The 57,671-nt window shown below is 63.1% G+C and carries 49 protein-coding genes (1 of these 49 running past the window's edge); 28 read left to right on the top strand and 21 right to left on the bottom strand.

All coding sequences use genetic code 11. From position 1 onward, the window contains the following. Positions 1-215: 215 nt before the first annotated feature. Together L6D82_RS23090 and gspG are read right to left on the bottom strand one after the other, a co-directional pair. Positions 216-1,403 (bottom strand): type II secretion system F family protein, encoded by a 1,188-nt coding sequence (locus tag L6D82_RS23090; RefSeq protein WP_007956102.1) that lies wholly within the window; start codon positions 1,401-1,403, stop codon positions 216-218. Between the two features lie 14 nt (positions 1,404-1,417). Continuing rightward, entirely contained in the window at positions 1,418-1,846 is a 429-nt protein-coding gene (gene gspG, locus L6D82_RS23095; RefSeq protein WP_074687724.1) for a type II secretion system major pseudopilin GspG, read from the bottom strand. Between the two features lie 203 nt (positions 1,847-2,049). Here gspG and L6D82_RS23100 point away from each other — a divergent pair, with 203 nt between their 5' ends. The 22 genes from L6D82_RS23100 to relB all read left to right on the top strand — a co-directional run bounded on the left by L6D82_RS23100 (position 2,050) and on the right by relB (position 26,115). After that, positions 2,050-2,661 (top strand): lytic transglycosylase domain-containing protein, encoded by a 612-nt coding sequence (locus L6D82_RS23100; protein ID WP_236191722.1) that lies wholly within the window; start codon positions 2,050-2,052, stop codon positions 2,659-2,661. A gap of 215 nt (positions 2,662-2,876) precedes the next feature. Then, positions 2,877-8,711, top strand: coding sequence for a manganese-oxidizing multicopper oxidase MnxG (gene mnxG, locus L6D82_RS23105; protein ID WP_236191723.1), 5,835 nt, complete (start codon positions 2,877-2,879; stop codon positions 8,709-8,711). A gap of 178 nt (positions 8,712-8,889) precedes the next feature. Further along, positions 8,890-10,812, top strand: coding sequence for a YncE family protein (locus L6D82_RS23110; RefSeq protein WP_236191724.1), 1,923 nt, complete (start codon positions 8,890-8,892; stop codon positions 10,810-10,812). A gap of 13 nt (positions 10,813-10,825) precedes the next feature. Further along, positions 10,826-11,476: an SCO family protein gene (locus tag L6D82_RS23115; RefSeq protein ID WP_064595146.1), complete on the top strand. Its 651-nt coding sequence runs from the start codon at positions 10,826-10,828 to the stop codon at positions 11,474-11,476. Continuing rightward, positions 11,473-12,099 carry an SCO family protein gene (locus L6D82_RS23120; protein WP_236191725.1) on the top strand — a complete coding sequence of 209 codons (627 nt, stop codon included), beginning with the start codon at positions 11,473-11,475 and terminating at the stop codon, positions 12,097-12,099. Before L6D82_RS23115 ends, L6D82_RS23120 begins: the two co-directional genes overlap by 4 nt. Positions 12,100-12,108: 9 nt before the next feature. Continuing rightward, complete coding sequence (locus L6D82_RS23125) at positions 12,109-13,659, top strand: ABC transporter substrate-binding protein (RefSeq protein WP_236191726.1); 1,551 nt, start codon at positions 12,109-12,111, stop codon at positions 13,657-13,659. Between the two features lie 15 nt (positions 13,660-13,674). Beyond that, positions 13,675-14,628: a peptidylprolyl isomerase gene (locus L6D82_RS23130; protein ID WP_236191727.1), complete on the top strand. Its 954-nt coding sequence runs from the start codon at positions 13,675-13,677 to the stop codon at positions 14,626-14,628. Positions 14,629-14,864: 236 nt separating this feature from the next. Beyond that, the gene (locus L6D82_RS23135) at positions 14,865-15,398 is read left to right on the top strand and encodes a response regulator (protein WP_085748467.1); all 534 of its coding nucleotides are present in this window, start codon (positions 14,865-14,867) and stop codon (positions 15,396-15,398) included. An 83-nt stretch (positions 15,399-15,481) separates the two neighbouring features. Next, positions 15,482-17,203 (top strand): GspE/PulE family protein, encoded by a 1,722-nt coding sequence (locus L6D82_RS23140; RefSeq protein WP_236191730.1) that lies wholly within the window; start codon positions 15,482-15,484, stop codon positions 17,201-17,203. Continuing rightward, entirely contained in the window at positions 17,184-17,987 is an 804-nt protein-coding gene (locus L6D82_RS23145; RefSeq protein WP_236191731.1) for a hypothetical protein, read from the top strand. The genes L6D82_RS23140 and L6D82_RS23145 overlap by 20 nt, the downstream gene beginning before the upstream one ends. A 1-nt stretch (position 17,988) precedes the next feature. Next, a complete protein-coding gene (locus tag L6D82_RS23150; protein WP_007956129.1) occupies positions 17,989-18,534 on the top strand; it encodes a PilN domain-containing protein in 546 nt (181 codons plus the stop codon). Next, complete coding sequence (locus L6D82_RS23155) at positions 18,521-19,069, top strand: GspMb/PilO family protein (protein ID WP_011333432.1); 549 nt, start codon at positions 18,521-18,523, stop codon at positions 19,067-19,069. Before L6D82_RS23150 ends, L6D82_RS23155 begins: the two co-directional genes overlap by 14 nt. Beyond that, on the top strand, positions 19,069-19,587 hold the full coding sequence (locus tag L6D82_RS23160; RefSeq protein WP_102718817.1) for a hypothetical protein: 519 nt from the start codon (positions 19,069-19,071) through the stop codon (positions 19,585-19,587). Before L6D82_RS23155 ends, L6D82_RS23160 begins: the two co-directional genes overlap by 1 nt. Beyond that, positions 19,584-21,431 (top strand): secretin N-terminal domain-containing protein, encoded by a 1,848-nt coding sequence (locus L6D82_RS23165; protein ID WP_236191732.1) that lies wholly within the window; start codon positions 19,584-19,586, stop codon positions 21,429-21,431. The genes L6D82_RS23160 and L6D82_RS23165 overlap by 4 nt, the downstream gene beginning before the upstream one ends. 2 nt (positions 21,432-21,433) lie before the next feature. Next, a complete protein-coding gene (locus tag L6D82_RS23170) occupies positions 21,434-21,907 on the top strand; it encodes a type II secretion system protein (protein ID WP_039769040.1) in 474 nt (157 codons plus the stop codon). Positions 21,908-21,912: 5 nt separating this feature from the next. Further along, positions 21,913-22,287 (top strand): type II secretion system protein, encoded by a 375-nt coding sequence (locus L6D82_RS23175; RefSeq protein WP_011333435.1) that lies wholly within the window; start codon positions 21,913-21,915, stop codon positions 22,285-22,287. Beyond that, a complete protein-coding gene (locus L6D82_RS23180) occupies positions 22,262-22,801 on the top strand; it encodes a type II secretion system protein (RefSeq protein WP_007956138.1) in 540 nt (179 codons plus the stop codon). Before L6D82_RS23175 ends, L6D82_RS23180 begins: the two co-directional genes overlap by 26 nt. Then, entirely contained in the window at positions 22,798-23,190 is a 393-nt protein-coding gene (gene csgE, locus L6D82_RS23185; RefSeq protein ID WP_085748464.1) for a curli production assembly/transport protein CsgE, read from the top strand. The genes L6D82_RS23180 and csgE overlap by 4 nt, the downstream gene beginning before the upstream one ends. Further along, positions 23,187-23,618: a curli assembly protein CsgF gene (locus tag L6D82_RS23190; protein ID WP_007956141.1), complete on the top strand. Its 432-nt coding sequence runs from the start codon at positions 23,187-23,189 to the stop codon at positions 23,616-23,618. The genes csgE and L6D82_RS23190 overlap by 4 nt, the downstream gene beginning before the upstream one ends. A gap of 29 nt (positions 23,619-23,647) precedes the next feature. Beyond that, on the top strand, positions 23,648-24,508 hold the full coding sequence (locus L6D82_RS23195) for a CsgG/HfaB family protein (protein ID WP_064378912.1): 861 nt from the start codon (positions 23,648-23,650) through the stop codon (positions 24,506-24,508). A gap of 926 nt (positions 24,509-25,434) precedes the next feature. After that, entirely contained in the window at positions 25,435-25,815 is a 381-nt protein-coding gene (locus tag L6D82_RS23200; RefSeq protein ID WP_236191733.1) for a DUF6124 family protein, read from the top strand. A 72-nt stretch (positions 25,816-25,887) separates the two neighbouring features. Then, positions 25,888-26,115: a type II toxin-antitoxin system RelB family antitoxin gene (gene relB / locus L6D82_RS23205; RefSeq protein ID WP_102688527.1), complete on the top strand. Its 228-nt coding sequence runs from the start codon at positions 25,888-25,890 to the stop codon at positions 26,113-26,115. Positions 26,116-26,291: 176 nt separating this feature from the next. On the opposite strand, the gene L6D82_RS23210 is transcribed toward relB, so the two are convergent. From L6D82_RS23210 to L6D82_RS23225, 4 genes are all read right to left on the bottom strand, one after another. Continuing rightward, positions 26,292-27,743: a curlin gene (locus L6D82_RS23210; RefSeq protein WP_102688528.1), complete on the bottom strand. Its 1,452-nt coding sequence runs from the start codon at positions 27,741-27,743 to the stop codon at positions 26,292-26,294. Positions 27,744-27,769: 26 nt separating this feature from the next. Continuing rightward, positions 27,770-28,234, bottom strand: coding sequence for a curlin (locus L6D82_RS23215; RefSeq protein ID WP_064595177.1), 465 nt, complete (start codon positions 28,232-28,234; stop codon positions 27,770-27,772). A 70-nt stretch (positions 28,235-28,304) separates the two neighbouring features. Continuing rightward, entirely contained in the window at positions 28,305-30,539 is a 2,235-nt protein-coding gene (locus L6D82_RS23220) for an Ig-like domain-containing protein (protein ID WP_236191734.1), read from the bottom strand. Positions 30,540-30,574: 35 nt separating this feature from the next. Next, positions 30,575-31,921 carry a hypothetical protein gene (locus tag L6D82_RS23225; RefSeq protein ID WP_236191735.1) on the bottom strand — a complete coding sequence of 449 codons (1,347 nt, stop codon included), beginning with the start codon at positions 31,919-31,921 and terminating at the stop codon, positions 30,575-30,577. 318 nt (positions 31,922-32,239) lie between these two features. Between L6D82_RS23225 and L6D82_RS23230 the strand changes: the two genes are divergently transcribed. From L6D82_RS23230 to L6D82_RS23250, 5 genes are all read left to right on the top strand, one after another. Next, on the top strand, positions 32,240-33,688 hold the full coding sequence (locus tag L6D82_RS23230; protein WP_236191736.1) for a sensor histidine kinase: 1,449 nt from the start codon (positions 32,240-32,242) through the stop codon (positions 33,686-33,688). 159 nt (positions 33,689-33,847) lie between these two features. After that, positions 33,848-36,655 (top strand): multicopper oxidase domain-containing protein, encoded by a 2,808-nt coding sequence (locus L6D82_RS23235; protein ID WP_236191737.1) that lies wholly within the window; start codon positions 33,848-33,850, stop codon positions 36,653-36,655. A gap of 17 nt (positions 36,656-36,672) precedes the next feature. Then, a complete protein-coding gene (locus tag L6D82_RS23240; protein WP_236191738.1) occupies positions 36,673-37,743 on the top strand; it encodes an SCO family protein in 1,071 nt (356 codons plus the stop codon). A gap of 106 nt (positions 37,744-37,849) precedes the next feature. Beyond that, positions 37,850-39,343 carry a sensor histidine kinase gene (locus L6D82_RS23245; protein ID WP_085748452.1) on the top strand — a complete coding sequence of 498 codons (1,494 nt, stop codon included), beginning with the start codon at positions 37,850-37,852 and terminating at the stop codon, positions 39,341-39,343. Further along, positions 39,312-40,748 carry a sigma-54-dependent transcriptional regulator gene (locus L6D82_RS23250; RefSeq protein ID WP_011333449.1) on the top strand — a complete coding sequence of 479 codons (1,437 nt, stop codon included), beginning with the start codon at positions 39,312-39,314 and terminating at the stop codon, positions 40,746-40,748. Before L6D82_RS23245 ends, L6D82_RS23250 begins: the two co-directional genes overlap by 32 nt. Here the strand turns inward: L6D82_RS23250 and L6D82_RS23255 are convergent. After that, entirely contained in the window at positions 40,739-41,107 is a 369-nt protein-coding gene (locus L6D82_RS23255) for a hypothetical protein (RefSeq protein WP_085748450.1), read from the bottom strand. The genes L6D82_RS23250 and L6D82_RS23255 overlap by 10 nt on opposite strands. Positions 41,108-41,270: 163 nt before the next feature. Here L6D82_RS23255 and L6D82_RS23260 point away from each other — a divergent pair, with 163 nt between their 5' ends. Then, positions 41,271-42,077 carry a class I SAM-dependent methyltransferase gene (locus L6D82_RS23260; RefSeq protein ID WP_236191739.1) on the top strand — a complete coding sequence of 269 codons (807 nt, stop codon included), beginning with the start codon at positions 41,271-41,273 and terminating at the stop codon, positions 42,075-42,077. Between the two features lie 49 nt (positions 42,078-42,126). On the opposite strand, the gene L6D82_RS23265 is transcribed toward L6D82_RS23260, so the two are convergent. From L6D82_RS23265 to L6D82_RS23330, 14 genes are all read right to left on the bottom strand, one after another. After that, positions 42,127-42,819, bottom strand: a complete 693-nt coding sequence (locus L6D82_RS23265; protein ID WP_236191740.1) for a GNAT family N-acetyltransferase — start codon at positions 42,817-42,819, stop codon at positions 42,127-42,129. A 117-nt stretch (positions 42,820-42,936) separates the two neighbouring features. Continuing rightward, complete coding sequence (locus tag L6D82_RS23270) at positions 42,937-43,725, bottom strand: ChbG/HpnK family deacetylase (protein ID WP_236191741.1); 789 nt, start codon at positions 43,723-43,725, stop codon at positions 42,937-42,939. Continuing rightward, positions 43,697-44,884 carry a GNAT family N-acetyltransferase gene (locus L6D82_RS23275; protein ID WP_236191742.1) on the bottom strand — a complete coding sequence of 396 codons (1,188 nt, stop codon included), beginning with the start codon at positions 44,882-44,884 and terminating at the stop codon, positions 43,697-43,699. The genes L6D82_RS23270 and L6D82_RS23275 overlap by 29 nt, the downstream gene beginning before the upstream one ends. Before the next feature lie 4 nt (positions 44,885-44,888). Next, positions 44,889-45,578 carry a GNAT family N-acetyltransferase gene (locus L6D82_RS23280; RefSeq protein ID WP_134020852.1) on the bottom strand — a complete coding sequence of 230 codons (690 nt, stop codon included), beginning with the start codon at positions 45,576-45,578 and terminating at the stop codon, positions 44,889-44,891. 68 nt (positions 45,579-45,646) lie between these two features. After that, complete coding sequence (locus L6D82_RS23285; protein WP_236191743.1) at positions 45,647-47,566, bottom strand: hypothetical protein; 1,920 nt, start codon at positions 47,564-47,566, stop codon at positions 45,647-45,649. Beyond that, entirely contained in the window at positions 47,563-48,870 is a 1,308-nt protein-coding gene (locus L6D82_RS23290; RefSeq protein WP_236191744.1) for a lipopolysaccharide biosynthesis protein, read from the bottom strand. The genes L6D82_RS23285 and L6D82_RS23290 overlap by 4 nt, the downstream gene beginning before the upstream one ends. Continuing rightward, a complete protein-coding gene (locus L6D82_RS23295; RefSeq protein ID WP_236191745.1) occupies positions 48,867-49,868 on the bottom strand; it encodes a polysaccharide deacetylase family protein in 1,002 nt (333 codons plus the stop codon). Before L6D82_RS23295 ends, L6D82_RS23290 begins: the two co-directional genes overlap by 4 nt. Before the next feature lie 13 nt (positions 49,869-49,881). Next, positions 49,882-51,018, bottom strand: coding sequence for a glycosyltransferase (locus L6D82_RS23300; RefSeq protein WP_102688541.1), 1,137 nt, complete (start codon positions 51,016-51,018; stop codon positions 49,882-49,884). Further along, positions 51,011-51,979: a glycosyltransferase gene (locus L6D82_RS23305; RefSeq protein ID WP_102688542.1), complete on the bottom strand. Its 969-nt coding sequence runs from the start codon at positions 51,977-51,979 to the stop codon at positions 51,011-51,013. The genes L6D82_RS23300 and L6D82_RS23305 overlap by 8 nt, the downstream gene beginning before the upstream one ends. Beyond that, positions 51,976-53,346 carry an O-antigen ligase family protein gene (locus L6D82_RS23310; protein ID WP_102688543.1) on the bottom strand — a complete coding sequence of 457 codons (1,371 nt, stop codon included), beginning with the start codon at positions 53,344-53,346 and terminating at the stop codon, positions 51,976-51,978. The genes L6D82_RS23305 and L6D82_RS23310 overlap by 4 nt, the downstream gene beginning before the upstream one ends. Further along, positions 53,343-54,395 (bottom strand): glycosyltransferase family 4 protein, encoded by a 1,053-nt coding sequence (locus tag L6D82_RS23315; RefSeq protein WP_371857365.1) that lies wholly within the window; start codon positions 54,393-54,395, stop codon positions 53,343-53,345. Before L6D82_RS23315 ends, L6D82_RS23310 begins: the two co-directional genes overlap by 4 nt. Positions 54,396-54,430: 35 nt before the next feature. Continuing rightward, complete coding sequence (locus L6D82_RS23320) at positions 54,431-56,023, bottom strand: GumC family protein (protein WP_236191747.1); 1,593 nt, start codon at positions 56,021-56,023, stop codon at positions 54,431-54,433. Positions 56,024-56,040: 17 nt separating this feature from the next. Next, positions 56,041-57,066, bottom strand: a complete 1,026-nt coding sequence (locus L6D82_RS23325) for a polysaccharide biosynthesis/export family protein (RefSeq protein ID WP_236191748.1) — start codon at positions 57,064-57,066, stop codon at positions 56,041-56,043. A gap of 21 nt (positions 57,067-57,087) precedes the next feature. Continuing rightward, positions 57,088-57,671, bottom strand: the 3' portion of a protein-coding gene (locus tag L6D82_RS23330) for a CpsD/CapB family tyrosine-protein kinase (protein ID WP_011333467.1). The gene runs 64 nt beyond the window's last position; the window shows 584 of its 648 coding nt (coding positions 65-648); its start codon lies beyond the right edge, outside the window; it ends in the stop codon at positions 57,088-57,090.

The raw sequence follows: 57,671 nt of genomic DNA on the forward strand, positions 1-57,671 counted from the left end.
CACCACCGCCGCCACCACCACTTCCCCCATCCTTGGCCTGAACACTCGACACCCCGGACAGGCTGTCCGGAATCAGTACGGTAGACGCCGACAGGACTGCGCCGATGGCCATTGCGAGCACGAGCTTTTGAATGTGCATATCGTTCTCCGTCTTTGTTGTCTTGATTGGGAACGTGGATGTGGCTTGTTGCGTGTGATCCGACCCGTTCCCGAGGTCAGTGGATACTCGAAGCCAGTTCGAAGATCGGGATGTACATCAGGATCACGATCACCCCGATCAACAGGCCGATGAAGGTCATGAGCAGCGGTTCGAACAACCGCACGAACCACTCGATCCAGCGGCTGATTTCCTCGTCGTAGAAATCGGCGCTGCGTTCCATCATTTGCCCGAGGTTGCCGGACTGTTCGCCGGCGCGCAGCAGGCGCAGGGACACGGGCGTCACCAGACGGTTGAGCTCCAGCGCAGTGGACAACGATTGCCCCTCGCGCACCCGTTCGCAGGCCTGGTCCAGCCGTGCTCGCGAGGCCACGGTGAGCAGGCCGCGCACCATGCCCATGGCCGTCACCAGCGGAATCCCGCCTTGCAGCAGAATCCCCAGCGACCGGTAAAACCGCGCCAGCTCATACATGAAAATTCGCTGGTGCACGGCGGGCAGTTTCTCCACCAGCCGATCCAGCCCACGGCGAAACGCCGGTTGTTTCTGCAGCACGGCGAGGGCGATGACGATCGTCGCCAACAGGCCGAAAAACTCACCCTGATGCGCATGCAAAAACATGCCGCTGCTCATCAGGATCTGCGACAGCCACGGCAGGTTCGAGCCCAGCCCTTCGAACACCAGGCTGAAGCGCGGCACCACGTAACCCATCAGAAACAGCACCACGCCACCGCCGACCACCAGCAACAGCAGCGGGTAGATCGAGGCACTGACGATCTTCTGCCGCACCTCGTCCATGCGCTGGCGATAGCTCACGTAACGGCCCAGCGCATCGCCGACCGCGCCGGTCTTCTCGCTGGACTGTACCAGCGCCACGTACAACGGCGGGAACACCGCCGACAACTGGCCGAGCGCCTGGGAGAACGATTTGCCCTCGTACAGCAGCCGCACCAGCTCGCTCAAGGTTTTGCGGGCGGCGGGGGCGGTTTCTTTTTCGGCCAGGCTTTCCAGCGCATCGATCAGCGGCAGGCCGGCGTTGAGCAGGGTGGTCAGCTCCTGGCTGAACAGCACCAGGTTGAAAGTTTCACGCTTGCTCAGGCGCAACGAACGCCAGTGGCGCTCGGCGTGCAGGCTGACCACACGCAAGCCCTGATCCTCGGCGATGCGCCGCGCCTCGCTCTGTCCGGGTGCCTCGACGCTCAGCGACACCACCCCGGCCTTGCCCACTGCTTTGAGTTGAAATCGCATGCCGTGTGCTCCGCTTATTGCCAGTTGGTGACTTCGGCGTTTTCGCCATCGCCGCCGGGCTGGCCGTCCTTGCCCATCGAGAGCAGGTCGTACTCGCTGTTTTCGCCGGGATAGCGGTAGGTGTAGTTACGCCCCCACGGATCCTGCGGCAGTTTTTTCTGCAAGTACGGGCCGGTCCATTTGGCTTCGTCGCTCGGTGCGGTCACCAGCGCCTGCAAGCCCTGTTCGGTGGACGGGTAGTGGCCGACCTCCAGCCGGTAGAGATCCAGCGCCTTGCTCAGGCCTTCGATCTGCGCCTTGGCGACCTTCACTTCGGAACGCCCCAGCTGGGCGAAATATTTGGGCGCGACGATCCCGGCCAACAGGCCGAGCACCACCAGCACCACGAGCAATTCGAGCAGGGTGAAACCGCGTTGGGCACGCGGACGAAATTGCAGCTTCATGATGACCTCCCGTGAGTGGCAGCCGTGTCGCCGAAAGGGCTTATGCAATTGCCATGCTCAGCCCCCGATAAATTCGGCTGTCCGGCTGGAACCCTTGTATTACGGGCTTTTCAAGAGTCGGCACAGTGCTTGCGTACGGCTGATCAACGACGGGTCAGTGGGGCATTTCCCCCAATTTTTCGGGGCCTGTCAGGGGAGGCCCAATGATCCATTCATTCACTGCAGGACTGCTCGGCTGCGTGCTGTCGGTCGGTGCCGCGCAAGCCGATGTCTTCGTTTCCATGGACGCCAAGGGCAGCTACGTGCTGTCGAACGTCCACCGTCCCGGACGCACTTACGAGCGGGTGATTCGCGAGGCCGATGCGCCGCTGGTCAGCCTTGACCAGCAACCGCAATTGATCGCCAACCAGCCCTACGCCGAGCTGGTGTCAGCGGCGGCCAGCGCCAATCACCTGCCCGAGGCTTTGCTGCACGCGGTGATCAAGTCCGAATCCAATTACAACCCCGGTGCCACCTCGCCCAAGGGCGCCGGCGGACTGATGCAATTGATGCCCGACACCGCCCGCGAGCTGGGGGTGAAAGATGTCTACGACCCCAAGGCCAACATCCAGGGTGGGGCCAAATACCTCAAGCGCCTGATGACCCTGTTCGACAACGACATCGCCCTGGCCGTAGCGGCCTACAACGCCGGGCCTGACGCGGTGCTCAGCCGCGGCCGGGTGATCCCGCCGTTCGCCGAAACCCAGCGTTACGTCCCGAGCGTTTTGCGTCAGTACCGGCGCCTGCAGGGGCTGGCGGTGGATGCGCCGTTGTAAAGCTTTTTTTGAAAATCCAGCCCCGGCTTTCCCCACTATCGGGGCAAACCGATGGCCCCGGAAAAGTGGGGAATCGGGTGGGGAATATCCCCCGGGTTCTCAAGTGGTTTGTGTAACTGATTGAGATGAAAAGCAATTTTTTGTGGCACGCGGATTGCTCCAAGGGGTTTATCGAGAATCGTTCCCTGTGAGCACCCACTACGAGGTTTCCGATCATGGTTGGCATTCACCACGCACCGCCCCTGTTGAACTGGCTGCTGTTGCTGGTCTCGATGCTCAGCGTCGAACTGGCCAGCGCCGCCGTGCGCTGCGAGCGCAATCTGGTGGCCAATGTAGTCGCCTTCGATCAACCGCTGATGTTCAACCGCCTCGGTGCGCAGAATGCCAACGGCATGATGTACGCCTTGCGCCGCGATGTGGTCGATGAGCATGACGTCTCGCTGGCCTATGGCGGCAGCGCGGTGCCGGGCAAGGTCTCGCTGCGTGCGGACAAGCGTCCACGGCCGCTGGTGCTGCGGGTGGCCGCCGGTGATTGCCTGACGATCAACCTGCAGAACCTGCTCGACTACCAGGCCAACCCGAACAAGCATTTCGAAGGGCCTGAAGGCGAGGAGGGCACCGTGAACCCCGGTGGCGCCGATGCCTTCAAGGTCGACGAGCAGGTAGCCGACCGCCATGTCGGTTTCCAGGTCAACGGCCTGCAAGCGGTGAACAGCATCGACGACATTTCCTCCTACACCGGGCGCAACGCCAACACCCTGGTGCCGCCGGGCGCGAGCCGTTCGTACGTGCTGTACGCCGAGCGCGAAGGGGCATTTGCCGTCAGCAGCCGTGGCGCGACATTCGGCGGGGAAGGCGCGGCCGGCAACACCGCCAATGGCCTGTTCGGCCAGGTCGTGGTGGTGCCGAAGTCGGGACGCACCTATCGCAACACCCTCACTGAAGAAGAAATGCGTCTGGCGACCACCGGCCGTACACCGGCCGGTCACCCGATCGTCGATTACCAGGCCCGCTACCCGCAGCGCGAACCGTGGCTGCGTGAAGGCAAGGCCGGCACGCCGATCATCAGCATGGTCGACGGCAACGAAATCATCTCCAGCGAAAGCGACGCGATCGTCATGGGCAGCAATGCCGATGGCAGTTTCGCGCCCAGCACCTATCCGCTGGAATCGGTGGGCAAGCGCAACCCGGCGATCCCCAACCGCCTCGAGCCGTTTCGCGATTTCGCTTCGCAGTTCCAGGACGAAACCGCTGCCACCCAGGCATTCCCCGCCTACTGGGCCGACCCGGTCATGGCCCATGTGCTGGAGCCGACCCGCGACTCGTTCATGATCAACTACGGTTCCGGCGGCATGGGCGCCGAAGTGGTCGCCAACCGCCTAGGCGTGGGGCCGATGCACGATTGCCTGTCGTGCGCCTACGAAGAATTCTTCCTCAGCTCGCACACCGTCGGCGACGTGGCGATGCTGGTGGATGTGCCGGCCAACACCGGGCTTGAGAACATCGCCCCCGGCCAGACACCGAGCGCCGATCAGGTCGGCGTCAAGGCCACCATGGCCCTGTATCCGTCGGAGCCGTCGAACGTCAACCACAGCTACATCGGTGACTTCGTCAAATTCCGCAATACCCACAACGGCCACGAGCAGCACATCTTTCACCTGCACGGCCATCAGTGGCTGTTCAACCCCAACGACGACAACTCCGATTACGTCGATGCTCAAGGCATTGGCCCAGGCGCCGGCTATACCTACGAAATTGCCAACGGCGGCTCCGGCAACCGCAACCGGGTGGCCGGCGATGCGATCTATCACTGCCACTTCTACCCGCATTTCGCCCAAGGCATGTGGTCGATGTGGCGGGTGCACGATGTGTTCGAGGAAGGCACCCGGCTGGAAGTCTCGCAACAGGGCGCCGATGGTTATCACAGCGAACCTTACGCCCTGCGCAGCGGTAAACCCGCCGCCGGTGCCCGCGCCTTGCCGGATGGCGAGATCATTGCCGGCACGCCGATTCCTGCCGTCGTGCCGCTGCCCGGCAAAGCCATGGCGCCGATGCCGGGCAAAGTGGTGGTGGTGCCGAAAATCGGTGAAACCCTGGTCGCCGGACACGATGACGACGATGAGGAAGAAGAGGGCGATGACGACGGCGAACACCACGGCGGTAACGGTGGTTCGCAAGCCATTGGCTCACTGGCCTTGGTCGATCGCAGCGAAGCCAACCGCAACGCCGACGGCAGCCTGAAAAACCCTGGCTATCCGTTCTGGATCGGCGGCATGGAAAGTTCGGTGGGTCAGCGTCCGCCAACCCCACCGCTGGACATGCTTGACGCCGCCACTGCGCAATCGTTGAAAGCCAGCGGCAAAGCGCTGTGGGCCAACCTCGATCCGAATCAGTCCGGCGGCTGGGACGGCGGCTTGCAGCGTCACACCCTCGACGGGGTGGCGGCCGGAGGCGAGGCGTACACCGTGACCACTTCGCTGGATTTCTCCAAGGAAGTCACCCGCGCCAAACCGATTTACCTGCCCGAAGAGGGCACTGAAGTGGAACAGGCCGCGATGGCGTTCCACGCGAAAAAGGATCACCCAAGCTTTGCCTTGCTGCCCGGCAACCAGATCGTGGCCAAGGCCTTCCGCACCAACGGCGCCCTGCCGATGGCCGGCGCGCCGTACTACGAACCGTGCATGGACGACCGGCAAAAACGCCTGACCAGCAGCGCCGGCAGCGGTGAATTCGCCAGCGGCGATCGGCTGGACGGCATGTCCTTCGTCGGCGCCTCGACCTTCACCGCCGACCGGCCACGGATCTACAAGGCCGCCAACATCCAGTTCGACGCGGTCTACAACAAGGTCGGTTATCACTTCCCGCAAGCGCGGATTCTGGCGCTGTGGGAAGACGCCTGGCCGGTGATCACCAAACAGCGTCCGCCAGAGCCGCTGGTGATGCGCATGAACACCTTCGACTGCGTGCAATACCAGCAAACCAACCTGGTGCCCGCCACCTATGAGATGGATGACTATCAGGTGCGCACGCCGACCGACGTGATCGGCCAGCACATTCACTTGCCGAAGTGGGACCTGACGGCCGCCGACGGTTCCTCCAACGGCTGGAACTACGAGGACGGCGTGCTCTCCCCGGGTGCCGTTCAGGAACGCATTCACGCGATCCGTGAATTCAACCAGTGTGAGGGCACCGACCCGCGCGACGGCACCCAGGCGTGCCCGAAAGCCAAGGCGCATCCGTTCTTCGGTCAGTTCGGGCGCAGTGACTGGATGGGCGCACGCACGGCCATGCAACGCTGGTTCGTCGACCCGGTGGTCAACGCCAAGGGCGTGGATCGGGGCCTGGGCACCATCTTCACCCACGACCACCTCGGCCCATCGACTCACCAGCAGATCGGCCTGTATGCCACGGTGCTGGCGGAACCGGCCGGTTCCACCTGGTTCCACGCCGAAACCGGCGAGCCTCTGTACAGCGGCGTGCGCCAGGACGGTGGGCCGACCTCGTGGCAGGCGGTGATCAACACCGGCGACCTCGACGGCGACGGCAAGAACGACAGCTTCCGTGAGTTCTTCCTCGAATACAGCGACTTCCAGCATGCCTATGAAGCCGGTGTGTACGTGGGCGCCGGCCCCAACGGCGTGCCGAATCCGCAAGCGTTCCCGGCCACCGCCGACAGCTTCCGCTACGCGATCAACCCGCCGGTGCGCAACAACGCCAGCACCCTGCTCGAAGGCGTGCTGGAAGTGCAGGGCGGTCAGGTGCCGGGCTGCCCGAGCCGGCCATGCCCGCAAGCGATCTCCGTGGATGATCCGGGCATGTTCGTCGTCAACTATCGCAACGAGCCGCTGGCCCTGCGGGTCTACGATCCGAACAAGGTCGGCCCGGACGGCAAGCGCGGCATGCAGGCCGACGGCCTCGGCGGCGATCTGGCGTACGCCATGCAAAGCCGCACCGACCGCGCGATCCCGGCGATGAACCTGGCACCGAACCTGGTGACGGCCGCCACCGGCCCGACTGGCGGCACCACCCTGTTCCCGCCGCACATCAACAAGGGCGGCAGCGAGCCGGGCGACCCGTTCACCCCGATGCTGCGCACCTACACCGGCGACAACGTGCGTCTGCGGGTGCATGCCGGCGGCCACGAGGAAGAGCACAACGTCACCCTGCACGGCGTGAAGTGGCTGCAGAGCGGTTCCGGTTTCGGCAACAGCTCCAACTCCGGCTGGCGCGCCTCGCAGATGATCGGCATCTCCGAACAGATGGGCTTCATCGCACCGGTGTCGATGCTGTCCAGCTCTGCGGCGACCACCGGTGACTATCTGTACTCGATGGATGCTTCGATCGAAGGCTACTGGAGCGGGATCTGGGGCGTGATGCGCAACTACACGGCCAAACGCAATGACCTGTTCGCCATCCCCAACAACCCGAGTCCGGCGGGCATGCGCAACACCGTGGCGTTCGAAGGCAGTTGCCCACGGATCAGCGCCAACCCCAACGGCATCGGCACCCGGCCGACGGTGCAGCGCAACTATGAAGTGGTCGCGGCGCTGGCCAACGACATCCTCGGCAATTCGCTGGGCCTGAGCATCGGCGATTCGGCCGGGCTCGGTCAGCATGTCGGCGGGCCGCTGAATCCGGCGGGCGGCACCCTGGTGCTGAACTCGCGCACGGTGAGCATCCCGCAAGTGACCGTGACCGATCCGGAGGACGGCGAGACCATCACCATCGGTGGCCAGAGCGGGCCGCTGCATGATCCGACGGCGATCCTGTACGTGCGCAAATCCGACCTCGATCCGGTCAGCGGCAAGCTCAAACCCGGCATTCCGGTCGAACCGCTGGTGCTGCGCGCAGCGGCCGGGGACTGCATCAACATCACCCTGGAAAACCGTCTGCCGAGCGTGATGCCCGACCTGACTCAGACTGCCGTGATGCAGGGCATCGTCAAACGTGATCGCAACAGCGGCCTGGGCTCGACCACTTTCAGCAACAACCTGATGCGGCCGTCCAGCCACGTGGGTCTGCACGCGCAACTGCTGGCCTATGACATCACCAAGTCCGACGGTGCCAACGTCGGCGCCAACCCGATCCAGACCGTGCCGCCACGGTTGGGCAGCAGCGGCGCCTACCCGACCCGTACCTATCAGTACTACGCCGGGCACCTGGAGCGTGAAGGCAAACCAGTCACGCAACTGGGGCGCAGTGTCGACAACATCAACGCCACGGCCGTGGAGTTCGGTGGCCTGAACTTCACCCCGGCAGATGTGATCAAGCAACCGCAAAAAGGCCTGGGTGGTGCGATGAGCATCCTGCCGATCGGCGCGACCTGGGTCGACGATGCGCGCAAGGTCAACGCCACGGTCACCGCACCGGGGCAGACGACTTACCGCGACTTCGCGATGGTCTGGCACAAGGCGCTGAACACCCGCTGGGCCAATGGCCGGCCGGTCGAAGGCATCGCTGCCGAGGGCTTCGGTGTACCGACCGATCCGCAGGACAACTCGAGCATGGCCATCAACTACAAGACCGAACCGCTGTGGTACCGCTTCGGCCTCGCCCCGGATGCGCCGTTCGGCCATGCCGATGGCGCGGGTTACGGCGACATGACCAACGCGCACATGGCCTACAGCAATGCGCTGGTGGGGGGCGATCCGCAGACGCCGGTGCTGTATGCCAAACCGGGTCAGCCGTTCCGTACGCACATTCTGATGCCGAGTGGCGGCAGCCGCGGCACGACGTTCCAGCTCGACGGACACGTCTGGTCGCTCAACCCGTTCCAGGCCGAGAAGAGCGATACCGGCGGCTACCCGATGGGCACGCCGGGCGTGGGTTCGGTGCGCTTCGGCTACAACCCGATGTCGATGTACATCGGCGCTCACGAAAGCATCCTGCCGGCGGCGCACTTCAGCTTCATGATCCCGAGCGCCGGGGGCAGCAACGCGATACCGGGGGACTACCTGTTCCGCGATTACGGCGCCTATGGCAACACCTCGGGGCTGTGGGGATTGCTGCGGGTGACCAATGAGCCGGAGCCGGCGCCGCCTGCTCAGTAGCTGGAATGCGATGGATCGGTGAGTGCAAAAACCTGTGGGAGCTGCGGTTCGACGTTTCGACTTGCCAGCGATTGGCAGCAACTCGGTTCTGGATGGTGTGGCTGAAGCCGCCATCGCTGGCAAGCCAGCTCCCACAGGGGACGGCGGTGTTTCGGAAAATGTGTCAGGGGAGAGCGACATGAACAGGATCATCAACATCATCGGCGTCTGCCTGTTGGCAATGGTCGGCGCACTGCTCACGCTGAGCGAGATTGCCCTGGCGCAAACCGGCGCCGGGCAGGTGCTGACCCGCGACGGCGTGTCGATCACCTTCGATCTGAAGCCGCTGGCCAGCGACGGCCAGTTGCATGAGGGCGAGTTTGCCGACGTGCAGTTTCGCGTCACCGACGGCGCCTCCGGCCAGCCGTTGTCCGGTGTGGCGCCGGGGGCGTGGATCGATCCGCAAGCCGTCGCCGCCGACCAGGCCCAGGGCCGTGACCAGAGCTGCAAGTCGCGGGTCGGTACGTTCCTCAAATCCAACATCGGCGCGCGGCCGCTGCTTGATCTCAACAGCTATTTCCTGCTGGTGATGAATCGCGATGCCAGCGTTTCGGTGGTCGATCCGTCAGTGTCGGTGGGCGGCATCACCAGCACCTTGGCGCGGATCGAACTCAAGCAGTCGCCGATGGACTGGGTCACGCCCAGGGACAACAAAAAGGTCTTCGTGTCGATGCCGAAGGCGGGGGAAGTGGCGGTGATCGACAGCGAGCAATTCAAAGTCATCGACTCGGTGGCCGCCGGCAGCCAACCGGTGCGGGTCGCGCTGCAACCGGACGAGCGCCTGCTGTGGGTCGGCAACAACGCGAGCAAGGCTGAACAGTCCGGGGTCACGGTGATCGACACCCAGAGCCTCAAACCGCTGAAACACCTGGCGACCGGGCGCGGCCACCATGAAATCACGTTCAGCAAGGACAGCCGTTTCGCCTTCGTCAGCAACCGCGACGACGGCACCCTCAGCGTCATCGACGTCGCCAGCCTGAGCCTGGTGCAACAGGTCAAGACCGGTTCCAGTCCGTTGTCGGTGGCGTACTCACCGCTGTCCGGCGCGGTGTACGTGGCCGACGGCAAGGACGGCACCGTCACCGTGATCGACAGCAACAGCCGCGCCGTACGCCGGGTGATCAAGCTGCAACAGGGCCTCGGCCCGATGGGTTTCAGCGCCGACGGCCGTTTTGGCGTGGTGCTGAACACGGTGGAAAACCGCGCCACGGTGATCGACGCAGCCAACGATTCGGCGATCCATGATCTGGAGGTTTCAGCCGAACCCTATCAAGTGGTGTTCACCCAGGCCTATGCCTACGTGCGCGGACTGGCCTCGCCAAAAGTCACCATGATCAACCTGTCTTCGCTGGGCGAAGGGCGTCAGCCGATTACCCAGGGTTTCGAGGCCGGGCCGCAGCCGCCACGGCTGGCCGGCGATCTGCCGCTGGCATCGAGCCTCGCGGTATCGCGCGATGACAACGCGGTGTTCGTGGTCAACCCGGTGGACAACACCACCTATTTCTACGCCGAAGGCATGAACGCGCCGATGTCCGGTTACCCCAACCGCGGGCAGATCGCCCGCGCTGCGCTGGTGATCGACCGCAGCCTGCGCGAAGTGTCGCCAGGGCTCTACAGCGCCCGGGTCAAGCTGCCTGCGGCGGGGCGCTTCGACGTGGCGTTCCTGCTCAACCAGCCGAACATCATTCATTGCTTCAGCGCCCAGGTGGCGTCCGACGGCGCGCCGGAAAAACACCTGGGCGCGGCAAAAGTCGAGTTCCTGCTGGACAAGACCGCCGTGACCCTCAACGACCCTTACGTGGTGCGCTTTCGCATCGTCCAGGGCAAACAGAAGATCCAGCGCAGCGGCGTGACCGACGTGCAGTTGCGTTACTTCCTCGCGCCGACTTCCCGGCCCCGTGAAGTGGCCGCACGGGAAGTCGCCGACGGCGTGTACGAAGCACCGGTGACGCTTGATCGCAGCGGCGCCTGGTACCTGCACGTGCGCGCGGCCTCGCTGGGCGCCGGTTTCGACGACAAGACATTTGCCAGTGTCCGGGTGCTGCCCGGCCAGACTCAGTGACGAGGAAACGACCATGAACCGATTTGCATCCCGTGGCCTGCTGACCCTGTGCCTGTTGGCCGTCGGTATCCAGCAGGCCAGCGCCCACTCGGCGGACGAGCATGCCGGCCACACCGCACCGGCCGCCAACAGCCAGGAACACGCCCAGGTCAAGTTCGCCGACGTGCCGCTGCTCGACCAGAACGGCAAGACTGTGCACCTGGAACAGGATCTGGTGCACAACAAAATCGTCGTCATGAGTTTCATCTACACCAGCTGCACGACGGTGTGCCCGGTGGTCTCGTCGATCATGGGCAAGGTGCAGAAACAGCTCGGTGCCCGGGTTGGCACCGAGGTGCAACTGGTGTCGATCAGCATCGACCCGCAGCGCGACGACCCGAAACGTCTGCAGGATTACGCCCGCACCTTCCAGAAAGGCCCGGGCTGGAGCTGGCTCACCGGTTCGCCGCAATCGATCACCGCCACCCTCAAGGGCCTCGGCAGTTTCAGCGGCGACTTCAAGAATCATCAGCCACTGATCCTCGTTGGTGACGGCAACAGTCGCCACTGGACGCGTTATTACGGCTTCACCGATCCGGCATTGCTGGCCAAGGAAGTCGAGAAACTCAGCGGCCTGCGCACCCACGCCAAACACACCGCGATTGCCATGGAGCAACAACCATGAGAACCCTGGACTGGCTTACCCTGACAGTGTGTTTCTGGATTTTCAGCGCCATGGCCCTGGCTCACGAAGGCCACGAACAGCCCACACCGGCAACGGCCAGCGCTGCGCCCGCACCGGCCAAAGGCACCCACGACGCGAAAACCTGGTTCACCGACACGCCGCTGCTGGATCAGAACGGCGACGTCCAGCGTTTCTACAGCGATGCACTGCACAACCGCGTGGTGCTGCTCAACGTGATTTTCACCAGTTGCAATGACGCCTGCCCGCTGATCACCCGCAAGCTCAAGGAAGTCCGCGAGCTGCTGGGCGACAAGGCCGACGGCATCACCTTCATTTCCCTTACCAGTGATCCGCTGCGCGATACGCCGGCGGTGCTCAAGGCTTACACCTTGAAGCAGGGCGCCGATGACCCTCACTGGCTTTTCCTCACCGGCGACAAGGCGCAGATGGACCTGGTGCTGGGCCGCATCGGTCAGATCGTGCCGACGCCCGAGCAGCACTCGACCCAGTTGATCGTCGGCGATGTGGCCAACAAACGCTGGAGCAAAATCCGTCCCGATGCCCCGGCCGCCGCCATTGCCCAGCGCTTGCAGCTGCTGACAATGCCCGTGGCCGGCCGCTGAGTCCGCGCCATGAACCTCGGCCGCGTCCTCGCCCTGATCCTGCTCGCTGGCGTCAGCCTCGGCGCAGCCGCGTTGCAGCTGACCGATGAGGAAAACGCCGGCAAGCGCCTGTACCGCGAAGGCCTGTCCGCCAGCGGCGAGCCGATCATGGCGCGGGTCGGCGCGGCGGATGTGTTGCTGCCGGCCACCAGCCTGCCGTGCGCCAACTGCCACGGCGCCGATGGTCTGGGCCGACCCGAAGGCGGGGTGCGCCCGCCGCAGCTCAACTGGTCGCGACTGACCAGCATCCACGGTCAGCAACAGATCAATGGCCGCAACTACCCGGCCTACACCGACAGCAGTCTGGCGCGGGTGATCCAGCAGGGCCGCGACCCCGGCAACAATCGCCTCGACCCGAGCATGCCGCGCTTCCTGTTGTCGATGAAGGATCAGCGCAATCTCACGGCTTACCTCAAACGCCTGGCCGATGACCGCGATCCGGGGCTCGATGACCAGACCTTGCATTTGGGCACCTTGCTGCCCAGCCAGGGGCCACTGGCCGAGGAGGGCGCTACCATCGCGGCGGTGCTCAACGGCAGCGTTGCGCGGATCAATCAGGCCGGCGGCATTCACGGTCGGCAGTTGCGCCTGACCGTGGCCGATCCCGGCCCGGATCGCGCCAGCGCCGAACAGGCCCTGCAACGGCTGATCGAGGAAGAGCAAGTCTTTGCCCTGATTGCACCGCTGGCCCCGGCGCTGGACAGCGAACTGGCGCCTCGTCTGGAGCAGTCCGGCGTGCCGCTGATCGGGGCCCTGTCGTTGCTCGGCCCGGTGCAGGCCAGCCCACAGATTTTCGAGCCGCTGCCGGGCCTGCGCGAGCAACTGATCGCGCTGGCCGATTACGCCACCGCCAGTTTGCGAGTGCTGCAAGGGCCGACGCTGATTGCCTATCCCGATGACCCGGCCCAGGTGCTGGCGGCGCAGACCCTTGGCCGCTATCTGCAGGAACACGGCTGGGAAAAAGTCCATCTGCAGGCCTACGACCCGGCGGCGGACAGCTTGCCGCTGGGCTCACGCTCGGTGTTTTACCTGGGCAGCGGCGGAGGTTTCAGTCGGCTGGCGGCCGGATTGCAGAATGCCGGGCAGGTGCCGTACCTGTTTGCCGCATCGAGCCAGGTGGCGGGGGATTTGCTGCAAGTGCCGGAGGGTTTTTCCCGGCGGGTGTTTCTGGCGTATCCGTTCGTGCCCAGCGACTGGACCCAGGCCGGGCGCATGGCGCTGACGCTGTTGCGCGAGCATCAAGGCCTCGGCGCCCAGCACGCGGTGCTGCAAGTCGGCGCCTACGCCTCGATGCTGTTGTTCAGCGAAGGCATGAAGCAGGCCGGCCGCGACGCCAGCCGCGAAAAACTGGTGGCGGCCCTCGAAGGCCTGCACGACTTCGACACCGGCCTGACCCCGCGCCTGAGCTTCGGCCCCGGCCGACGATTGGGCCTGAGCGGGGCGCACGTGGTCACCGTTGACTTGCCCGACCAGCGTTTTTATCTGGTCGCTCCCTACAAACCGATTATTGCCACGCCCTGACCGGAGGCCCTGATCATGAAGCTCAAAACCCTGTGTTGGCTGCTGACAGGCTGGTTGTCGGTGGGAATGGCGAACAATGAGCCGGTGGCCGCCCGGGTCAACGGCGAGGCTATTTCCGAGTTTCGCCTGGAACGTTTTTTCGCCGAGTACCTGGAAGATCAGGGCCGCGCCGTGGCGAGCATCCGCAACCCCAAGGCCTATAAACAATTGCGTCAGGCCGCGCTGGACACGCTGATCGACAAGGAACTGCTCTGGCAGGAATCGCGCAAGCGCGGGGTGAAGATCGATGAGCAAGCCGTGCGCGAACAGGTCGAACAGACCCGCACCGCCATCGGCGGCACCGATAAATTCCTCCAGCGTTTGCAGGACGCCGGTTTCGATGAGGCCTCGTTCACCGAGTACACCCATCGCGAACTGGCGGCGCAGCGGATGTTCGCCGTACTGACCCAAGTCCAGGCCCCGGACGAGCAGACCGTGCGGGCTTTCTTCAACGAACACCGCGCCGAAATGGGCGCACCGGAGCAGGTCCAGGCCCGGCACATTCTGATCAAGGTTGCCGGCGATGCCGATGCCGCCACGGTTGAAGCGGCACGACTACGCTTGATGCAGATGCGTGCCGCTATCGCAGGGGGGCAAACCTTTGCTAGCGTCGCGCAATCGGGATCGGAAGATGTCACCGCCAGCCAGGGCGGGGACCTGGGGTATTTCGCCCGTGGGCAGATGGTGCCGGCCTTCGAAACGGCAGCGTTTGCCCTCAAGCCTGGTGAAGTCAGCGAAGCGGTGCGCACACCGTTCGGCTGGCATTTGATCTTTGTCGAGAACCACAAGGAGGCGGCCGATGTCCCAGAGGAGCAAGGGCTGGAAACAGTCAGGGCGTACCTCGCCCGACAGCAACAGACCCAGGCTCGTCGTCAGGTGCTCGCGCAATTACGGGCAGAGAACAGGATCGAACGAATTGACGACGACTGAAGGTTCCCCCCCAATAGTGGGGAATGGCTTCGATGCCCATTCAGGTGCTTCCCCGTTTCTGGGGAACGGGGTACCGGGACGAGCGGGCATTTCCATTCAATTCAAGGACATGAAGACAAAAAATTACCGGCATTCAGCCTGGCATGAAGTGTGCGTTACCTCTTGTGAGGCGCACTCCAGCAGGTTCGGGTCATTGAATTTCAATTGCCGGCACTTGAGGTTTCAGGGAGTCCACCTTGGTTAACAAAGTACTGGTTGTCGAAGACGAACAGCTGCTTGCACAGAACCTTCAGGATTATCTGTCGGCGCAAGGGCTGGAAGTCCGGATTGCACATGACGGCGCAGAGGGAATCGGCCAGGCCGAGACTTTCGCCCCCGACGTGCTGGTGTTCGATTACCGCTTGCCCGATATGGAAGGGTTCGAGGTGCTCGACGCGGTCCGCCAGAACAGGACGTGTCATTTCGTGCTGATAACGGGTCACCCGACCGCTGAAGTCTGTGAGCGGGCGCGGCAACTGGGGGTCAGTCACATCCTGTTCAAACCGTTTCCTTTGGCGGAACTTGCCCGAGCTGTCTGCGACCTTCTGGGGATCCAGCGCGAAGCGAAACCCGGTGCGAGCCCATCCGAAGGCTTTGTCGAACGACGCCAGAGCAGGACCGAGAGCTTCCCGTTGCAGTTGTACGATGGCAGTTGGGTGCTGGCGGACCGCCGACGAAACCGGTCGGAGGTCATGGCACCGGACGACGATCAAATGCTCACCGGGGAGTAATGGCGCGATAGACGTTCCGGCACTCGCCGAATTCGCCTCCCGCGCCGTCAGGGCCTCAAGCCCCGGGTGTTGGAGAGCAAGCCATGGATCGTCTGTCCGTTGTCGTCGAACCGCTGTCGGTCAATCCTCCACAGGAGGCACAGACCCCGCCACGCTTTTCCAGTGAGCAACTGGCCCAGGCTCGGGCACGGGCCAGCACTTCCGGAGAACGGGTGCTCGATGCACTGGCCGTGCTCTGTGAACTGGCGCCGATGCCGTTCATTGCCAGCCTCGGCGCCACCCTGCATTACCCGGTGCTCGACACCGACACGCTGTTTCTGGCGAGCCCGGTGTTCGACCGGGTCACCCTCGCGCAATGCCTCAAACGTGAATTCATCCTGCTGCGCCACAACGACGAAGTCATCGGCGTGTTCGCCGACCCCTTCGACACCGCGCGCCTGGCCTGGATCGACGAATGCCTGCACGGCGCGCCGCTGTACCTGGTGCACGCCGACGACCTCAAGGCCTATCTGGCCCGCCACGAAGAAAGCTTCCACGCCGTCGAATCGCTCAACGCCCAGGCCGACGCCGGCAGCGAGACCGACACCCTGCAAAGCCTGTCGCTGACCAGCATCAGCGAAGACTCGAGCGTGGTGGTGAAACTGGTCAACTCGACCCTGTACGACGCGCTGAAAATGCACGCCAGCGACATCCACCTCGGCACCACCGGCCAGGGCCTGGTGATCAAGTACCGGATCGACGGCGTGCTGAACAACATCGGCAAGATCCAGGGCAGCGAGTTCGCCGAGCAGGTGATTTCGCGGGTCAAGGTCATGGCCGAGCTGGACATCGGCGAAAAACGCGTGCCCCAGGACGGTCGCTTCAAGATCGGCATCAGCGGCCGGCAGATCGACTTCCGGGTGTCGATCATGCCGAGCATCTTCGGCGAAGACGCGGTGCTGCGGGTGCTGGACAAACAGGACCTGGCCGACAAGGTCTGCGGCGTGCAACTGCAAGCGCTGGGCTTTGAAGACGAAACCCTGCGCCAGTTGCGTCGCCTCGCCGCCGAACCCTACGGCATGGTGCTGGTGACCGGCCCCACCGGCAGCGGCAAGACCACCACGCTGTACGCGATGATCACCGAGATCAACCACGGCGTGGACAAGATCATCACCATCGAAGACCCGGTGGAATATCAGCTGCCCGGCGTGCTGCAAATCCCGGTCAACGAGAAAAAAGGCCTAACCTTCGCCCGTGGCTTGCGCTCGATCCTGCGCCACGACCCGGACAAGATCATGGTCGGCGAAATCCGCGACCCGGACACCGCGCAGATCGCCGTGCAATCGGCGCTCACCGGTCACCTGGTGTTCACCACCATCCACGCCAACAACGTGTTCGACGTGATCGGTCGTTTTACCCAAATGGAAATCGACCCCTACAGCCTGGTCTCGGCGCTCAACGCGATTCTTGCCCAGCGTCTGATCCGGCTGGTGTGCAGCAGTTGCAGCACGCCGGTCAACCCGAGCGATGAAGAGCTGCGCGCTTCGGGCCTCGATCCACAGAAAGTCGATCACTACCACTTCGTCCACGGCAAGGGCTGCGGCCACTGCCGGGGCAGCGGCTATCGCGGCCGCACGGCGATTGCCGAGCTGCTGCACCTGGACGACGAACTGCGGCAAATGATCGTCGAGCGCCAACCCATCACCCAGATCAAAGCCCTGGCCTGCGCCCGTGGTTTGCGCCTGTTGCGCGAATCGGCGCTGGAGCTGGTGGAGCACGGTCGGACCACGCTGGAGGAGATCAATCGTGTCACTTTTATCGCGTGATCAATTTATCGCCGTGCTCGGCGCCAGCGGTGTCGGCCTCGGCCAGCGCCGGGGCAGCGACACCCTGTGGCTGGGCAGCGTCGGCTACATCGACGAAGGCTTCCAGAGCTACGCGGTGGCGCTGGACACCCTCGACCGTCTGCTCGGCGAACACACCCGCACCGGTGCCGAGCTGAGCGTGGTGATCTCCGGCCACTTCAGCCGCTTCTGCCTGGTGCCGTGGAGCGAGCAGATCAGCAGCCCTGACGAACTGCGCGGCTTCGCCCAACTGTGCTTCGAAGACCTGTTCGGCGCCCCGACCCAACCGTGGAGTCTGGTGCTGTCGGCCGAGCCGGCCGGGCATGACCGGATCGCCAGTGCTTTGCCGCAGGATTTGCTGGCACGCCTGCGCACGCTGGTAAGCGGTCGCGGTCTGCGCCTGCGTTCGGTGCAGCCGTACATGATGACTGCGTTCAACCGCTTCGACAAAAGCCTCGATGCCGGCGACTTCCTGTTCATCGTCGCCGAACCGCAACGCAGCGTGTTGCTGCTGGCAAGGGAAGGGCGCTGGTCGTCGGTGCGTTCGGTGGGCGGCAGCGACAGCGATGCGGCACTCAGCGCGTTGATCGGTCGCGAACGGCAACTGCAAGCCTCCACCAGCGAACGCGCCTTCAACGTTTATCTGCACGCCCCGGCGCGCCTCGATGCGCAACCGGAGGTGGCGGGGGTGCACCTGCGCACCCTCGAAGACAACTCGATGACCGTGCGTGACGCCTTGTACGTCATGTCCCGGGCGGTGGCCTGACATGCGCGCCTTGAACCTCGACTTCCAGCCTCGTCCGCGTTCCGGCCCGTTGGGCTGGAGCCTGCTCGGCGGCGGTGTGTTGCTCGCGCTGGTGTGCTTCGGCGTGCAGCAGCACCTCGGCGATCAGGCCGAACAACAACAAGGTCACTTGCAACACACCCAGCGCCAGCTCACCGGCGACAGCGGCAGCAAGACAACACTGAGCCCGGCGGAAACCCGCGAACAGGCGCAGAACCTCGCCGAAATGCGCAAGGTCTCGCAGCAACTGCGCCGGCCCTGGGAACGCCTGTTCGCCATGCTCGAAGCCATGCCGCGCGACGACATTGCCTTGCTGACCCTGACCCCGGATGCCCGCAAGGGCCAAGTGCGGATCAGCGCCGAGGCGCGGGATCTGCAAGCGATGCTGGATTTCCACAAACGGCTGGAGGCCAGTGACGAGCTGTCCGACGTGTCGCTGCTGAGCCACGAAATCGTCGTCAAATCGCCGGAGCAACCGGTGCAATTCAACCTGTCGGCGACCTGGGAGATAGGCGATGCGAATCCCTAGACTGATCGTTCACGAATACCTGCAAGGCCTCGGTGTTCCGGGCCTGGCCGGTCTGGCGCTGCTGCTGGTCACGCTGGCGTGGGCACTCGGCGGTTTGCTGCCGGGCTGGCAATCGCTGCAACAGCTCAGCCAGCAAACCCAGGAAGCCACCGAATACCTGGCCAAGGTCGAGGACGGCAGCATCGCGCCGCCGGTGGTGCCGCAACGTCAGCTGGATGATTTCCGTAACAAGCTGCCGGCCCAGCCGCAGGCCACCGTCGCCATCGACCGCATCTACGCGCTGGCCGCGCAGGAACACATCACCCTGGCGCGCGGCGAATACGCCCTCGGCGTCGATCCCAAGACCCATCTGGCGCGCTACCAGATCCTGTTGCCGGTGCGCGGCAGCTACCCGCAATTGCGCCGCTTCTTGCACGCCTTGCTCGGCCAGTTGCCGGCGGTGGTGGTGGAAGACGTCGAGTTTCAACGCAAGAAGATTGCCGACACCGACCTCAGCGGCCGGATCCGTATGACCCTCTACCTGTCGAGGTCGTGATGGACACCAAACGCATAACCGGCTGGGTGGCGTTCTTCGGCGTGGCGGCGGCACTGGCCTGGTTGCCGGAATATTTCTCGCCGAGCGACGAGGCGGATTCGACCGAAGTCGCCGTGGCCAGCCCGGTCAAAGCCAGCGCCCGTGGCGCCTTGCCCGCCAGCAGCGCCAAGGCGAATGCAGCGCCGATCAAGGACCTGAGCCCGGCTGGCGACCTGTTTGCGAGCAAATCCTGGAAGGCCGCGCCGACCTTGGCGACGGTCACCGAACAAGCGATCAACCCGACCCCGGTGGTGCAAGCCCCGAGCCTGCCACCGGTGCCGTTTCAGTTCGTCGGCAGGCTGCATGACCGCAGCGATCTGCAGGTGTTCTTGCAGGACGGCGAGAAAATCTACGTCGTGCGCAGCGGGGATGTGATCGACGACACCTGGAAGATTGCGGCGATTTCCGATGTGGAACTGAGCCTGGTCTACCTGCCTTTGCATTTGTCGCAGACCTTGTCTGTGGGGAGTACGCAATGAACAGATCCCGTTTGCTGATGAGCCTCGGCCTGTGTGCCGGGCTGGCCGCGTGCAGTTCCGCGCAGGTCGCCAACAAGGAGGCTTCCGACCTGATCGAGCAAGGTCAATATGAGGCCGGGTTGGCCCGGATCGAAGAAGGCCTGCGCGAAGATCCTCGCGACACCGAACTGCATTTGCTGCTCAACAGCGGACGGGCCAAAGCCATTACCGCGCTGCTGACCTCCGGTGACACCGACCGCGCCCGCCGCGATTTCGCCTCGGCCCGCACCGCCTACAGCCGGGTGCTGACCATCGAGCCGAACAACCGCCGCGCCCAGGATGCCCTGCGCCAGCTCGACTACCTGCGCAGCATGGACGAAAAGCTGGAGCTGGCCCGTGGTGACCTGCGCCGGGGCGACATCTACGGCGCCGACCGCCAGGTCAAACAGATCCTCGAACTCGACCCGAAAAACGACGGCGCGCTGGAACTGCAAGGCAACATCCGTCTGGTGCAGAGCCGCAACGTGATCCAGTACCCGCAACTGCGCACCCGGCTTGATCGTCCGGTGACCCTGGAATTTCGCGACGCCAACCTCAAGACCATTTTCGAAGTGTTGTCGCAGGTGGCCGGCCTCAATTTCATCTTCGACAAGGACCTGCGCCCGGACATGAAAGCCACGATCTTCGTGCGTGATGTGCGCATCGAGGACGCCGTGCAACTGCTGCTGCAACAGAACCAGCTGCACCAGAAAGTGGTGAACGAAAACACCTTGCTGATCTTTCCGGACTCGCCGCAGAAGCTGAAGGATTATCAAGAGCTGGTGATGCGCACCTTCTACCTGACCAGCATCGACGCCAACACCGCGCTGAACATGATCAAGACCATGCTCAAGACTCGCGACGTGTTCGTCGACGAACGCCTGAATACCCTGACCATGCGCGACACCGAAGACGCCGTGCGCATGGCCGAGAAACTCCTGCAATCGCAAGACCAGTCCAACCCCGAAGTGGTGCTGGAAGTGGAAGTGATGGAAGTTGCCACCCAGCGCATTCTCGATCTGGGCCTGCAATGGCCGAACACCTTCGGTGTGGTCAACAGCGACGGTTCGGCGGTGACCATTCTCGATCAACTGAAGGGCATCAACTCCAGCCGGATTTCGATCTCGCCGTCGCCGCAGGCCAAGATCAACGCGCAGGACAACGACATCAACACCCTGGCCAGCCCGGTGATCCGCGTCAGCAACCGCGAACAGGCGCGCATCCACATCGGTCAGCGGGTGCCGATCATCAGCGCCACGTCGGTGCCGTCGACCCAGGGCCCGGTGATCACCGAAAGCGTCACCTACCTCGATGTCGGTCTGAAGCTTGAAGTGCAACCGACCGTACACCTGAACAACGAAGTGGCGATCAAGATTGCTCTGGAAGTGAGTAACGCCACGCCGCTGGAGCCGACCCGCCAGGGGACGATTCCGGTGCAGGTCGATACCCGCAACGCCCAGACCTCGCTGCGTCTGCATGACGGCGAAACCCAGATCCTCGCCGGCCTGATGCGCAACGACCACGGCGCCACCGGCAACAAGATTCCGGGCCTCGGCGACATTCCGGGTCTGGGCCGGTTGTTCGGCAGCAACAAGGACACCATCGGCAAATCGGAACTGGTGCTCTCGATCACCCCACGGATCGTGCGCAACCTGCCGTACCAGAGCCCGTCGGACATGGAATTCCCCACCGGCACCGAAACCAGCATGCACATCCAGGCGCCGGATCGCTCGCAAAGCTACTCGATGCCAGCGCCTGCCGCGCAGCCTCGTGCAGTCGGTGAAGCGGCCGTGGCCACCACCCGTGTAACCGTCGAGAAGCCTTGATCATGAACGCCTCCCAACGCGGTTTTACCTTGATCGAAGTCGTGGTGACGCTGGCCCTGATCGGCCTGCTGGCCGGCATGGCCGCGCCGCTGACCGAGACCCTGGTACGGCGTGGCAAGGAGCAGGAACTGCGCACCGCGCTGTATCAGATTCGCGATGGCATCGACGCCTACAAGCGTGCCTTCGATGCCGGCTACATCGAGAAATCCCTGAACAGCAGCGGCTATCCGCCGAACCTGAAAGTGCTGGTCGAAGGCGTGCGCGACGTGCGCAGTGCCAAGGGTGCGAAGTTCTACTTTCTGCGCCGGATACCGCGGGATCCGCTGGTGCCGGCCAAACGTGACGACAACGGCGGTTGGGGCCTGCGGGCCTACAACAGTTCGGCCCAGAACCCGCGCGATGGCGAGGACGTGTTCGACGTCTACTCCCTCGCCCGGGGCCATGGCCTCAACGGCATCGCTTACCGCGAGTGGTGATTCTCATGCGCCGGGAAAAGGGGTTTACCTTGCTCGAGCTGATGGTGGTGATGGCGATCATCGCGACCCTGATGACCATCGCCTTGCCACGCTACTTCAACAGCCTCGAGGCCTCGAAAGAGACCACGTTGCACCAGAGCCTGTCGGCCATGCGCGAGGCGCTGGATCACTACTACGGCGACACCGGGCGCTATCCCGATTCCATCGAGCAACTGGTGGAGATGCGTTACCTGCGCAACGCGCCGCTGGACCCGATCACCGAACGCAATGACCAATGGGTGCTGATCGCTCCACCGGACGGTGTGGCGGGCGGCGTCGCCGACATCAAGAGCGGAGCTACCGGGAGGGCGCGTGATGGCAGCCAGTATTCCGAGTGGTAAGCACGTGGAGCAGGGTGGGTTCACCTACCTGGGCGTGCTGTTCCTGATCGTGATCATGGGCATGGGCCTGGCCAGTGCCGGCGAATTGTGGTCGACCGTGTCGCGCCGCGATCGCGAGAAGCAACTGCTGTGGGTCGGCACCCAGTACGCCCAGGCGCTGCGCAGCTACTACCGCAGTTCGCCTGGCCTGGCGCAGTACCCGAAAGAGCTGGTCGACCTGTTGCAGGACGAACGTTTTCCGGAAGCCCGCCACCATCTGCGCCAGCTCTACCCGGACCCGATCGGCGGCGGCGAATGGGCCCTGCAGCGGGGTTTCGACGGACGCATTACCGGCATCAACAGTGCCTCCACCGAGGTGCCGTTGAAGCAGGCGGACTTCCCGTCGCAGTGGTCGGATTTCGAAGGCATGCAGCGTTATTCGGACTGGCAGTTCGTGGCCGAGAAAGCCTTTCTTGATGGCACCAACGGCCCTGCAAAAGGCCAGTCAGCGCTGCCGCAGGCGTTGCAGCCATGAGCCGGAAATGGTGGTGCGCGTTGATCCTCACGGCTGTGGCGTCTTTCGCCAGCGCCGGCGAGGAAGACGAAATGATGGGCTTCATCGTCGACGACACGATCTCGCACATCGGCCACGACTTTTACTACTCGTTCAGCGAGCGCCTGCGCGACACCAGCCGCATGGATTTCAACCTGGTGGTGCGCGAGCGCCCCGACGCGCGCTGGGGGAGCCTTGTGACCGTCGAGTATCAACAACGCCTGGTGTATCGGCGCTTCCTGCCGCCGAACACCGTGGAACTGAAGGACGAGGCCTACGAGGCCGCCGACTCGGTTCGACTGGAGGTCGTCCGGCGCAAGCTGGAAGCCTTGTTGCAGGACACCACCGACCTTGAGAAGGACGAACTATGAACACGACAACGTTCTCACGGCGCAGCGGATTCTGGATCTCGGGGTTGTTGATCGGGCTTGCCAGCGCCGCTGCCGTCCAGGCCACCGAACTGGTCTACACGCCGGTCAACCCGTCGTTCGGCGGCAACCCGCTCAACGGCACCTGGCTGCTCAACAACGCCCAGGCGCAAAACGACCACGACGATCCGGACCTCAAGAAACGCTCGACGGTGGCCGGCACTTCGGCGCTCGAACGCTTCACCAGTCAATTGCAGTCACGGTTGCTGGGGCAACTGCTGGACAACATCTCCACCGGCAACACGGGGAGCCTGTCCACCGACGCTTTTATCGTCAACGTCGTTGATGACTCGGGGGCACTGACGATTGAAGTGACCGACCGAGCGAGCGGCGAAGTTTCCGAAATTCAGGTGAACGGCCTCAACCCATGACGGGATGACGGTTCCGGGGAGTGATGGACATGAAAAAAATAATTGCGCTAGGGCTGATGTTGGCAGCATTACAAGGGTGCAGTCTGCGCGAGCCGATGCCGGCCGAGCAGGACACCGATACCCCGACCCTGACCCCCAGGGCCTCCACTTATTACGACTTGCTGAAAATGCCGCGACCCAAGGGCCGGCTGATGGCGGTGGTGTACGGCTTCCGTGACCAGACCGGGCAGTACAAACCGACCCCGGCCAGTTCGTTTTCCACCAGCGTCACCCAGGGCGCGGCGTCGATGTTGATGGACGCGATGCAGGCCAGCGGCTGGTTTGTGGTGCTCGAACGGGAAGGGCTGCAGAACCTGCTGACTGAACGCAAGATCATTCGCGCTTCGCAGAAGAAACCGAATACGCCGGTGAACATTCAGGGCGAGCTGCCACCGTTGCAGGCGGCGAACATGATGCTCGAGGGCGGGATCATCGCTTATGACACCAACGTGCGCAGCGGTGGGGAAGGGGCGCGGTATCTGGGGATTGATCTGTCCCGTGAGTATCGGGTGGATCAGGTGACTGTGAATTTGCGTGCGGTGGATGTGCGTAGCGGGCAGGTGCTGGCGAATGTAATGACCAGCAAGACGATTTATTCGGTGGCGCGCAGTGCGGGGATTTTCAAGTTTATCGAGTTCAAGAAGTTGCTTGAGGCTGAGGTCGGGTATACGACCAATGAGCCGGCGCAGTTGTGTGTGCTTTCGGCGATTGAGGCGGCGGTGGGGCATATGGTGGCGCAGGGGATTGAGCGGCGGTTGTGGCAGGTGGCGGGGGATGCTTCTACGCCTTCGCAGGATGATGTTTTGAATCGGTACCTGACTCAGAACAAGATTGATCCGGATGCGGAGTGAACGTGGCGGCCTTCGGGCCGACCAGGTTCTTTGGTTGTTTTGGGTACATATCCGTTGCTGCGGTAACGGCTTCTTATGGTTTCGCCCTTACGGCGAGTCCCTTTTGGCAAACGCCCCAAAAGGAACCAAAAGGTCTGGGCCCCGGCGTTCGGCCCCTCGCTGGGGCTCGGGGTTCCTTCGCTCCGGGATTCATCCGGGGGCATCGCCTCCGGTTTGCTTCGCTGCACCTCCTCTCGATGTGTTTGGCTTCGCCAAACGGTCGCTTCGCTCCCACCCCCGGATGAATCCCTCCACTCAGCCTTCCGATGGGGCCGGCACGTCAAGAGCGTTACTCGAGCTAACGCTCATTGTGTTGAGTGCGGCGGCTTCGCCGCGTGCTGGGGTGGTAGTTGGTTGATGTTGATGTTGATGTTGTTCCTGGCGCTTTTGGCGTTCCTGTCGCTCTTGTTGGTGTTGGTGTTGGTGTTGGTGTGAGCAGATGTATGTGTTTTTAAAACCCGAATTCAACTCGGTATTTCACGTCGGCGTACCTCTCCCAAACAACTTGATCGGCTCCCTCTCCCTCCGGGAGAGGGCTGGGGTGAGGGCCAGCGTCCTGAAGTCTGTTTAAAAACGTGTCTGAATACACCGAACCTTCCCACAAGGTTTTCAGGTTGTCCGTCGGAAGCGCGGGCTCTAGCCTGTTTCGGTCGCTGCCAATTCAGCGATCGGGCATGGAAACCCGCGTAACAACAGAGCGCACAAGCGCCATTCATAACGTATCCTGCGCACCCTCATGGTGTGCACTTTGTTATGGCGGCTGTGCGTAGGAGACCTCGTGTCTGCCGGGTTGCTCTGTCCCGGGTTTCCAGCCTGCGTACAGCTGCCACCTATTCGCTTGGAAACCGAATAGGGCCAGCTATAACCGTCATACAGGGTAAAAAATCATGAAGAAACCAACACCCAACCCACCCGAAACCCAAGCCAACCCCGAAACCGACCCAACCTCCCCATACACCTCCGTCAACTCGAAAAAACTCCACGAAGCCGCCGAACGCGCCCTCGATCATTACCTCTGCCCCGGCGCCCACATCATGGGCAGCGTCAACGAACCCGCGCGGATGTACCTCGCCAACCCGGCCTACAACACCGAATCCCTGCTCGCCAACGCCAGCGAATCCCTGGGCTCGGCCAGCGAAATGCTCAACAACTTCGCCGCCACCCTCGACCCCGCCCACCGCAAGACCGCCCTGGGCATCGCGCAGATCCTCATGCTGGGTGAATTGGCCGTAAATCAGGCCTTGGATCACGTCGAGCTGAAGGGCTGATCCAGCACATGCCCAATAAAAAAACGCGGCCCAGCAACGGGTCGCGTTTTTCACATTCAAACTGGAGTCACCATGGATCCCCTGATCTCCACCATCGTTTCAGACTTCGAAAGCGAAGAGCAGGCCGCCAGCTACGACCGGTGGTTCCGTGCCGAAGTCCAAGCGTCAATCGACGACCCGCGTCCAAGTATTCCGCATGAGCAAGTGATGGCTGAAATACAGGTATTGATGGAAGAGGTTCAATGCAGGTACCAGACACTTGAGGCGTCGAACAAGGACTGCACCGCAGCACCAAATTGATCGTTCCCACGCTCTGCGCGGGAATGCAGCCCCTGACGCTCCGCGTCAAATTCGCGAGTTGGAACGCGGAGCGTCCCTTGAGGCATTCCCACGCAGAGCGTGGGAACGATCAATACCCAATCATCAGCGCAAAAAAAACCGCGACCTCAAGATCGCGGTTTTCCAACACCCAACACTTACTGCTGCAAAACCGTCGCCTGGTTAGCCGACCCGAACTGCTGAATCGTCGCGGTCTGCGTCATCCCGCTCTGATCCACATTGGCAATGTTCCCGGTGCCGCCCTGGGTTACATACGCCACGTTCATGGTGTCAGCCTGTTTCACGGTGATCATGTTGTCGCTGCCATACAGCTGCGCGGTGTAGGCCTGGTTGCCGGTGCCGGATTGATCGAATTCGGCGCTGTTGCCCGAGCCGTTCGACGAGCCTTGAACCAGGTTGGTGGTGCCGCGTTGGTCGGCGATGAGGATGTTGTCGCTGCCGTTCTGGTCGAAGTACAGCTCGTTGTAGGAATCAGCCTGGCTGACCGTGGTTTTGTTGCCAGTGCCGGTCTGGTTAGTGGTCATGATCTGGCCGATGCCGTCCTGGGTGAAGCTGGCGATGTTGCCGTTGCCGGTCTGATTGACCGTGGCGCGCTGGTTGCTGCCGAACTGGCCGCCATGTTGCGGGCCTTTCCAGTTGCTGGCGTAGACCTTGTTGTCGTTGCCCACCGAGGTAGCGTTGAGGGTGTGGCTGTCGCCGTTCTGGTAGGTGAAGTGCACGTTGCCGTTGCCGACTTGATACAGCGCCAGCGTCGAGTTGACCGATTCGAACTGGTCGGCATAGATGGCGTTGGTGTTGCCGACCTGGGTCACGGCGGCGGTGTTGTTTTCGCCGAAGCTCTGGTCGACCACGGTTTCGTTGCTGTCGCCGTACTGGTTGACGGTGGCCTGGCTGGCCAGTTGCGAGTCTTGCCAGATTTCGGTGCCGTTGAGGTTGCCGAACTGGTTGATGGTGATGTTGCCGCCGGTGCCGTTGCGCTGGTCGCCGTAGGCGTAGTTGTTTTCGCCGGCCTGGTTGATGCCGATCTGGCCACCGTTGTGCAGGACCTGTTCGGCGGTGCCGTAGTTGGCGGTGCCGTACTGGGTGATCACCGAGCTGTTGCCGGTGCCTTCGTACAGTTGCTCGATGTTGGCTTCGTTGCTGTCGCCGAACTGGAAGGTCTTGCCTTCGCTGCCGTTTTGCGAGTCCTGATAGACGAACGAGAAGTTGCCGGTGCCTTGCTGTTGTTGCAGCGCCTGGTTGCCGGCGCCGAAACCCAGGGACTGGCTGGCGTGGGTGGTGTTGAAGGCGCCGACCTGTTGTTGGGTGATGGTGCTGTTGTCTTCGAACAGCTGCTCGGCGTAACCGGCATTGTAGTCACCGACCGCGTCCTGGGTGATGACGCTGGTGGCGGTGTCCTGCACGGCGGCGGCGTTGTTGCCCTGGCCCAGTTGGGTCTGGGTCGCGGTGCTGAACGGCGCCTGGGTCTGCTTCACATCAGCGATGTTGGCCGTACCGAACTGGCTCTGGGTGGAAAGGCTGTCGTCGGCCATGGCCTGGGCACTGATCATGACCAGGATGGCGGCGGTGAGGGGCGTCAGTTTGAACATGATGAACTCTCCGATGATTGCAGTGCTTAGCGATATTGCTTGACCGAAACGCTCATGCCGTTGCCCGACTGGGTCACGGCGCTTTGCAGCCCCGTGCCGGCCTGCTCGATGCTGGCGTCGTTGTTGTTGCCGTTTTGCGAAATCTGCGCACGGTTGTGGCTGCCGGTTTGCGTGATGGACGCGGCGTTGCCGGAGCCGTTTTGCGTGATCAGGGCCATCAGGTCGCTGCCTTGTTGCAGGATGTACGCCTCCTGATTGCTGCCCGACTGCACGATCCTGCCCAGCAGCGACTGACCGTTCTGCGACAGCAGCGCCAGGTTGACCTGGCCGTTCTGGTCGATCAGGGCTTGCTGGCCCACGGGGGGCGGCAGTTCGCCGAGATCGGCGCTGTTGGGCGCCAGGTCGTCGTTTTCCATCAGGTCGTCGGCGCGCACGCCCGCACTGACGCACAGGGCGAGCAGGCAAAGCAGGGCGGCGGTCGGCGTGTTCATGGCAAATATCCTGTGGGGCGTTAACCGTTGAGCGTTGCCCCGCCGGCCCGAAAGCAGGCGGGGCGTTGGCTCACAGCGTGTTGACCGAGATGGTGCGAACGGTGCCCTGGGACGAGCGGATGGTGGCGGTCGGGTTGGCTGATGGCACGACCAGCGTGTTGTTCAGCGTCAGCCGCCAGCGTCCGGTCACCGGTACCGTGGTGGTGCCCAGCGTTACCAGCCCGGTCGGGGTGGTGACCTGCACGGTGATGGTGTTGCCGGTGGTCACCGACGAGGTGCCGGCGAAGTCCCAGTTGAAGCGGCCGCCGGAACGGGCCTGCACGGTCGAGGTGGTGATCGTGAAGGTTTCCGCCGCTGGCCGTGGCGACACTTGCACCGTGACGGTCGCCGGCGTCGACTGGGCGTTGAAGCTGTCCCGGGCGATGTAGGTGAAGGTCGTGGTGAAGGCCGTGGTCACGGTGGCCGGTGGGGTGTAGGTGATCACCGTGCCGTCGGTGCTGACCGTGCCGCGTCCTGCCGGTGGTTGGGTCAGGCTGGCGACGCCCAGCGGCGTGTTGCCTTCCGGATCGGTGTCGTTGGCCAGGACGTTGATCGGGATCGCGACACCGAGGGTGGCGACGCTGTCGGCGACGGCGGTCGGTGGCCGGTTAGGCGCGACGGTCACCGTCACGGTCGCCGGATTGGCCGAGGCCAGGCCTTTGCTGTCTTGCGCCTTGTAGGTGAAGGTGGTGGTCAGCGGAGTATTGACCACGGCTGGCGGGGTGTAGACCACCGAGGTGGTGCCGCTCAGCGCGACGGTACCTTGGCCGGCTGCCGGTTGAGTCAACGCGGTGATGGTCAGCGGCACGTTGTTGTCCGGGTCGCTGTCGTTGGTCAACAGGCTGAGGGTGATCGGCAAGCCGAAGCTGGTGCTGCCGGTGTCGGCGTTGGCCAGTGGCGCCTGGTTCTCACCGGTGTCCGGTGCTGCACCGACCACTACGACTGGCTCGGTATCGCTGCCGCCGGCGGCGGATTTCACCGTGACGGTGGCGGGTGGCTGAGTCAGGTCGGCCACGGTGATTTTTTGCAGCGTGCCGGTTTTCGACAGGCGTCCGTAACCTTGCGCGACCATGTCCGGCACCGCGACTTCATCGGTCGAGGTGGCTTCGATCAGCAGGCTGTGGTTGGCCCAGCTGTAGCGGGCGGTCTGGATTTTCACCACGTCGGTCAGCTTGGCCGAGACAGCGGTCGGACGGGTGGTGCCGGCCGGGTTGGTCGCGGTCACGACCACCACCGACGGCAGGGTGCCGGTGCCCAGGCGCTGGCCGAAGAACAACCCGTTGTTGTCGCCCAGCAGACTGGTCTGGCACGGCGTCGGTGGTGGGCCGGGCAGCAACGCCACGGTTTCGCGGAAGCACAGGGTCGAGCTGCTGTCAGCCTTGGCGAACACCTCGGCGCGTACACCGGCCGAGGTCCGGCGATAGGTGGCGCGGTCGATGGCGACTTGGGTTTGCTGACGATTGTCGAGGACCTTGCCGGCGACGGTGAACAGGTTGGTCTGAATCGAGCCGGCGCCCGACGGACCATCGATCCGCAGGAAGTTGGTGTTGAACGGGCTGCCGGTCACCGCTTCGGTGAGGTTCGGGTCGCCGACGAAGGTTTCGATGCCGCCGGTGTCCGGGTTCACTTCGGTATACGGGCCGTTGATGCTGCGCAGGAACGGGCCGATGGCACCGTTGAGCGCGCCACTGAAGTTGCCCGGCGCACCGATGCCGATGTCTTTGGTGATGTTGATCGCCCGCCGGCCAGGGGTGGTGACGTTGACGGTTTCAACGCCGTACGGGTGGGTGATGGTGTAGGTGCCGGCCACCGGGACGTTCACCCGGATGCGGATCCGCGCGAAGCTTTGCTGATCGCCATCGACCGGATTTTCCGAGGCGAACGCCGCTTCGATGCCTGCGACGTAGGCGTCGACACCGAAACCGGCGCCGTTGTTGGGGATCGCGGTTTCAGCCAGGAACCAGAAGGCTTCCGGCGGCCAGTTGTCCGGGAACACCATCGGCAGGCTGTCATCGAAGACGCCCGGTTCCGGCAGCAGGGTGCACATGTAGGCCGGCGGGGTGCTGGCCGGCACCCGCGAACTGGCGGCGCGCGACTGGCAGAGTTCCATCGACAGCTGATTGTTGTCCTGGTACCACATCGGGAATTTCCCGGTGGCGAAGGTGTAGGGGCCGGGATCGACAGCGGCCAGTTGCGCGAACGCACTGCCGGTCAGCGAGATTGTCAGCCCGAGCGCGTTGAGCGCGAAGCGTGGCCACTTGTTCATGATGCCTCCTGATGCGGATCTGGGCATGTGAGCGTTCATTGCACGATGACCACTTCTTCGGTATCGCTGCCGCCGTTGGACGACGTCACCCGAACCTTGGCCGGTGGAATCGGCGTGATCCCGGTGGCCAGGGTTTTCACCGCGCCATCACCGCCCAGCGCACCGATGGTGGCGCCGGTGCCGGAGGTGGCGGTGAGCACCGGTGGCGAGGTTTCGTCACTGGTCGAGGCCACCACGGTCAATTGCCCGGAAGTGAGGCTGTACTCGGCGCGCTGGATCACCACCAGGTCGGTCAGGTTCATGGGCAGGGTGGTCGGCGAGCTGGTCGCGATCGCCAGGTGGTTGTCGGCGGTCACCTGCAGCACGGAGGGCAAAGTCGGGTTGACCGCTGATTGCGCGTACCAGCTGCCGGTACTGTCGGCTTCTGTCATGTTCACCACGGGCGTGCTGCTGGTGATGGCGGCGGTGCCCGGCGCGGGCGGGGCTTTGACGAACACGTCTTGTTGGGCCACTGGTGCGCTTTCGCCGGGCTTGCGCGAGTAGGTGCTGCGCTCGGTGATCAGAGGCGTTGGCCGCACTACTGTCGACAACTTGCCGGACACGGCGAAAGTCGTGCTGCGCAGGTCGATGCCGCCCGGGCCTTCGATGCGTACGTAGTTGGTGTTGAACGGGCTGCCGGTGACCGCTTCGTTGAGGTTCGGATCGCCAACAAACTGTTCGGCTGCGCCGGTCAACGGATTGGTCTCGGTGTACGGCCCGTTGACGCTGCGCAGGAACGGCCCGATGTCACCCTTGAGCGCGCCGTCGTAGGTTTGCGGGGTACCGATGCCGATGTCGCGGGTCATGTTGATCGCGCGCCGGCCGGGGGTATCGACGGTGAACACATCGACGCCGTACGGGTGGGTGATGACGTAGGTGCCGGCGGTCGGCACATCCACGCGAATGCGGATCCGCGCAAAGCTGACCTGATCGCCTTCCACCGGCTCTTCGGCGGCGAACGCGGCTTCGATGGCGCTGACGTAAGTCAGGTCGATTCCCCGTGCTGCATCGACGACGGTGGTCTCACCGGTGAACCAGAACGCTTCATCGGGGAAGTTGGTGGGGAACACGATCGGCTGCGCGTCATCGAACACGCCGGGGGTCGGCAGCAGCGAGCACATGTACGACGGGGCGCCGGGTGTGCTCGGTACGCGGGAGCTGAGTGCTTTGGACAGGCACAGATCCAGGGTGCGACCGTGGCTGTCCTGATACCAGCTGGCGAAACCGCCATTGGCCGGTGTGTAGGGACCCGGATCGACGGCGAACAGAGCGGCCTGGGCAATGCCCTGGGCCAAGGCGCTCACGACCAGGACGGTCGCGGTTTTGGACAGTAAAGGGTGCATGAGTTAATCCCTCTATCGAAGTACCTGCCCCGTGGGGTTGGGTCAGTTGCTGAGGGCTTTACAACTTCCATACCAACGATTGGCCAACCGGCGGCAAACGCCCGTGGTGCAAGGGTTCGAGGCTCATCGTGGGGGAAAAGGGCGCACGCCCGGATAGGGCGACTGTCCCCAGCATTGGGGATTGTGGGGGCATGAACGCCTGGCGGTTTTCGCCTGACCGGGAAATCGGCCGAACGTGGGGCCGTTCACCCCCCGCATCCGGGCAAACACCCAACCGTGGGCTATAACCCTATAGGGACGTATCGGGAAGTCGCCGCCATGAACATGCAGTCAAAAACGCTACCGGTCGAGGAGGGCAGCCAGCGGCTGAACTCGCGCAAGCAGCCGTTCAACCTGTTGCGCTGGTTTTCATTGATCAGCATGGCGGTGATCGGCACCGTGGCGGTGGCGCTCGGGGCGGTGTCGACACGGTTCGTGATCGAAGAAAGCGTGCAGCGCGATGCCTTGCTGACCGCGCAGTTCATTCAGGCCATCGCGTCGGCGGAAGTGCGCCACGTCTCGATTCCCAATATCCGCACCATGGGGGAGTTGCTCGACCCTCGTCAGGACAACGATTTTCCCGATGTCGACCCGCAGGCCCGAGCCAGCGCCAGAGGCGAGTTTCTTGATCACATCGAGCATTTGCCAGATGTGATCCTCGCCAACATTTATGCGCCGGACCGTACCGTGATCTGGTCGACCAACCCGGCGCTGATCAACACCCGGATTCATGCCGACGAAGACCTCGACCGGGCCTTCGATGAAAAGATCCCGGTCTCGGCCAGCTATCACGACGTCGACAAGGCCCGCGAAGAACAAAAGTTCGTGGTGCCGCCGGAATACATCTTCATCGAAAACTACATCCCGCTGTTCGACGCCGAGGGCAAGAACGTCACGGCGATGGTCGAGATCTATAAAGAGCCCAAGGACCTGATCGCCCGCATGGAACGTGGGCTGACGCTGATCTGGCTGGCCACCGCGCTGGGCGGCGGACTGATTTACCTGGGGCTTTACTGGATCGTGCGGCGGGCGGCGATTCTGCTGGCGGCCCAGCAAAAACAACTGATCGCCAACGAAACCTTTGTCGCGCTGGGCGAGATGTCTTCGGCAGTGGCCCACAGTCTGCGCAACCCGCTGGCGACCATTCGCTCCAGCGCCGAGCTGGCGCTGGAGTTCGACGCGGGGCCGGCACAGAAGAACATCAAGGACATCATCGGCCAGGTCGACCGCATGTCGAAGTGGGTGCGCGAACTGCTGCAATCGTTGCGACCGCTCAATGACGACCCGGAACCGGTGAACCTGGTGGCGGCGCTGCACGACAGCCTGATGGCGTTCGAGCAGCAGATTGCCAAGGCTGGCGTGCACGTGGTGTTTCAACCTCAGCAGACGCCGATGGTGCTGAGCCAGCCGGTGCAGCTCACACAAATCCTCAACAGCCTGCTGGCCAATGCGCTGGAAGCGATGGACAAGGGCGGCACACTGACCATCACCCTCGAACCGAGCGACAGCCGTGGCGTAAGCGTTGTACTCAGCGACACCGGCAAAGGCATGAACGAGGAACAGCGCAGCATGGCGTTCCGGCCGTTCTTCACCACCAAGCAGGGCGGCCTCGGCGTGGGGCTGGTACTGGTCAAACGGATCATGGAACGCTTCGGCGGGGGCGTGAGCCTGGACAGCCGTGAAGGCGAGGGCACCACCGTTCGTCTGGCGTTTCAGCTCATTCAGTAAATTGGGGTGAACTTTCCCCCAGCAGTGGGTGTCAGGCCCCGGTCACCGGGGAGTGGGGAATGCAACAGCGCGTGCAAGTCCCTGTAACAACTGGAAATGATTTTTTGGCGAGGTAATTGCAAAACACCATCACCCCTTCCTTAGATGAGGCGGCTGGTGATGGACAGAGCAATGCGTGACCCCAAAAAGCTTTTCCTGTTGACGCCACTGAGCGTCTTTCTGATGTTGACCCTGGGCCAGATGTCCGCGGTCCGAGCGAGCCCGATCGACGACGAGAATCAGCCGGAAGCGTCCGACCCGTCGGCCTATTACGACGAGCCCGAAGACCGCGCTGGCGCGCTCAATGCAATCCTGACGATGCCCGAGGCCAACGTAGACTCCTTCGATCTGCCTGACGGGGTCAAAGGCACGCGCAACACGACGCGCACGGAAAACATCCTGCCGCCCACCGTCCAGACCAGTTTCAATTACCCCACCAACGGCAAGCCGAGCCCGCTGTACGGTGCCCAGCCGTTCACTCAGCAACTGGTGCTGTTCGAAGAGTTCGGCCCGGAAAAACTCGACCCGACCACACCGGCCGCGCCGTTGAGTTTTCCGCCAGCCGCCATCGGTCCGGCGCCGGCGCAAGACCCGAACAACATCGCCCGCAGCGCGCCTCCCGGCACGGCGCTGGATGCGTTTCTGCGTCAACCGGGGCTCACGCCATTTCCGAGCCAGTATGCCAACACGGTTGACCGCAACCCTTGGCAGGCGCAGATCGAACTATTTCTCAACCGTCACATCGGTTCCTCCGCCGAAGGCCGGCCACCGGGAAAAGGCTGGGCTCATCAGCGCTGGAACGAGTTCTACCCGCAAGTCGCCTACAAGACCGTGCAGACCGGCGCGCGGCTGAACGGCGGTCTGCGTGACAGTCGGCAGATGCACGGTTATGCGGTGGGCGAATTCGGCCCCGGCGGTCTGTACCACAACGTCGCGGGCGTGCCGGCGACCGATGGCACGGCCAAGGGTGTCGACCCACGGTTCCACCCGGCGATGCCGGTGCAGGACCACAACTCGGTGTGGACCTTCGACGGCACGCTGCCGCCGAAACTGTTGATGGTGCGCTACGGCCAACCAGTGCTGATGCGGCACTACAACGGCTTGCCGATCGATCCTTCCGCCAACCGCGGTTTCGGTCTGCACACCATCACCACCCACGAGCACAACGGCCACGCGCCGGCGGAAAGCGACGGTTATGCCAACGCGTTCTTCTTCCCCGGGCAGTACTACGACTATCGCTGGCCGATCCAGCTCGCCGGTTACGACAGCATCAACACCAAGGCTGAAGATCCACGCGCTGCATTCCCCTGCGCACCGGGGGAAACCCTGTGGGTCAATGACCTGCAGCCTGCGAAAAAGACCTGCGACCACGGCACCATCAGGATTCGTGGCGACTGGCGCGAAACCATGAGCACCCACTGGTTCCACGACCACATGCTCGATTTCACCGCGCAGAACGTCTACAAGGGCAACGCGGCGATGATGAACTACTACAGCGCCCTGGACCGTGGCAACGAATCGGTGAACGACGGCGTCAACCTGCGTTTCCCCAGCGGCAGCGCCTTGCCGTGGGGCAACCGCGACTACGACGTCAATCTTGTGTTCGCCGACAAGGCCTGGGATCAGCAGGGTCAGCTGTGGTTCAACCCGTTCAACACTGACGGCTTCATCGGCGATCAGGTGCTGGTCAACTGGCAATGGAAACCGACCCTCGACGTGCGGGCGCGCAGTTATCGCTTCCGCCTCCTCAATGGTTCGGTGTCGCGCTACTTCAAGCTCGCCCTGGTGCGTGAAGTCAAAGGCACCGGCGGCGAATTCCAGGGACCGAGAAACTCCGGTGTGTCGTACAGCCGGGTGCCGTTCCACATGATCGCCAACGACGGCAACATTATGGAGCACAGCGTGCCGTTCGACGGCTCGATGGACCTCGATGCCGACGGCGACAAGCAGAACCACAACGCGATCCTGCCGACCCAGGGCATCGCCGAGCGGTTCGACATCATCGTCAACTTCGCGAAAAACGGCATCAAACCGGGCGACAAGCTGTTCTTCGTCAACCTGCAGGCCCAGGACGACGGCAAGGGTCCGAAAGAAGTGATCCCGCTGGCCGACGTGCTTTCGGAGAAATACCTGGCAGTCATCAAACAGACCAGCAAGGGTCCGCAATGGGATCGGGGTGACCCGGTGGTAGGCAAGGTCTTGCAACTCAACGTCAAGGCTTATACCGGTCAGGATCTGTCGATGAACCCGGCGGCCTACGAACCGGCCAAACCGGGCAAGGCCGAAGGCATGGTGATGATTCCGCTGAAGATTCACCGCGACAACGCTGCCGACAAGGCCTTGCTCGCCAAAGCGCTGCACCGGACCTTCATCTTCGGCCGCTCCGACGGCACCGATGAAGCGCCGTGGACGATCAAGACCGATGGCGGCTTCGGTTTCCACATGGACCCACGCCGGTTGAATGCCTCGACCAAACTGGCCAGCGGCCCGACCGACGCCGGGGTCAACGGCATCGGCACCCTGGAAGTCTGGAACATCAGGGCTGGCGGCACGGGCTGGAGCCATCCGGTGCACGTGCACTTCGAGGAGGGGATCATCCTCAGCCGTGGCGGCAAGGCCCCGCCTGAGTGGGAAAAATGGGCGCGCAAGGACGTCTACCGGATCGGTTCGGAGGCCGACGGGCTGGACAACGTCGAGATGGCGATCAACTTCCGCGAGTTTGCCGGGACCTACATGGAGCACTGTCACAACACCCAGCATGAGGACAACTCGATGCTGCTGCGTTGGGACCTCGAGAAACCCGGGCAACTGCAGTTGATGCCGACACCGCTGCCGAGCTGGGATGGCGTGCGCTACGTCAACTCCGCCGCGCTGCCAACCTTCCGCACCGGCGACGGCTTCGGCCCGCAAGTGACCGTGAAACCATGAAAAGGGAGGGAGCCGACATGAACCAGCCAACGCCGCGCTCCCGCGCCCTGGGCATGCACCTGATTCTGGTGCTGGTCACCTGCCTGCTCGGCAGCCAGGTGCTCATCGCCCATCAGGCGCAGCCCGAAGGCGCCAGTGAGTCCGCCACCCCGTGGGGTGGCGACTATTTCCCCAACACCCTGCTGACCGACCAGGACGGTCGGCAGGTGCGCTTTTTCGATGACCTGATCAAAGACAAGGTGGTGGTGATCAACTTCATCTTCACTTCGTGCAGCGACTCCTGCCCACTGGAAACCGCACGCTTGCGCCAGGTGCAGAAACTGCTGGGGGACCGGGTCGGGAAAGACATCTTCTTCTACTCGATCACTATCGATCCGCTGAGCGACACCCCCGCAGTGCTCAAGGCCTATGCGCAACGCTTCAAGGTCGGCCCCGGCTGGAAATTCCTCACCGGCGAGTTCGAAGACGTCACCGAGCTGCGCAAGAAGCTCGGGCTGTTTATCGAAGGCGTCGACAACGGGCGCACCAAGGACCACAACCTGAGCCTGATCGTCGGCAACCAGAGCACCGGGCGCTGGATGAAAGCCTCGCCGTTCGAGAACCCGTGGATCCTCGCCGACCAGCTCGCCAACACGCTGCAGAACTGGAAACAGGCCAGCACCGAAGAAAGCTACGCCGACGCTCCGCAGATTCGTCCGCCGAGCAATGGCGAAGAACTGTTCCGCACCCGCTGCGCTTCGTGTCACAGCCTCGGCCCGCAGGATGGCGAAGGCATCGGCATGCGCAACATCGGCCCGGACCTGATCGGCGTGACCCGTCAGCGCGACACGGCCTGGCTCAATCGCTGGATCCGCGAACCGGATCGTGTGCTGGCGGAGAAAGATCCGGTCGCACTGCAACTGTTCGAGCAATACGAGCGTATCCCGATGCCCAATCTGCGCCTGGACGAGGCCTCGGCGCAGTCGATCATCGACTTTCTGAGTGCCGAAACCGAGCGTCAGCATCCGTCCGTGCAGCCCTTGGCCGACGGGGCATTGACGCCAGTAAAACCGGCTTCTGCCAGCGAAACGGTGAGTCGAATGCAGTAGCGGCTAAATAGCATCATTGAACCGTGTGTCACGGTCATTGCCACCTACACTCATTCGAGAGAGGGCGGCTGTAACCGGCTCGATACCAGAACGCCAGGGCATCCCCATGCAACGACTGGAAGAACAGAAAACATCGGCACCGAACCTCGCGCTGGCGGCCATCAAGAGCTGGGGCGGGCAGTTCAATCTGCTGCGCTGGTTTTCGCTGGCCAGTTTTTTCATCATCGCGGCCGTGGCGCTGGGGCTGGGGTATATCTCCACGCGCTTCGTGGTCACCGAAAGCGTGGAGCGCGATGCGCTGCTCACCGCGCAATTCGTGCAGGCCATCGGCGATGCAGAAATGCGCCATGCCAACATCACGCCGCAACGGACCATGGGCGAGATGCTCGACTCGCGCCAGGACGGGAACTACCCCGACGTCGATCCGCTGTCCCATGCAATGGCCCGTGCCGAGTTTCTCGATCATGTCGAACATTTGCCGGATGTTCTGCTGGCCACGGTGTACGCCCTGGACCGCACGGTCATCTGGTCGACCAACCCCGAACTGATCAACGTCAAGTTTGAAGACGACGACGAGCTGGATGAGTCGTTCGAGATGAAAGTCCCGGTGTCTTCCAGTTATCACAAGATCGACGATGAAAAACCCGAGCAGCGGCTTTCTCGCGAACCCAAATACCTGTTCATCGAAAACTACATTCCGATGTTCAACGCCGACAAAAGCAAAGTGGTCGCCATGGTCGAGATTTACAAGGAGCCGGCCGATCTGGTCGACCGTATCGACCGAGGGTTCGCCTCGATCTGGGCTGCGACGATCCTCGGCGGCGCGGCGATTTACCTCGGCTTGTTCTGGATCGTGCGGCGCGCCTCGACGCTGCTGCAGAGCCAGCAGCAGCAACTGATCAGCAATGAAACCTTTGTCGCTCTGGGCGAGATGTCCTCGGCGGTGGCCCACAGCCTGCGCAACCCGCTGGCGACCATTCGTTCCAGCGCCGAGCTGGCCCAGGAAATCGCCAGCCCCGGCGCGCAACGCAACATCGGCGACATCATCAGCCAGGTCGACCGCATGTCGCGCTGGGTTCGCGAACTGCTGGTGTCGTTGCGCCCGATGAGTGACGACGGCGAGGCGGTGGACCTGCTGGCGGCGGTCGAGGACACCCTGGGGGCGTTTGATGCGCTGATCCGGCGCAACGGCGTCGAAGTGCGATTCGCACCACAAGATTGCCCGCCGGTGGTCAGTCAACAGGTGCTGCTCACGCAAATTCTCAATAGCCTGTTTGCCAATGCCCTGGAAGCGATGCCCAGAGGCGGCGTACTCAGTGTCGAGATTGAAACAGCGCAGGCCGGTCAGGTGCGCATGACCCTGAGCGACACCGGCAAAGGCATGAGCGCGCAGCAGCAACAACTGGTGTTCAAACCTTTTTTCACCACCAAGCAGGGCGGCCTCGGGGTCGGCCTGGCGCTGGTCAAGCGAATCATGGAGCGGTTTCAGGGTTCGGTCATGCTGACCAGCCGCGAGCAGGAAGGAACCCGCGTCAGTCTCAACTTTAGAGTGGCATCGGGAGGGGAATATGGAACACAGCATTCTGCTGGTCGAGGATGACGAACTGCTGGCCGAAAATATTCAGACCTACCTGGAGCGCAAAGACTTCGAGGTGACGGTCTGCCACTCGGCCGAGGACGCGCTGGGGCAACTGGAAAGCTTCATGCCGGACATCGTCCTGACCGACAACTCGCTGCCGGGCATGAGCGGTCACGATCTGATCCAGAAGCTGCGCATCAGCGCGCCGGACCTGAAAGTGATCATGATGACCGGCTACGGCAACGTCGAAGACGCGGTGGTCGCGATGAAGGAGGGCGCCTTTCATTACGTCACCAAACCGGTCGCGCTGCCGGAACTCAAACTGCTGCTGGACAAGGCCCTGGCCACCGAACGGATGGAGCGCACGCTGTCGTTCTACCAGGAGCGCGAGGCGCAGAAATCCGGAGTGCAGGCGCTGATCGGCGAATCGGCGCCTATGCTGCACCTGAAGAACACCATCGGTCAGTTGCTCGACGCCGAGCGGCGCATGGCCAACGGCGATCTGCCGCCGGTTCTGGTGGAGGGCGAAACCGGTACCGGCAAGGAACTGGTCGCCCGCGCGCTGCATTTCGACGGCGCGCGCAGCAAAGGCCCGTTCATTGAATTCAACTGCGCGTCGATTCCGGCCAACCTGGTGGAGTCAGAGCTGTTCGGGCATGAAAAAGGCGCGTTCACCGATGCCAAGGACCGCCGGGTCGGGCTGGTGGAAGCCGCAGATGGAGGCACGCTGTTTCTCGACGAAATAGGCGAAATGGATCTGGTGCTCCAGGCCAAGCTGCTGAAATTGCTGGAGGATCGCACCATTCGCCGGGTCGGCTCGGTGAAGGAGCGCAAGGTCAACCTGCGGGTGATCAGCGCCACCAATTGCAACCTTGAGCAGATGGTCCAGCAGGGCAAGTTTCGCCGCGATCTGTTTTTCCGCCTGCGGATCATCTCGATCAAGGTCCCGCGCTTGTACGCCCGTGGCGAAGACATCCTGCTGCTGGCCCGGCACTTCCTCGCCAGCCACGGCAAGCGTTACGGCAAACCGAACCTGCACTTCAGCGATCAGGCCGAAGAGCTGCTGCTCAGTTACACTTGGCCGGGCAACGTGCGCGAACTGCGCAACATGCTCGAACAGACCGTGCTGCTGGCGCCAAACGACACCATCGCCGCTCATCAACTGAACGTGTGCATGAGCCTGTGCGATGAGCTGCCACCGCAACATCAGCACGAGGTACCGCACACGCACTTCGAACCGCGCCCGGCGAGCAATACCGAATCGATGAACCTGCCGGAAGTCGAACGCGACATGGTGCGCAAGATGCTCGACAAGACCGACTGGAACGTCACCAAATCGGCGCGCCTGCTGGGCCTGAGCCGCGACATGCTGCGCTACCGCATCGAAAAACTCGGCCTGGCACGCCCGGACAAGCGTCAGTGGTAGACCGCGTTGCTGCGTGGGCTGGGCGTGCCGAGGCATTCGAGCACGCACGTCGGGTCCAGCACTTCGTCGTTGACGTAAATGCCGCGCTCGGCATCGTAGGTGCGGATAAACACCCGCACCGTCGCATCGGCCACGGTCGGCAGTTGCGAGTCCTGGAAAACACGGCGATCCGGGATGACGATGAAGTCCTGTGGCGGCGTGTCATCGAACGGCCGGGGCGGCTGAGCGGACAGCGACGGCGGAGCAGGGTGGGCAAAAGGCTGGTCCGACCCGTAGTAGTCGAAGTTGCTGTCCAGCGCCTGCGCCTGGGTGGCGGCGAGCAGACAGGCGGACAACAGCAGTCGATTGAACATTCCCATGGCAGCACCTGTGGAAGCGGATTTCCCCAAGGCTATTAACTATAGCTGTCCGTGGTGCAGGCGTTGGTGCAGGTGTTGTCGGCTTACAAGTTCGCAACAACCTGCTGCGCGAGGCTGATCTAGACTCGGGCCGCTCAATTGTGAGCATCGCCCGGAGTGCGCCATGGAAGTGCCAAACAATAAAAACGCCGTCGAGAGCAATCGTCAGGCGTGGAACGATTCCGCCCGTCATCACCAGGACTCCCCCGAGTGGCAGGCCTTGCTGACCGACGTCGCGCAGGCTGATTTTTCCTGCCTCGACGACACCCTACGCGGCTTGCTCGAGCAGGTCGGTGTCGATGGCAAAGACGTCGTGCAGCTGTGTTGCAACAACGGCCGCGAAAGCCTGTCACTGTTCGCCCTCGGCGCACGGAACGTGGTCGGTATCGATCAGTCGAGCGCGTTTCTCGAACAGGCCCGCGAACTGAACAAGCGTTCGCCGCACAATGCCGAATTCGTCGAAGCCGATATTCATCATTTGCCCGAATCGCTGCGCGGTCGCTTCGACGTCGCACTGATCACCATCGGCGTCTTTGGCTGGATGCCCGACATCGGCGAATTCTTCCGCCACGTCGCCTCGACCCTCAAACCGGGCGGACAACTGGTGATCTACGAGACCCACCCGTTCCTGGAAATGGTCGACCCCGAGGCCGAAGACCCGTTTCGCCTCGCCAGCTCGTATTTCCGCGAAGAACCGTTCGTGCAGGAGGAGCCGATCGTCTACGTCGGCAAGGTCGAACAGCCGGCGGCGAAGTCTTACTGGTTCGCGCACACCCTCGGCGCGATCTTCACCGCCGCCCTCGAGGCCGGCCTGACCATCACGCACTTCAAGGAATACCCGCACTCGAACCGGGAAGAAGTGTATGACCAGTACCAGAACCGTGAGGCGCAGATGCCGATGTGTTTTACGTGGGTGGGGGTAAAACGCTGAAACGCGAATGGAGCATTACGAAGGCGGCCGAATGGCCGCCTTCGTTGTTTCAAGCCTGCGCAGCCGCCGTCACCACCGGCCGTCCCGGTTTGCGCAGCGGATCGAGGCGTGAGCCTTCGTAGCGGGTTTCGCGGAAGAACCGCCATTTGCCGAACAGGCAATAGACGTGGGTGACGCGGCCCTGTTCGTGGTAGCCCATGCGGATGTGCAGTTTCAGCGCCGGGATGTTGTGGGTTTCGCAGACGTCGACCACCTTGTTGCAACCCTGGGCGGCCATGGCTTCCCAGAGGGCGACCTGCACGTCCACCGACAGGCTGCTGCCGAAGTAGGCGCGAATCATTTCACCGCCGAACTCGAAGAACTCGCCGGGTTTGACCGGGAAGGTGCAGCCGTAATAGTGGCGGTCGTGGTAGTCACGAGTGCTGCCCCAGATGAACCCGACCGCATGGCCGTCGGCGTCCAGGTACATGTGCCCGGTGTGGCCCTCGTCGGCCAGTTCGGCCATGGTCTGCACGCGGTCACCGAAGTGCCTGGCGAACGCGCCGGCATTCTCGGCGGTGATGTCGACTTTGCGTAGACCGTCGTAGGGGCGCAGCTTGTGCGGCGGTACCGGGCTGACCAGGTCGCGCTCCATCCACAACAGTTCCCAATGGAAGAACACGTAGCGTTTCCACAACGTGCCGAAGGTGCGGCCCAGGCCTTTTTGCTTGATACGTTCACGCAGCTTTTCAATGACGCTCATGATGCCCTCCGAGGCCGGAGCCCGGGTGTTGTGGATGACGCTTTTGTGGGTATAGATCAGCCCTGCAAGTTCATGTCAAAGCGCCAGCTTTGAATGTATTGCAAGTTGTGTAACGGCTCAGATCGCCTCGGCACCCCGCAAAAAATCCTTGTTCAGATCGGTATAGGAAACCCGTGGAACCCCCGCCAGCCGCAGCTCTAGCACGCGGCTCAGGGACTCTCCGGGTTGCAGATAGGCGTCACCGAAATCCGCACCGAGCTGATTCGGATGGGCGACGATTTCCAGCACGCCGTCGGTCGGCGCGGGAGCGTTGCGCAGGTCCACCGGGGTGCAGACGTAATCGGCAGTGACCCCGGCCAGTCCCTGTAAACGACGGTTGAGCAAGCCCTTGAACACGCGTTTGGGCAGGCTGAGGTTTTGCCCCAGGTTGCGCGCCAGGCGCACCGGCACACCTTGATGGGCAGCGAAGCGCGCGACGATCTCGCCGATCGGCCAGATGTTGTGCACGTGCTGATGCGAATCGAGGTGGCTGGGACGCACGCCGTGATCGACGCAGCGCTGCCACTGCGCCTGCAATTCTTCTTGCACCGCTTCGCGATCTTCCCGGCCCAGCCACAGGCTGTGGCGCGCCAGGCTGAGGTCGAACACGCCGTGGCTGTCGCAGAAGGTGCGACGCTCGAGAATGGCCCGGCTCAGGGGCCGGCCGTAGGTCAGGTTGAAGTGCAGACCGATCCGGCCTTCCAGCAGCGGCAGCCGGGCCATGGCGCAGGCTGCTTCGAACGCCGGCATGTTGGCCATGGCGGTGGCGGAACTGATGACCCCGGCCTGGAACGCACCGAGGATCACCGCGTTTTCGTTCGGGCTCAGGCCGAAATCGTCAGCGTTGACTATGACTTGGCGAGGCATGTTCGCCCTCCTTGCTGGGGTTGATCACAGGTGTCGCAATGACCGCCGCTTTGGCCGCCGCACGCTTCGCCCGCCATTGTTGCAACGCAGGCTTGATCCGGTGCCAGACGCGCAGCCCCAGCCCCAGCAACAGGCCGCTCGGGCGCCACGAGTAGAAGCTCCAGCGCCAGTGTTCCAGTTGCCCGGTCATGCGTTCGTGCAGTTGATGGCTGGAGTTTTCCAGGCTGACCCGCGAGGCATCGATCCAGTGCCAGTTGTCATCCAGCCCCCAGCGAATCCATTCCTCCAGCAACACCCGGCCGCTGCCAAGGTCGGCGTATTGCGGCAGGAAGGCGAGGTTGTAATCGTAGAGCCGGCCCTGTTCGAACAGACCGAGTCGATAGCTGATGCAACGTCCGTTGAGTTCCAGCATCACCCCGCGCACCCGGCCCGAAGCGGCGAGGGCGGTGAAGGCGTTTTCCATGCAGCGGCGGCTGCGGTCGCTGGCAAAGATTCCGACGCCTTCGTCGCCTTTCCAACTGACCGCTTCGACTTCGCTGATGACCTGCAGCAACGGGCCCATGCTGGTCGCGTCGGGCGTGATCCGCCGGACTTCGGCGCCGCACGCGGCAATCCGTTTGCGCGCCCGGCGCAGTTTGTAGCGCGGGTCGCCCGAGACTTCCTGGCGGTCAGCCTCGCTGATCAGGTGCACCGGCACCCGGCAGCTCAAGCGACGTTCGCCGGTGGAGCTGTGGACCATCCATTCGGTGAGCACGCTTTCGGCACCGACCGGCTCGGTGATTTCATTGAGTTGCAGCAGGGCGTGGGGCACTCGCTGGCGAATCAGCCGCAGGGCTTGGCGCATGTCGTCGGCGTTCAGCTGTGATAACAACGCCAGGCGATCGGCCAGCGGATAACCCAGGTGATGCACCACCCGAAACGGCAATCCGAAAAATCGTTCACGGCTCGCCACCAGTGGCAGGCACAGGCGCAATTCGTCTGCTTCCCAACCCAGCAATACATGCAGCTGCTCGTGTGCATCGAGCGCCTGCTCTGCCGCACACAGCCAGTCGAGGCTGTTGAACGGCGTGTGATCCGTCACCCGCAGGCGCAGCGCTTCATAGGCCGCCGCCGGGAAGTCAGGTGCGCACAACGAGGTGCGCCATTCGAATCGCGCCATAGGCTCAGGTCGCCGTTGCTGTGACAGGTGGACGGGAAGGTTTGCGCAGCGCCTCCAGGCGCGATCCGCTGTAGCGGGTTTCGCGGTAGAAGCGCCAGCGACCGAACAGTTTGTAGATGTTCATGATCCGGCCCTGTTCGGTATAGCCCATGCGCAAGTGCAGCTTGAGCGCCGGGATGTTGTGGAACTCGCAGACGTCCACGACCTTGTCACAGCCCTGGGCGGCCATGGCTTTCCACAGTTCCAGTTGCAGATCCACCGACAGTTCGGTGCCCCAGTACGAGCGGGTCAGTTCGCCGCCGAACTCGAAGAACTCGCCGGGTTTCACCGGGAACATGCAGCCGTAGTAGTGACGGTCGAAGTAGTCCCGGGCGCTGCCCCAGATGAACGCCACCGCATGGCCCTGATCGTCCAGGTGCATGTGCCCGGTGTGATTCTCCCGGGCCAGCTCGGCCATGGTGCCGACCCGGTCACCGAAGTGGCGGGCGAAGGCGCTGACGTTGTCCGGGGTGATCTTCACCACCCGCAGGGGCGGGTAGGGTTTGAGGCTGTGGGGCGGCACCGGGCTGACCAGGTCGCGCTCCATCCACAGCAGTTCCTGATGAGAAAAGACGTAGTGTTTCCAGACCTTTTTCACGGTGGCAGTGAGTCCTTTCTGCCGTAGGTTTTCAGTCAGTTTGCGCAGCATGTTCATGGTCGTTGCTCCTGATGACGAGTCATCGCGCGGCCAGAGGCCAGCGCGGCCGGACATCAACAGGGCGGTCATGAGGCGCTCCAGCGCAGGGCAAACAGGGTCTGTCCCGGCAGCTCGAAGCGCACGCGGCCGTCCTGACAGCGAAACGGCGCGTCGCGGCTGCGGTTGTCGGCGCCGAAGTAGCGCAGCGCGCCGTTGTTCAATGGACATTTCGCGCCCGCCAGATCGACATGCTGCAAACGCGTGCCTTTGTTCACGCCGAGCAGCCCGCGCTGATCGTCGCCGGCCATCGCCAGCACATCGACTTCGAACGCGTCGTTCTCCAGCCACAGCACGTTGTGCAGCCAGTGTTGCTGGATGAACTGCTGGGCCATGCCCACCGGTTTCAACTCGAAGCGGTCATCGCCCAGCACCCGCAACATGCCTTTGGGGTACTGCGGCTCATCGGCGGCCTGAAACCAGTTGAGCATGGTCAGCAACCCGTCCTGGGAGGCGTTGATTACCACCGAGGCCCACCACAGCGAGGTGAAATGGGTTTCCTGATCGTAGGGGCTCAGGCTTGATCCGCTTGAGAGGTTGGTCTGATCCAGCAGCAAGGCCTTGCGCGGCTGGCCCCTGGCATCGAGGCCGACCAGTTCCGCCGCGCGGCGCACGCTGTCGCGGTACACGCGGGTGGCGAGCAGGTCGCGAATCATCCATTCGTGCCAGGCCAGCGCATCGACCTGATCGGCGGACTCACCGAGCAGGCGCCGGGCCCAGTCGATGCCACGCTTGTTCGATGCGTTGTCGGCGAACGGGCCGTTGACCAATCGCGAACTGGCCGGCATCGCAATGCGCACACCGGCCTTGCCATTCGCCGGATCGCTGCGCACCTGCCGGGCCATGCTGGTGAAGATCGAACGGTATTGCTCGTAACTCGAATAATTCAGGTTGGGCTCGTCGGCAAACCCGATGTAGTGCGTGCCTTTGCCGCCCAATGCACGGGTGCCGGCGAGCCAGGCGTCGAGGCCGTTGTTGCTTTGCACGTCGGCGCGCAGATCGGCCTGTCGCTGGCTGCCGGCGAGCAAGGTGATGTCCTGGCGAATGCCGAAGCGATCCTGATAGACCTGGCGAAACGCATCTTCGAAGTGCGGTTGTCTCGCCGTCACGTCGACAAAGCTGTAGTAACTGGCGGCCGTCGGTTTCAGCGCATCGAGCAGCGGATGGCTGGCGGGCGGCGGCATCACGTAGGGCAGGGCGATGCCCAGATCCGGGGTGCGGCCGAGGACTTTGTCGTGCAGGGTCAGGCGCGTCTGGCCGTCGTCTTCACGCAGTGGCTTGAGCTGTTGCGGGGTCTGTGCGAACAGATTGGCCGTACCGTCGAGCCAGAACGCCGCTTTGCCGCTGCCTTGCAGACGCAGGCGCCAGACCTGTTCGCGTTCGCTGACCGGCAACGCCACCTGATCGAACTGCCAGTAAGCGCGATAGGGTTTCAGCGCCAAGGACAGTGGTTGTCCATCGCCGACCCGCTGCGCTTGCAGGGCGCTGACCCCGCCGTGAAACTTGCCCGCCAATATCGCGTGCTCACCCGCGGCGACCTTGAAATACAGTTCATCGCCGTTACGGGTTTCCGCACTGAAATGCACCTTGGCCGGGGCAAACAGCGCCACGGTGTTTTCGTCGTGCTCGACCCGGTAACTGCGGAAGCTGTAGCCGGGGATTTCCAGCTGATAACTCGCGGCCCGCGGCGCCAATGGCCAGCTCTGACTGCCACGGGTTTCACTGGCCTTGATGAAGCGCTCGCCCTGCAATTGGCCCCGGCCGTCGAGCAGGTAAATGTGCTCTTCGTTGGCCTCCGCCTGCCACGCCGGTGCCCAGCGCACGGTCACCGTGTCGGGGCGATCGGCTTGCAGGTACAGGCTGCCGTCACGAATGTCGCCCCAGCGCATCGACGCCGCGAAGGCGTCCAGCGACAGGCCAAGTCCGAACAGCAGGGCCAGGCCTTTCATGCTGCCTTCCGACGCTGCAACATCAGCCACATCGGCGTGAGGTCGCTGGGCAGAATGATCAGGGTTTGCCAGAACGCCACGCCGCTCAACCGGCAGTACAACACCAGCATCGCCACGGTCACCGCCAGATAGGCAATCGACGACGCTGCCGCTGCACCGACGATGCCGTAGGCCGGAATCAGCAGCAGGTTCAGCGCAAGATTGAGCAGCGCGCCGATCCCCATCAGCAGCGACACCGTGCCGGGGCGATTCTTGCCGATCAGGTCCAGGCGCAGGATGCTGGCGTAGCACAGGCCCAGCAGCCCCGGCAGTAACGCCAGCAGCGCCGGATACGCTGGCTGGTAGGCGACGCCGAACAGAGTGACGATCAGCCATTCGCCGATCACGGCCATGGTCAGGCAGGCGCCGAGCATCACCGTAGCGGTCAGGCGCAGTGCCAGCGGGGTGACTTTGTCCATGCCTTCGTCCTGTTGCAGCAGGCGTTTCATCAGCGGCGTGGTCACCGCTTCCGGAACGATCAGCAGCAATTCAGCGGCGGCGCTGGCCATCGCGTAATGCCCCAGGGCGGTGCTGCCGAGCAGGGCGCCGATGAACAGGTAATCGGAACGCAGGATCACTTGCTGGAACAGCAGATCCGGGTGACTGCGGGCACTGAAGCGCAGCAGTTCGTTCTGGCTGGCGCGATCCCATTGCAGTTGCAACGGCTGCGCGCGTTTGAGCCACAGCCAGCCAACCATCACTACGAGGCTGATGCCGGCCAGCCAACTGATCAGCGCGGCTTCGAGGGCCGCTTCTTTCCACATCCAGAACAACGCGAGAAACAGCAACAGCGGCGCCAGGGATTCCACCAGCCGCAAGGCATTGAACGCGACCACGCCGCCGGACGCATTGTGCAAGGTCAGCAGACCACTTTTGAGCACGGTCAACGGCACCGCCAGCAGCAACAGCCACGCCAGAAGACCGAGTTGCAGGGTCACGTCCAGTTCACTGCCGAACTCGCGTACCAGCGCCACCACCAGCAAGGTCAGCAGACCCGCCAGCAAACAGCCGAACACCAGCACTTGGGCGAGCAACAAGCCCATCGGCCGCTGCTTGGCTGCCTGATAACCCACGGCGGAATTCAATCCGCCGCTGGTGGCGGCGCTGATCAGATCCGGCAGGGTGCTGAGCAGGGCGAACAGGCCCCGTTCGCTGGGGCCGAGAATCCGCGCCAGCAGCACATTCCTCAGCAGGCGCAGGGCGATCATCGCCAGTTTGGTGCCCATGCTCAGCGCCAGATGCTTGAGGTAGCTGCTTCGACTCATGGCCGCGCCCCGCGATAGATCCGCCACGACAGCAGCTCCGGATTGCGCGCGGTACGCTGGCTGACGCCGAAGCGTGGCAGATTCAGCGGATCACCGGTACCGCGATAGATGCCGCTGCCGGTGCCCAGCGCAAACGGGTAATCGTGATTGGCGATCTGCTCGCGCACCCGCTCATCGTTGTCCCCGTTGGGATAGCAATACACCGGCAACGGCCGGTTGCAGCCGTTGTTCAGGGCATCGCGGCTGCGGCTGAGTTCTTCGCCCAGACGCACATCGTCAAGGCCGGTGAGGATGGCGTGACTGGCGCCGTGGGGGCCGAAACGCACCAGCCCCGACGCTTCCATCGCCCGCACCTGATGCCAGTCCAGCGCTTGTGGCAACGACTCCTGCGGACACTCGTCGGTCAGGCGTTCGAGTATCTTCGGATCGAGCGCCTTGAGGCTTTGCAGATAATGCAACAGGGTCAGACTGCGGCGATCCACATCGATGTCGTCCAGCAGCACTGGCAACGGCTGGCCGGCGGCACGCAGGCATTCGATCAGGTGCGTGCGGGCTTTTTCACCATGACTGCCCCACAGGGTTTCACCGATGCTTTCCCACCAGAAACGCTGACGGCTGCCGATGAAATCGGTGGAAAGAAAAATGCTCGCCGGCACCTGATGTTTCTGCAGCAACGGAAAGGCATTGGCGGCGTTGTCGCGCCAGCCGTCGTCGAAGGTCAATGCCACTTGCGGACGCTCGGTGCGCAAGGCATTGGGTTGCAGGATCTCCATCAGCGGCACGCAATCGAAATGCTTGCGCAGCCACACCAGCAAGTGTTCGAAGGCCTTGGGCCCGACGCACAGTTCGTTGCGGTGCGGCAGGTCGGCGGCGCGGTCGTTGGACAGCACCCGGTGGAGCATCAGTATCACGCCGGCGCCGTGCAGCTGGTTTCGCCCCACGGACGAGTTGAGATAGAGCCAGCCGCTGGTGCGTTTAATCAGTTGCTTGATCGCCATGGCTCGATCCCTCTCAACGGTTTTGGTCAGGGTTCCATTGGGCATAACGCTGGCCGCGCAGGAACTGCCACAAGCCGATGCTCATGCCCGCCAGTGTCACCAGCAGGAATGCCGCAAGGCGGAACGGCTTGGGCAAGCGGTGTTGTGAATCCAGCAGGCCGGCAATCGCGATGGCGTAGCCGATCAATTGCGCGATCAGGCTCAGGCGATAGAAATCGTGCTCTTCCCACAGCCAGAAATTGCTCAGCAGCAGCGGCAGCAACAGGATCGGCGCCAGGCGACGGATCAACTTGTGGCTGATCAACGCAATCGAATACAGCCCATGCTTCAACGGATTGAGCAGTGCACTGCGTTGCGCCAGACTTTGCAGGCCGCCGACGGTGACCCGCTGGCGCCGGCGGAATTGCTTGTCGGCTTCGTCGACGCCGTGGTCGATCACCTGCGCTTCGGGCACGTAGACGATCCGTTTGAATTTCACCGGGGCGCAGGTGCTGATGAAGAAGTCGTCGTTGACCTCGGCCGGCACGTTCTCGAACAGTTCGCGGCGCAGGGCCAGCAGGGCGCCGTCGGCGGAGACCATGCAACCGGTACGGTTCTCGACCCGACGCAACCAGCCCTCGTAGTGCCGATAAAGGCTGTCGCCGATGCTCAAGCCACCGCCGGTGACTGGAATCACCATGTGTCCGGCACAGGCGCCGACCTGTGGGTCGCTCAGGGGCGCCAGCAGGTAGCCGAGGGTTTCCCGCGACCATTGGTTGTCAGCGTCGGTGAACACCAGAATGTCGCCCGTGGCCAGCGCCGCGCCGGCATTCAGGGTGGCGGCCTTGCCCTGGCGAGGCAGGTCGAGCACGGTGATTCGCGGGTCGACGACCTTGTGTGCGCAGGCCACGGTGGCGTCGGTGGAACCGTCGCTGGCCAGAATGATTTGCAGGGTCGCCGGCTGATAATCCTGGGACAGCAGCGAGCGCAGCTTGTGTTCGATGTGTCGCGCTTCGTTGTGGGCGGCGATGACGATGCTGACGTTCAGCGGCGGTGCCGGGCTGTGGCGCCACGCCGGGAACAGCGGCGCGAGCAGCGTCAGCAGCAGCGGGTAGCCGACATAGGCGTAGGCCGGCAGCAGCAGGCACATCCAGAAAATGAATTCAGCCACGGGCAGGCCTCCTGGCGTTCCAATGACACAGACTGAGAATGAACGCGGCGCCCGCCAGGTGCAGGCGCAGCCAGTGCAGGCCCCACAGTTGCAGGGTCAGGCAGACGTTGTGGTGCTTGGCGCTCTGGCGCACGCTGAGCACCAGCCCCGGCACCAGCGTCAGCATCACCATGATCGCGGCGTGATGGGGAAAGCCGTCGAGCAGCGCGGATATCGCCAGGAAATCGAGAATCCAGACGAAGATCGACAGCATCGGAAACCGCAACAGGCGCAGGCTGAAACCGTGGCTGCGCAGCAATTGCAGATGACTGCCCTGACGCCACAGTTCCTTGCCCATCCACTCGCGCCAGTTCATTTCGTAGCCCCAGTGCAGAGCCACGCTTTCATTGATCGAGAGCAGTCGCGCGCCGTGTTCTCTCAGGCGCAAGGTGAACTCCTTGTCTTCGCCGGTGCGCAGGGTTTCGTTGAAACCGCCGACCTTGTCGAACCAGCGCCGACGCATCAGCAGGTTGGCACTGGGCAGCCAGTCGACGACGTGGCTGGTGTGGGTGGTCGGGCGCAAGGTCCGGCGCTGCCAGGCGGTGGCGTACCACGGCGCGGCGGCGGGGGTGTGCAGGTCGAGACCGAAGACATCGGCCTGGCCACTGGCTTCGATGTCGAACAATGGGTGCAACCAGTCTTCCGGCATTTCGATGTCGGCATCGATGAACGCCAGCCATTCCCCGGTGGCGATGGCGGTCCCACGATTGCGCAACGCGCCGATCAGCAGGCCTGGCATCACCAGTACGTGGGCGCCGAACTGCCGGGCGATCTGCGGGCCTTCGTCGCTCGATCCGTTGTCGACCACGATCAGTTCACACTCGACATCCGCCGCGTGCGCCGCTTTTTGCGCAGCCAGCAGGGTGCGGCCAATGTGCCGGGCCTCGTTGAACATCGGGATGACGATGCTGATCCGGCTCATGCTTTGGCCTCCGTCATCGGTGCCTGCTCGGCTTTGAGGCGCAAGACGCTGGTCATGGCGAGCATGATCCACAGGTATTTCTGGTTCGGTGCGCTGAGGAACATCAGGAACAGCGTCAGCGACAGAAAACTCACCCCCAGGTGGGTCATCAGATCCGCCTGTTGCCAGTCACGTCGCAGCATCCACGCCTTGCGCGCCTGCATCAGGTTGTACAGACCCAGCGCGAGCATGCCGACGAACATCAATCCGGCGGGCACCCCCAGTTCGCTGAAGATTTCCAGGTAGGTGTTATGCGCCCGGCGATACAGGTCGCCGATCTTACGGTTGGCGGAAAACGCCTTCGCATAGCCGGTGGTGGCGTAGTGCAGCGGGAAGGTGCCGGGGCCGGAGCCGAGCAACGGGTTCTCGCGGATCATCTGGCTGCCGACCACGATGTACGAGGCGCGGCGGCCAAGGGATTCATCGTTGTGCCCTTTGGCGCCTGCGCTCAACACGCTGAGGGACTGGATGCGCGCGATGTAGCCGGCAGGCATCGCATAGATCGCCAGCGGAATCACGATCGCCGCACCGAGCATGGCAAAACCGAGGTGACGTGGACGAATCCGCGCCAGTTGCGCACGGTAGTGCCAGCAACCGATCACCAGACTCAAGGCCAGCACCACCAGCCCGGAACGCGATTCGGTCTTGGTCATGCCGCCGAGCAACAGCAGGCAGCAACCGCCCCAGAACAGCCGATGCAACAGGTTCGGGCTGCGGATCACCAGCAGCAGGCCCAGCGGAATGGCGAAGGCGATCAGCAGGGCGAAAGCGTTGGGGTCTTCGAGCAGGCCGGCGGCGCGGCCCTGATCCTGGAATTTGGTGGAGAACATGGCCATGGCGCAGGTGGTGCTGACGGCCAGGGTCACCAGTCGGGCAAACAGGTCGAGGTTCAGCTCGCGGCCGATCAGCAGGGTGATGACAAACAGAATCAGGCCGACGCTGATTTCCCGCAGGTGGCCGAGCGACATGCCCATGTCGTCAGTGTTGAGCAGGCTCAGAAAGTACAGGGTCATGAAGGCGATCAGAAAGCGCCAGATATTGCTGCGCAGGCGATCCGAGGGAATCTGGTGCATCGCCAGTTGCAGCATCAGGATCACCGCCAGCGAAGCGCCGATCAGTTTGCTTCCGGACAGTGAACTGTCCTTGAAGAAACCCTCGAACGGCACCAGGGCGACGATGCCGAGCAGGCCCCAGGTCGGTTTGCGGTACAACACCGCGAACCCCACCAGACCGAGCACTGCGCCTGGCGCGAGGTAGGGCCAGGGGCTGGCCAGCAGAGCAATGCAGGCCAGCCCAAGCAGACTGACGATCGAGAGCGGGAAAATCATGCGCGTGCCTCCCGTGCCGTGCGGATGTACAGCTGCGACCAGCGTTCGGCCAGGGCCTTGAGGTCGTAGCGATCCTGTTGCGTGCGTTTTGCGTTGTCGCGCAGTTGCCGTGCCAGGCCAGGCTCGGACAGCAAGGTGTCGAGCTGGCGGGCGAGGGCGGCGCTGTCGGTGGGGGCCGCAAGCAAACCGTTGTGACGGTTCTCCAGCACGTCGGGAATCCCGCCGACGCCAAATGCCACCACCGGCACCCCGGCCTGCATCGCTTCCAGCAGAATCATTGGCGTACCTTCGGTGCGCGAGCTGATCACCAGCGCATCGAGTTGCTGCCACCAGTGCCGCATGTCGGTCTGGTAACCCGGCAAGCGGATGCGCTGCTGCAAACCGGCGGCGTCGATCCGTGCCTGCAAGTCTTCGCGTTCCGGGCCGTCGCCGAGCATCACCGCGTCGAGTTGCGGGTGCTGGTGACACAGCGGGATCAGCGCGTCGAGAAACAGATCCGGGCCTTTCTCACTGCTCAAACGCCCGACGTAACCGGCGAGCCAGCGTTGTCTTGGCGCATCGGAAAGCAGCGCGGCGGCTGCCGGTAATCCGTTGGGAATCACCTGCAATTTCTCCGCACGCACGCTGGCCTGACGGTGCAACACCGCGATGCTTTCGGCGACACACACCACCCGATCCACCGACGCCGTGCGGCACAGTTGCAGGCTCAGCCAGGTGTAGAACTTCTGCTTGCGGCTGCGCGGGGTGAAGCCGTGTTGAGTGATCACCAGCGGCAGGCGCAACAGCGTGGCGCCGACCCAGCCGAACAACAGGCCTTTGAAATTGTGGGTATTGATCAACGGACGTTCACCGCGCCGCTGACCCAAGTGCCGCAGCAGGGCACCGAGCCCTGCGCAGCCTTGTGCATCGACGCCGGCCTCGCGAAAGCGCGCGATCAATTCCGGCGGCGCATCGAGGAACAGCACCTGGTGCTGCCCCGGCGTCGCCAGGCAATGATCGAGCAACATCCGCTCGGCCCCGTAGAAGCCACCGCTGCTGAGCAAATGCATGATCGGCAGGGCGGCGTTCGGGGTAGAGGACGTGTTCAATTGCGCACCCAGTGCACGAAGCTCGGCACGGTCCAGTTCTTGTGCGGGTTGCTCGGTTGCGCGTTCTGGTCGTTGATCACCAGCAGCACCGGCAGGCCCAGCTCGTGGCTGATTTGCGCCGGATGTTTGAAGCGGTGATCGAAGAACTCACGCACGTAGACCAGTGCAATCGCCAGCAACAGACCGGTGAACAGCCCGAACGGAATGATCAGCATCGGCTTGGGAAACGCCGGTTCGGTCGGTTCGAACGGTGGGCTCAAGACCCGGGCGTTGGACAGGTCGTCGCTCAGCGAACGGGTGGTGCTACTTTCGGCAAAACGCTGGGCGTAGGTCGAGAACGCGGCGTGCAGCGCGTCGATCTCGGTGTCCATCTGCCGCAGTTTGCTCTGGGTTTGCTGCAACTCGTGGATGCGGTTCTTGAACTCGGCGATGCGCGCGGTTTTCTGATCGATCACCTGCTGGACCACCGCCAGATCGTTGGTGCGTTCCTGGATACGGTTGCTCACCACCTTGAGGAACTGCTGGCGAGTGCGGGCAATCTGCTCGCGGGTCAGCAACATCGGTTCACTGCCCGGCTGGAACACCGCCAGATCATTCATGTAACGGCTGACCTGGGTGGTCAGTTGCTCGCCCATCTGTTTGATTTCCCGATCCTCGAACGCCACGTTGTCGACCGTGGTGGTGAAGGTGTAGGGGAAGGTGTAGTCGTTGAGTTTGCTGTTACTGGCGGCAGCCAGCGCGGTCTTCAGGTACTCGAGCCAGCGCTGGCTTTGCAGCAGGCGGTCGCGATACAGGTTCAGCGCCTGCTCTTCGGTGTTGATCGCGTTGAGGCGGAAAGTGATTTCCTCCTTCGGATCCGACGCGCCGACACTTTCAAGTAATGCCTGGCGATTGCCTTCCAGTCCATCAAGGCGCACCTGATACAGGTGTTTCTTGGTTTCGTAGAACGATTGCGGCAAATCGATCGATTGCAGCGCCTGACGGCTCACCAGGTAGTTTTGCAGCAGGGCAGAGACGAAGGTCGTGCCTTGATGCGGGTCGGGGAAGCTGTAGATGATCGAGATCACGTTGGAGCCAGGCAGGGTCTCGATTTTCAGGCTGTCTATCGCATCCTGGGTCAGCGCGTCGAGCGCGGTGTCGCGCACCGGATCGGTTTCAAGCCCCAGGGTGTTGCGCACGGGGTTGATCACGTACTGGCGCAGCGGCGAGCTGATGTAACGCTTGAACGGCTCGCTCACCAGTTTGTTGAACATGCCGGGCGACGGGGTGTATTCGCCCTTGTCACGCAGTTCGCTGATGGTCTGACGGATCAGCGCCGGCGAACGCAGGATGTTGCTCTCGGTTTCCATGTCCGCCAGCGATGGCGGGATGAAGGTGGCGTTGTCCACGGTCAGCGACGTGGTGGCGTCGCCCTGCGACAGTTTTTTCGACTGCACGATTACCTGAGCGGTGATATCGAAGCTCTGTTTGAGCAGCAGCGGCAGCACCAGCGCGATCACTGCAAAGACCAGGAAGACCCGTTTCACCAATTGCTTGTTGGCGAAGAAGATCCTGAAGAACTCATGCAGGTAGTTTTCCTTTGGATTCATGGTCGGTCACCTGAGAGTCAGTTGTTGTTGCTGTCTTTGTTGTCGACGCGGTAGCCGAAGCTGAAGCCCACGCCCTGGAACAGCACCACGTCGGCCAGTTGCCGGGCGAGTTCGCCGGCGCTGGCCAGTTTGGTTTTCGGCACGTACAGCATGTCGTCCGGTTGCAGGTAGGCGATTTGCGGCGCCTCGCCCGACAACGCTTTCTCGACGTCGTAACGCACGGCCTGCACCTGATTGCCGTTGCGCCGCATGATCACCACCGAATCGAGCCGCGCCTTGACGTTGGTGCCGCGCGCCAGGGTCAGCGCCTCAAGCACCGACACCGGCCGGCGGATCGGGTAGGAACCCGGCTGGCCGACTTCACCCAGCACATAGATTTCGTTGCCGGCGGTGGACTTGAGCAACACGTCCACGGTCATGCGGCCCGGCAGTTGTGCGTACTTTTTGTTGAGGAAGTCTTCGAGCTGGTTGACGGTCATGCCTTGCAGCGGCACCGCGCCGATTTCCGGGAAGCTCGCGTAGCCGTCGGTGCCGACGGTGATCTCGCGGCTCATGCCGGTGGCCGGGTGGTTGAGGGCGCTTTTCAGGTTCTGCTCGTTGGTCAGCGGGCTGATGATCTGCACCGTCAACTGATTGCGGTTGGGCTGGAACAACTGTTTGCGTTGATAGGCGCGCTGGATTTCCTGGCGCGCTTCTTCGCTGGTCAGCCCGGCGATTTTCACCGACGTGTTGGCGCCCGGCAGTTCGATGGTGCCGTCCGGCAGTACCAACTGGTTGCCATTGAGCTGGCTGGCGGCGGTGAAGTTCAGGCCGATCTGGTCACCCGACTGCACGCGGTAAGCGTCCGAGCCGCTGGTGCTGATGTGGAAGATCACGTCCAGCACATCCTGCGGGCGCAGGGTCTGCTCGACCTTCGGCATGTCGGTGGCCTGGGCGTTGGCCGGGGTGGCGGTGAGAATGTTCACCGGCATGTTCTGGGTTTCGGAGGTGCTCGAGCAGCCTGCAAGCGGCAGCATCAGCAGCACAAGAATCCTGGCGTTCATGGCGTCATCCTTTGCGGTTGCTTACAGGTTTTTGTAGAGCCATTTAGGCATGTAGTACTTGCGTCGGTTGAACACGCTGCCGACCACTTTGGCCCCGGCCTGGGTCAACCGTTGCACGGCTGCCTGGGCAACTTCCCAGCGGGTGTCTTCGGCACGTACCACGAACACCACACCGTCGACCTGGGTGCTGATGACCAACGTGTCGGCGGCCGAATACACCGCGTCGCCATCGATCACCACAAAGCGGTACTGAGCGCCCAGTTGATCCAGCAGCGGGCTCAGGCGCTCGGCAGTCAGGTGTTCAGTAGTGCGGATCGGCCGGCCATTGGGCAGCACATGAAACGGCAGGCTCGACACCTGCACCACGCAGTCCTGCAGCAGCGGCGGGTTGTCCGGGTTGAACAGCAGGTCGCGCAGGCCGCGCTCCTTGCTCAGGTTCAGTTGCTGGGTCAGGTTGCTCGCCGACTGGCTGGCGTCGACGTACAGCACCTGGCCGCTGCTCATCTGCGCCAGTTGACTGGCCAGCGCCAGGGCGCTGGTGGTGGTGCCGGCGCCGGGGTTGGCGGCGGTCAGAAACAGGATCCGCAGATCCAGGTCCAGCACGG

The sequence above is a fragment of the Pseudomonas paraglycinae genome (genome assembly GCF_021601625.1).
Lineage (GTDB): Bacteria > Pseudomonadota > Gammaproteobacteria > Pseudomonadales > Pseudomonadaceae > Aquipseudomonas > Aquipseudomonas paraglycinae.

What these genes read in the sequence shown, in the direction of transcription:
- L6D82_RS23090 (WP_007956102.1), bottom strand. Translation starts at nt 1,403, where the DNA reads ATGCGATTTCAACTCAAAGCAGTGGGCAAGGCCGGGGTGGTGTCGCTG.
- gspG (WP_074687724.1), bottom strand. Translation starts at nt 1,846, where the DNA reads ATGAAGCTGCAATTTCGTCCGCGTGCCCAACGCGGTTTCACCCTGCTC.
- L6D82_RS23100 (WP_236191722.1), top strand. Translation starts at nt 2,050, where the DNA reads ATGATCCATTCATTCACTGCAGGACTGCTCGGCTGCGTGCTGTCGGTC.
- mnxG (WP_236191723.1), top strand. Translation starts at nt 2,877, where the DNA reads ATGGTTGGCATTCACCACGCACCGCCCCTGTTGAACTGGCTGCTGTTG.
- L6D82_RS23110 (WP_236191724.1), top strand. Translation starts at nt 8,890, where the DNA reads ATGAACAGGATCATCAACATCATCGGCGTCTGCCTGTTGGCAATGGTC.
- L6D82_RS23115 (WP_064595146.1), top strand. Translation starts at nt 10,826, where the DNA reads ATGAACCGATTTGCATCCCGTGGCCTGCTGACCCTGTGCCTGTTGGCC.
- L6D82_RS23120 (WP_236191725.1), top strand. Translation starts at nt 11,473, where the DNA reads ATGAGAACCCTGGACTGGCTTACCCTGACAGTGTGTTTCTGGATTTTC.
- L6D82_RS23125 (WP_236191726.1), top strand. Translation starts at nt 12,109, where the DNA reads ATGAACCTCGGCCGCGTCCTCGCCCTGATCCTGCTCGCTGGCGTCAGC.
- L6D82_RS23130 (WP_236191727.1), top strand. Translation starts at nt 13,675, where the DNA reads ATGAAGCTCAAAACCCTGTGTTGGCTGCTGACAGGCTGGTTGTCGGTG.
- L6D82_RS23140 (WP_236191730.1), top strand. Translation starts at nt 15,482, where the DNA reads ATGGATCGTCTGTCCGTTGTCGTCGAACCGCTGTCGGTCAATCCTCCA.
- L6D82_RS23150 (WP_007956129.1), top strand. Translation starts at nt 17,989, where the DNA reads ATGCGCGCCTTGAACCTCGACTTCCAGCCTCGTCCGCGTTCCGGCCCG.
- L6D82_RS23155 (WP_011333432.1), top strand. Translation starts at nt 18,521, where the DNA reads ATGCGAATCCCTAGACTGATCGTTCACGAATACCTGCAAGGCCTCGGT.
- L6D82_RS23160 (WP_102718817.1), top strand. Translation starts at nt 19,069, where the DNA reads ATGGACACCAAACGCATAACCGGCTGGGTGGCGTTCTTCGGCGTGGCG.
- L6D82_RS23165 (WP_236191732.1), top strand. Translation starts at nt 19,584, where the DNA reads ATGAACAGATCCCGTTTGCTGATGAGCCTCGGCCTGTGTGCCGGGCTG.
- L6D82_RS23170 (WP_039769040.1), top strand. Translation starts at nt 21,434, where the DNA reads ATGAACGCCTCCCAACGCGGTTTTACCTTGATCGAAGTCGTGGTGACG.
- L6D82_RS23175 (WP_011333435.1), top strand. Translation starts at nt 21,913, where the DNA reads ATGCGCCGGGAAAAGGGGTTTACCTTGCTCGAGCTGATGGTGGTGATG.
- L6D82_RS23180 (WP_007956138.1), top strand. Translation starts at nt 22,262, where the DNA reads ATGGCAGCCAGTATTCCGAGTGGTAAGCACGTGGAGCAGGGTGGGTTC.
- csgE (WP_085748464.1), top strand. Translation starts at nt 22,798, where the DNA reads ATGAGCCGGAAATGGTGGTGCGCGTTGATCCTCACGGCTGTGGCGTCT.
- L6D82_RS23190 (WP_007956141.1), top strand. Translation starts at nt 23,187, where the DNA reads ATGAACACGACAACGTTCTCACGGCGCAGCGGATTCTGGATCTCGGGG.
- L6D82_RS23195 (WP_064378912.1), top strand. Translation starts at nt 23,648, where the DNA reads ATGAAAAAAATAATTGCGCTAGGGCTGATGTTGGCAGCATTACAAGGG.
- L6D82_RS23200 (WP_236191733.1), top strand. Translation starts at nt 25,435, where the DNA reads ATGAAGAAACCAACACCCAACCCACCCGAAACCCAAGCCAACCCCGAA.
- relB (WP_102688527.1), top strand. Translation starts at nt 25,888, where the DNA reads ATGGATCCCCTGATCTCCACCATCGTTTCAGACTTCGAAAGCGAAGAG.
- L6D82_RS23210 (WP_102688528.1), bottom strand. Translation starts at nt 27,743, where the DNA reads ATGTTCAAACTGACGCCCCTCACCGCCGCCATCCTGGTCATGATCAGT.
- L6D82_RS23215 (WP_064595177.1), bottom strand. Translation starts at nt 28,234, where the DNA reads ATGAACACGCCGACCGCCGCCCTGCTTTGCCTGCTCGCCCTGTGCGTC.
- L6D82_RS23220 (WP_236191734.1), bottom strand. Translation starts at nt 30,539, where the DNA reads ATGAACAAGTGGCCACGCTTCGCGCTCAACGCGCTCGGGCTGACAATC.
- L6D82_RS23225 (WP_236191735.1), bottom strand. Translation starts at nt 31,921, where the DNA reads ATGCACCCTTTACTGTCCAAAACCGCGACCGTCCTGGTCGTGAGCGCC.
- L6D82_RS23230 (WP_236191736.1), top strand. Translation starts at nt 32,240, where the DNA reads ATGAACATGCAGTCAAAAACGCTACCGGTCGAGGAGGGCAGCCAGCGG.
- L6D82_RS23235 (WP_236191737.1), top strand. Translation starts at nt 33,848, where the DNA reads ATGGACAGAGCAATGCGTGACCCCAAAAAGCTTTTCCTGTTGACGCCA.
- L6D82_RS23240 (WP_236191738.1), top strand. Translation starts at nt 36,673, where the DNA reads ATGAACCAGCCAACGCCGCGCTCCCGCGCCCTGGGCATGCACCTGATT.
- L6D82_RS23245 (WP_085748452.1), top strand. Translation starts at nt 37,850, where the DNA reads ATGCAACGACTGGAAGAACAGAAAACATCGGCACCGAACCTCGCGCTG.
- L6D82_RS23250 (WP_011333449.1), top strand. Translation starts at nt 39,312, where the DNA reads ATGGAACACAGCATTCTGCTGGTCGAGGATGACGAACTGCTGGCCGAA.
- L6D82_RS23255 (WP_085748450.1), bottom strand. Translation starts at nt 41,107, where the DNA reads ATGGGAATGTTCAATCGACTGCTGTTGTCCGCCTGTCTGCTCGCCGCC.
- L6D82_RS23260 (WP_236191739.1), top strand. Translation starts at nt 41,271, where the DNA reads ATGGAAGTGCCAAACAATAAAAACGCCGTCGAGAGCAATCGTCAGGCG.
- L6D82_RS23265 (WP_236191740.1), bottom strand. Translation starts at nt 42,819, where the DNA reads ATGAGCGTCATTGAAAAGCTGCGTGAACGTATCAAGCAAAAAGGCCTG.
- L6D82_RS23270 (WP_236191741.1), bottom strand. Translation starts at nt 43,725, where the DNA reads ATGCCTCGCCAAGTCATAGTCAACGCTGACGATTTCGGCCTGAGCCCG.
- L6D82_RS23275 (WP_236191742.1), bottom strand. Translation starts at nt 44,884, where the DNA reads ATGGCGCGATTCGAATGGCGCACCTCGTTGTGCGCACCTGACTTCCCG.
- L6D82_RS23280 (WP_134020852.1), bottom strand. Translation starts at nt 45,578, where the DNA reads ATGAACATGCTGCGCAAACTGACTGAAAACCTACGGCAGAAAGGACTC.
- L6D82_RS23285 (WP_236191743.1), bottom strand. Translation starts at nt 47,566, where the DNA reads ATGAAAGGCCTGGCCCTGCTGTTCGGACTTGGCCTGTCGCTGGACGCC.
- L6D82_RS23290 (WP_236191744.1), bottom strand. Translation starts at nt 48,870, where the DNA reads ATGAGTCGAAGCAGCTACCTCAAGCATCTGGCGCTGAGCATGGGCACC.
- L6D82_RS23295 (WP_236191745.1), bottom strand. Translation starts at nt 49,868, where the DNA reads ATGGCGATCAAGCAACTGATTAAACGCACCAGCGGCTGGCTCTATCTC.
- L6D82_RS23305 (WP_102688542.1), bottom strand. Translation starts at nt 51,979, where the DNA reads ATGAGCCGGATCAGCATCGTCATCCCGATGTTCAACGAGGCCCGGCAC.
- L6D82_RS23310 (WP_102688543.1), bottom strand. Translation starts at nt 53,346, where the DNA reads ATGATTTTCCCGCTCTCGATCGTCAGTCTGCTTGGGCTGGCCTGCATT.
- L6D82_RS23315 (WP_371857365.1), bottom strand. Translation starts at nt 54,395, where the DNA reads ATGCATTTGCTCAGCAGCGGTGGCTTCTACGGGGCCGAGCGGATGTTG.
- L6D82_RS23320 (WP_236191747.1), bottom strand. Translation starts at nt 56,023, where the DNA reads ATGAATCCAAAGGAAAACTACCTGCATGAGTTCTTCAGGATCTTCTTC.
- L6D82_RS23325 (WP_236191748.1), bottom strand. Translation starts at nt 57,066, where the DNA reads ATGAACGCCAGGATTCTTGTGCTGCTGATGCTGCCGCTTGCAGGCTGC.